The 57,349-nt window shown below is 72.3% G+C and carries 46 protein-coding genes and 1 pseudogene (2 of these 47 only partly in view); 13 read left to right on the forward strand and 34 right to left on the reverse strand.

Annotated features, from left to right (window positions below):
• The 8 genes from ACIQU3_RS06805 to ACIQU3_RS06840 form a co-directional block, all read right to left on the reverse strand.
• Positions 1-151 carry the 5' end (the start) of an FHA domain-containing protein gene (locus ACIQU3_RS06805; RefSeq protein ID WP_403923683.1) on the reverse strand. It extends 1,217 nt beyond the left edge of the window, so 151 of the gene's 1,368 nt are visible here — the first part of the coding sequence; its start codon is at positions 149-151; its stop codon lies off the left edge, out of view.
• Between the two features lie 32 nt (positions 152-183).
• Positions 184-1,530, reverse strand: a complete 1,347-nt coding sequence (locus ACIQU3_RS06810; RefSeq protein WP_403923686.1) for a VWA domain-containing protein — start codon at positions 1,528-1,530, stop codon at positions 184-186.
• A gap of 99 nt (positions 1,531-1,629) precedes the next feature.
• Positions 1,630-3,045 carry a PP2C family serine/threonine-protein phosphatase gene (locus tag ACIQU3_RS06815; RefSeq protein WP_403726236.1) on the reverse strand — a complete coding sequence of 472 codons (1,416 nt, stop codon included), beginning with the start codon at positions 3,043-3,045 and terminating at the stop codon, positions 1,630-1,632.
• Positions 3,046-3,048: 3 nt separating this feature from the next.
• Positions 3,049-5,529, reverse strand: a complete 2,481-nt coding sequence (locus tag ACIQU3_RS06820) for a tetratricopeptide repeat protein (protein WP_403924153.1) — start codon at positions 5,527-5,529, stop codon at positions 3,049-3,051.
• A 209-nt stretch (positions 5,530-5,738) separates the two neighbouring features.
• Positions 5,739-7,073 (reverse strand): hypothetical protein, encoded by a 1,335-nt coding sequence (locus ACIQU3_RS06825; RefSeq protein WP_403726230.1) that lies wholly within the window; start codon positions 7,071-7,073, stop codon positions 5,739-5,741.
• 68 nt (positions 7,074-7,141) lie between these two features.
• The gene (locus tag ACIQU3_RS06830) at positions 7,142-8,194 is read right to left on the reverse strand and encodes a glutamate ABC transporter substrate-binding protein (protein WP_403726227.1); all 1,053 of its coding nucleotides are present in this window, start codon (positions 8,192-8,194) and stop codon (positions 7,142-7,144) included.
• Entirely contained in the window at positions 8,191-9,642 is a 1,452-nt protein-coding gene (locus ACIQU3_RS06835; RefSeq protein WP_403923689.1) for a hypothetical protein, read from the reverse strand. Before ACIQU3_RS06835 ends, ACIQU3_RS06830 begins: the two co-directional genes overlap by 4 nt.
• Before the next feature lie 117 nt (positions 9,643-9,759).
• The gene (locus tag ACIQU3_RS06840) at positions 9,760-11,088 is read right to left on the reverse strand and encodes an MFS transporter (RefSeq protein WP_403726218.1); all 1,329 of its coding nucleotides are present in this window, start codon (positions 11,086-11,088) and stop codon (positions 9,760-9,762) included.
• A 45-nt stretch (positions 11,089-11,133) separates the two neighbouring features.
• Here ACIQU3_RS06840 and ACIQU3_RS06845 point away from each other — a divergent pair, with 45 nt between their 5' ends.
• A complete protein-coding gene (locus tag ACIQU3_RS06845; RefSeq protein WP_403726215.1) occupies positions 11,134-12,471 on the forward strand; it encodes an aminotransferase class I/II-fold pyridoxal phosphate-dependent enzyme in 1,338 nt (445 codons plus the stop codon).
• Positions 12,472-12,523: 52 nt separating this feature from the next.
• Here ACIQU3_RS06845 and ACIQU3_RS06850 read toward each other — a convergent pair whose 3' ends face one another.
• The 7 genes from ACIQU3_RS06850 to ACIQU3_RS06880 form a co-directional block, all read right to left on the reverse strand.
• Complete coding sequence (locus ACIQU3_RS06850; RefSeq protein ID WP_403923692.1) at positions 12,524-13,495, reverse strand: N-acetylglucosamine kinase; 972 nt, start codon at positions 13,493-13,495, stop codon at positions 12,524-12,526.
• Entirely contained in the window at positions 13,486-14,751 is a 1,266-nt protein-coding gene (locus ACIQU3_RS06855; protein WP_403923695.1) for a 6-phospho-beta-glucosidase, read from the reverse strand. Before ACIQU3_RS06855 ends, ACIQU3_RS06850 begins: the two co-directional genes overlap by 10 nt.
• 6 nt (positions 14,752-14,757) lie before the next feature.
• On the reverse strand, positions 14,758-15,651 hold the full coding sequence (locus ACIQU3_RS06860) for a carbohydrate ABC transporter permease (RefSeq protein WP_403726206.1): 894 nt from the start codon (positions 15,649-15,651) through the stop codon (positions 14,758-14,760).
• Positions 15,648-16,592: a carbohydrate ABC transporter permease gene (locus tag ACIQU3_RS06865; protein WP_403923698.1), complete on the reverse strand. Its 945-nt coding sequence runs from the start codon at positions 16,590-16,592 to the stop codon at positions 15,648-15,650. The genes ACIQU3_RS06860 and ACIQU3_RS06865 overlap by 4 nt, the downstream gene beginning before the upstream one ends.
• Positions 16,593-16,595: 3 nt before the next feature.
• Entirely contained in the window at positions 16,596-17,933 is a 1,338-nt protein-coding gene (locus ACIQU3_RS06870) for an ABC transporter substrate-binding protein (RefSeq protein ID WP_403923701.1), read from the reverse strand.
• Positions 17,934-17,993: 60 nt separating this feature from the next.
• Entirely contained in the window at positions 17,994-19,205 is a 1,212-nt protein-coding gene (locus ACIQU3_RS06875; protein ID WP_403923705.1) for an ROK family protein, read from the reverse strand.
• A gap of 255 nt (positions 19,206-19,460) precedes the next feature.
• Positions 19,461-20,540 (reverse strand): mechanosensitive ion channel family protein, encoded by a 1,080-nt coding sequence (locus tag ACIQU3_RS06880; protein WP_403727188.1) that lies wholly within the window; start codon positions 20,538-20,540, stop codon positions 19,461-19,463.
• Positions 20,541-20,882: 342 nt separating this feature from the next.
• Between ACIQU3_RS06880 and ACIQU3_RS06885 the strand changes: the two genes are divergently transcribed.
• On the forward strand, positions 20,883-21,419 hold the full coding sequence (locus tag ACIQU3_RS06885) for an HNH endonuclease (RefSeq protein WP_086560153.1): 537 nt from the start codon (positions 20,883-20,885) through the stop codon (positions 21,417-21,419).
• Positions 21,420-21,518: 99 nt separating this feature from the next.
• Here the strand turns inward: ACIQU3_RS06885 and ACIQU3_RS06890 are convergent, their stop codons facing one another.
• The 4 genes from ACIQU3_RS06890 to ACIQU3_RS06905 all read right to left on the reverse strand — a co-directional run bounded on the left by ACIQU3_RS06890 (position 21,519) and on the right by ACIQU3_RS06905 (position 27,018).
• On the reverse strand, positions 21,519-22,874 hold the full coding sequence (locus ACIQU3_RS06890; RefSeq protein ID WP_403923707.1) for an FtsX-like permease family protein: 1,356 nt from the start codon (positions 22,872-22,874) through the stop codon (positions 21,519-21,521).
• Positions 22,871-23,557 (reverse strand): ABC transporter ATP-binding protein, encoded by a 687-nt coding sequence (locus tag ACIQU3_RS06895; RefSeq protein ID WP_403923710.1) that lies wholly within the window; start codon positions 23,555-23,557, stop codon positions 22,871-22,873. The genes ACIQU3_RS06890 and ACIQU3_RS06895 overlap by 4 nt, the downstream gene beginning before the upstream one ends.
• On the reverse strand, positions 23,554-24,087 hold the full coding sequence (locus ACIQU3_RS06900) for a PadR family transcriptional regulator (protein ID WP_403726179.1): 534 nt from the start codon (positions 24,085-24,087) through the stop codon (positions 23,554-23,556). The genes ACIQU3_RS06895 and ACIQU3_RS06900 overlap by 4 nt, the downstream gene beginning before the upstream one ends.
• A 78-nt stretch (positions 24,088-24,165) precedes the next feature.
• Positions 24,166-27,018: a beta-N-acetylglucosaminidase domain-containing protein gene (locus tag ACIQU3_RS06905; RefSeq protein WP_403923712.1), complete on the reverse strand. Its 2,853-nt coding sequence runs from the start codon at positions 27,016-27,018 to the stop codon at positions 24,166-24,168.
• A 223-nt stretch (positions 27,019-27,241) separates the two neighbouring features.
• Between ACIQU3_RS06905 and ACIQU3_RS06910 the strand changes: the two genes are divergently transcribed.
• From ACIQU3_RS06910 to ACIQU3_RS06920, 3 genes are all read left to right on the forward strand, one after another.
• Positions 27,242-27,499 (forward strand): hypothetical protein, encoded by a 258-nt coding sequence (locus ACIQU3_RS06910; protein ID WP_403726173.1) that lies wholly within the window; start codon positions 27,242-27,244, stop codon positions 27,497-27,499.
• A complete protein-coding gene (gene malQ, locus ACIQU3_RS06915; RefSeq protein WP_403923715.1) occupies positions 27,500-29,584 on the forward strand; it encodes a 4-alpha-glucanotransferase in 2,085 nt (694 codons plus the stop codon).
• 62 nt (positions 29,585-29,646) lie between these two features.
• The gene (locus tag ACIQU3_RS06920; protein WP_403726166.1) at positions 29,647-29,934 is read left to right on the forward strand and encodes a hypothetical protein; all 288 of its coding nucleotides are present in this window, start codon (positions 29,647-29,649) and stop codon (positions 29,932-29,934) included.
• A 57-nt stretch (positions 29,935-29,991) separates the two neighbouring features.
• On the opposite strand, the gene ACIQU3_RS06925 is transcribed toward ACIQU3_RS06920, so the two are convergent.
• On the reverse strand, positions 29,992-30,504 hold the full coding sequence (locus ACIQU3_RS06925) for a MarR family winged helix-turn-helix transcriptional regulator (protein ID WP_403726163.1): 513 nt from the start codon (positions 30,502-30,504) through the stop codon (positions 29,992-29,994).
• 106 nt (positions 30,505-30,610) lie between these two features.
• Here ACIQU3_RS06925 and ACIQU3_RS06930 point away from each other — a divergent pair, with 106 nt between their 5' ends.
• On the forward strand, positions 30,611-31,540 hold the full coding sequence (locus ACIQU3_RS06930; protein ID WP_403923718.1) for an EamA family transporter: 930 nt from the start codon (positions 30,611-30,613) through the stop codon (positions 31,538-31,540).
• A gap of 92 nt (positions 31,541-31,632) precedes the next feature.
• On the opposite strand, the gene pepN (ACIQU3_RS06935) is transcribed toward ACIQU3_RS06930, so the two are convergent.
• Positions 31,633-34,212, reverse strand: a complete 2,580-nt coding sequence (gene pepN / locus ACIQU3_RS06935; RefSeq protein ID WP_403923721.1) for an aminopeptidase N — start codon at positions 34,210-34,212, stop codon at positions 31,633-31,635.
• A gap of 171 nt (positions 34,213-34,383) precedes the next feature.
• On the opposite strand from pepN (ACIQU3_RS06935), the gene ACIQU3_RS06940 reads away from it, so the two are divergent.
• Positions 34,384-34,881: a DUF1203 domain-containing protein gene (locus tag ACIQU3_RS06940; RefSeq protein WP_403923725.1), complete on the forward strand. Its 498-nt coding sequence runs from the start codon at positions 34,384-34,386 to the stop codon at positions 34,879-34,881.
• Here ACIQU3_RS06940 and ACIQU3_RS06945 read toward each other — a convergent pair.
• Complete coding sequence (locus tag ACIQU3_RS06945) at positions 34,878-35,894, reverse strand: aspartate-semialdehyde dehydrogenase (protein ID WP_403726146.1); 1,017 nt, start codon at positions 35,892-35,894, stop codon at positions 34,878-34,880. The two genes, ACIQU3_RS06940 and ACIQU3_RS06945, sit on opposite strands and share 4 nt — an antisense overlap.
• A gap of 371 nt (positions 35,895-36,265) precedes the next feature.
• Between ACIQU3_RS06945 and ACIQU3_RS06950 the strand changes: the two are divergent.
• Together ACIQU3_RS06950 and ACIQU3_RS06955 are read left to right on the forward strand one after the other, a co-directional pair.
• Positions 36,266-36,838, forward strand: a pseudogene (locus tag ACIQU3_RS06950) (RNA polymerase sigma factor).
• Between the two features lies 1 nt (position 36,839).
• Positions 36,840-37,601 (forward strand): hypothetical protein, encoded by a 762-nt coding sequence (locus tag ACIQU3_RS06955; protein WP_403923728.1) that lies wholly within the window; start codon positions 36,840-36,842, stop codon positions 37,599-37,601.
• 60 nt (positions 37,602-37,661) lie between these two features.
• Here ACIQU3_RS06955 and ACIQU3_RS06960 read toward each other — a convergent pair whose 3' ends face one another.
• Positions 37,662-40,973 carry a S8 family serine peptidase gene (locus ACIQU3_RS06960; RefSeq protein WP_403923731.1) on the reverse strand — a complete coding sequence of 1,104 codons (3,312 nt, stop codon included), beginning with the start codon at positions 40,971-40,973 and terminating at the stop codon, positions 37,662-37,664.
• A 224-nt stretch (positions 40,974-41,197) separates the two neighbouring features.
• Between ACIQU3_RS06960 and ACIQU3_RS06965 the strand changes: the two genes are divergently transcribed.
• From ACIQU3_RS06965 to ACIQU3_RS06975, 3 genes are all read left to right on the forward strand, one after another.
• On the forward strand, positions 41,198-41,665 hold the full coding sequence (locus tag ACIQU3_RS06965; RefSeq protein ID WP_403726137.1) for an NUDIX hydrolase: 468 nt from the start codon (positions 41,198-41,200) through the stop codon (positions 41,663-41,665).
• Between the two features lie 332 nt (positions 41,666-41,997).
• The gene (locus tag ACIQU3_RS06970) at positions 41,998-43,758 is read left to right on the forward strand and encodes a TIGR03767 family metallophosphoesterase (protein ID WP_403923733.1); all 1,761 of its coding nucleotides are present in this window, start codon (positions 41,998-42,000) and stop codon (positions 43,756-43,758) included.
• A gap of 110 nt (positions 43,759-43,868) precedes the next feature.
• The gene (locus ACIQU3_RS06975; protein ID WP_403726129.1) at positions 43,869-45,041 is read left to right on the forward strand and encodes a serine hydrolase domain-containing protein; all 1,173 of its coding nucleotides are present in this window, start codon (positions 43,869-43,871) and stop codon (positions 45,039-45,041) included.
• On the opposite strand, the gene ACIQU3_RS06980 is transcribed toward ACIQU3_RS06975, so the two are convergent.
• Both ACIQU3_RS06980 and pepN (ACIQU3_RS06985) read right to left on the reverse strand, forming a co-directional pair.
• On the reverse strand, positions 45,038-46,078 hold the full coding sequence (locus ACIQU3_RS06980; RefSeq protein ID WP_403726126.1) for a hypothetical protein: 1,041 nt from the start codon (positions 46,076-46,078) through the stop codon (positions 45,038-45,040). The two genes, ACIQU3_RS06975 and ACIQU3_RS06980, sit on opposite strands and share 4 nt — an antisense overlap.
• A gap of 196 nt (positions 46,079-46,274) precedes the next feature.
• Positions 46,275-48,854: an aminopeptidase N gene (gene pepN, locus ACIQU3_RS06985; RefSeq protein WP_403923736.1), complete on the reverse strand. Its 2,580-nt coding sequence runs from the start codon at positions 48,852-48,854 to the stop codon at positions 46,275-46,277.
• 137 nt (positions 48,855-48,991) lie between these two features.
• Here pepN (ACIQU3_RS06985) and ACIQU3_RS06990 point away from each other — a divergent pair, with 137 nt between their 5' ends.
• A complete protein-coding gene (locus ACIQU3_RS06990) occupies positions 48,992-49,630 on the forward strand; it encodes a DsbA family protein (RefSeq protein WP_403923738.1) in 639 nt (212 codons plus the stop codon).
• 3 nt (positions 49,631-49,633) lie between these two features.
• On the opposite strand, the gene ACIQU3_RS06995 is transcribed toward ACIQU3_RS06990, so the two are convergent.
• The 9 genes in view from ACIQU3_RS06995 to ACIQU3_RS07035 are tightly spaced (at most 26 nt apart) and all read right to left on the reverse strand, a layout consistent with a single transcriptional unit that may run on beyond the window.
• Complete coding sequence (locus tag ACIQU3_RS06995; protein ID WP_234847965.1) at positions 49,634-49,861, reverse strand: hypothetical protein; 228 nt, start codon at positions 49,859-49,861, stop codon at positions 49,634-49,636.
• Positions 49,861-50,895, reverse strand: coding sequence for a glycerophosphodiester phosphodiesterase family protein (locus ACIQU3_RS07000; RefSeq protein ID WP_403726113.1), 1,035 nt, complete (start codon positions 50,893-50,895; stop codon positions 49,861-49,863). Before ACIQU3_RS07000 ends, ACIQU3_RS06995 begins: the two co-directional genes overlap by 1 nt.
• A gap of 26 nt (positions 50,896-50,921) precedes the next feature.
• On the reverse strand, positions 50,922-52,346 hold the full coding sequence (locus ACIQU3_RS07005) for an FGGY family carbohydrate kinase (RefSeq protein WP_403923741.1): 1,425 nt from the start codon (positions 52,344-52,346) through the stop codon (positions 50,922-50,924).
• A 24-nt stretch (positions 52,347-52,370) separates the two neighbouring features.
• Positions 52,371-53,402 carry a 2-hydroxyacid dehydrogenase gene (locus tag ACIQU3_RS07010; protein WP_403726107.1) on the reverse strand — a complete coding sequence of 344 codons (1,032 nt, stop codon included), beginning with the start codon at positions 53,400-53,402 and terminating at the stop codon, positions 52,371-52,373.
• A complete protein-coding gene (locus tag ACIQU3_RS07015) occupies positions 53,399-54,493 on the reverse strand; it encodes an ABC transporter ATP-binding protein (protein ID WP_403726103.1) in 1,095 nt (364 codons plus the stop codon). Before ACIQU3_RS07015 ends, ACIQU3_RS07010 begins: the two co-directional genes overlap by 4 nt.
• Positions 54,465-55,295, reverse strand: a complete 831-nt coding sequence (locus tag ACIQU3_RS07020; RefSeq protein ID WP_403726100.1) for a DeoR/GlpR family DNA-binding transcription regulator — start codon at positions 55,293-55,295, stop codon at positions 54,465-54,467. Before ACIQU3_RS07020 ends, ACIQU3_RS07015 begins: the two co-directional genes overlap by 29 nt.
• Complete coding sequence (locus tag ACIQU3_RS07025; protein WP_403726097.1) at positions 55,292-56,380, reverse strand: ABC transporter ATP-binding protein; 1,089 nt, start codon at positions 56,378-56,380, stop codon at positions 55,292-55,294. The genes ACIQU3_RS07020 and ACIQU3_RS07025 overlap by 4 nt, the downstream gene beginning before the upstream one ends.
• Positions 56,377-57,201, reverse strand: a complete 825-nt coding sequence (locus tag ACIQU3_RS07030; RefSeq protein WP_403726094.1) for a carbohydrate ABC transporter permease — start codon at positions 57,199-57,201, stop codon at positions 56,377-56,379. The genes ACIQU3_RS07025 and ACIQU3_RS07030 overlap by 4 nt, the downstream gene beginning before the upstream one ends.
• A protein-coding gene (locus tag ACIQU3_RS07035) for a carbohydrate ABC transporter permease (RefSeq protein WP_403726091.1) crosses the window boundary here: on the reverse strand, positions 57,198-57,349 show its end. 727 nt of this gene lie beyond the right edge of the window; only the last 152 of its 879 coding nucleotides appear in the window; its start codon lies beyond the right edge, outside the window; it ends in the stop codon at positions 57,198-57,200. The genes ACIQU3_RS07030 and ACIQU3_RS07035 overlap by 4 nt, the downstream gene beginning before the upstream one ends.

Genomic DNA, 57,349 nt, shown 5'->3' on the forward strand with positions numbered 1-57,349 from the left:
GCGGGCCGCCCTGGCCGGCGGGGGGCGGGAAGCCGTAGCCGCCGGGCGGCGGCGGGGGAGGAGGCGGAGGCACGGCACCCGCCATGCGGTGACCGCAGACCTCGCACCAGTCGTCGGAACCCGACTGGTGTCCGTTCGGGCAGGTCGGCATGTCGGCGCGTCCCTCCTTCGATCTCTTCTAGGTCACTTCTTGACGCGAACGGTCTTGGTGGAACGGGTTTCGAGCGTCATCTCGTCAGCCTCCGCGACCTTCGCCTTCAGTCGCACAGTACCGGTCGCGGCATCGACCACGTCCACCACCTTCGCAAGCAGTTTCGCAGTATCGGCGTTCCCGGAGGCACTCGCGAGCTGAACGGCCCGGCCCAGTTTGGCCGTCGCTCCATCCATATCGCCCGACTTGCGAAGATCCAGCCCTTGCTGGATGACTTGGGCCAGTTCGGCCTGCCCGGTGTAGTGGGCGACCTGAGGATTGATCGACGTCGAGGCGACCATGTCGTCCGTCCACACGGCCCGTACCAGGCCCTGCGCGCCGAGGTTGTGGACGCTGCCGTCGGGCTGTGGAACGACCAGTGAGATCCGGGCCGCCAGCATCTCCTGCCCGATGTTCGCCACCGGGACGCGCACGCAGACGTGGTAGTCACGCGACTCATCTCCCCAGGAACCAAGGGGGTAGTCGCCGGCGCGCGGGCCCGCCTCGGTGCGCCGGCCGGTCAGTTCCTCGACCGTCGGGGCGACCTGCTTGATGAACTTCACGGTCGTGTCGACCGGGGTCCACAGCCGCAGCGAGACGTCCGCGACCTCCTTGCCCATCGCCGTTTCCATCATCTGCGTGAAGTCGGCGGCGAGCGCGGCCGGGTCGGCGACGATGTCGGCGGTGCCGAGCAGGGCGGAGGCGATCGCTGTGACTTCTTTCACTTCCCAGTCGGTGCCCACGCCGCGCGCGTCACACGTGAAACGCCCGGCGCACGTGTCGAGTGCGGCCTTGAGGTCCTGGGGCGACTCGTGCTCGTTGCGGCCGTCGGTGAGCAGGATGCCGTGCCGGATCGAGACGTCCGCGGAGGAGAGCAGGCGGTCCGCCAGTTTCAGCCAGGTGCCGATGGCCGTGCCGCCGCCCGCGCTGAGCGTGCGCAGCGCCTGCTTGGCCTGCTCCCGGGTGGTGGTGTCGGCGACCGCGACGCGCCCGCCCCCCGGGTAGATCTCCTTCGCCACGTGCGTCCCGCCGATCACCGCGAAGTGCACCCCGTCGCGCAGGGTGTCGATCGCCGCCGCGGTGGCGTCCCGGGCGTTGCGCATCTTGGTCGGCGGGTAGTCCATCGACCCCGAGCAGTCGACCATGATCGCCACGGCCGCCGACGGCCCCTGGCCGGGCGCGTAGAGGTGGGGCGCCGCGACCGCGCTGCCGATCGTGCCGCCGCCGGTCGCCGTCACCGTGACGATGGCGTTGACCTCGCCGGCGCCCTCCGGCAGGTACTCGTTCTGGTAGACGTCCACCGAGAACTGGGGCACGTTCGACTTCGAGAAATTGGCCATGCCTGCTTCGATCCCCCTTCAAAGCCCCCGCCGCGGCGGGGTGATGACGATAGGCGGACCGGTCCCCTCCGGTCCGCCGAGGCGTCCCCGTACGTGGCCTCAGGCCGATCCTGCCCCCTGGGGCACGGCCGGGAACGGCACGAGCGCCACTGTTACGTTGTCGTGGCCCCCGCCGTCCAGGGCGTGACCGACGAGCACCCGGGCGCTGTGCAGCGGATGCGCGGTCGCGTCGAGGGGGACGACCCGGGCCATCTCCTCGGCCGCCTCCGCGTAGTTCCACAGGCCGTCCGTGCAGACCACGACCACCCCGGGCCGGTCCGGCTTGAACGCGGCGGTGTGCGGCTCCAGCTCGTAGGCGTCGGCGCCGAGCCAGCCGGTGATCGCGTGAGCGCGTTCGTCGGCGTAGGCCTCCGCCTCGTTCATCAGGCCCGCGGCGACCATCTGCGCGGCCCAGGAGTCGTCCTCGGTGAGCCGGGCGGGGGGAGCGCTCCGGTCGACCGGCACCCAGTAGGCGCGGCTGTCGCCGACCCAGCCGACGATCAGCAGGCCCGACGTCACCACGGCGCCGACGATGGTGCACGCGGGGGCGTTCTGGTGCGGGGCCTGCTCGCGGGCCGTGGCCGGTTCCGCGGCGAGCGAGTTGACGGCACGGGAGGCGGCGAGGATCGCGTCGTGCATCGCCTGCTGCGGGTGCGTGCCGCGCGGCAGCGCCGCCAGCAGGGTCTCGCTCGCCGCCTTGGACGCCGCCGCTGACGCGTCGTCGGGACGGGTCGCCGAGGAGACGCCGTCGCAGACGATCGCGACGGAGGCGGGCGAGCCGTCGGGCAGCGTGGCGGTGCCGACGGCGAACGCGTCCTCGTTGCGGTGGTGGCGCAGACCGCGGTCGCTGACCGCGGCCACCGGGCCAGACTCCTGCTCCATGTGGTCCCGTTCGCGCGGCTGGGCGTGGCCGCAGTTCTCGCAGTAGCCGTCGTCGTCCACGCGGCCGGCCCGGCAGGCGACGCAGACCTTGCCGCCGGCGTCCGCGGCCTGCGCCGCGGGGTCGGCGGACACCCGTGGGTCCGGTGCCTGGAGGAGGTACTCGTCGGGCTGTGTCTGGTAGATCTCAGGTGAAGCGGCGGGCTCGTCGGGCCGCGGCGGCCGGTCGAAGCGCACGCCCCCGGCCGCGGCGGGCGGGGCGCTCGGCGGCGGAGGCACCTCCGGCGGCAGGGCGGAGCCGCCCGAGTCGCTTCCCGGGAGGTCCGACGGCAGGTGCACCGCCTCCGGGGCGCCCGCGCCGTCCGGTCCGGGAGCGGGCCAGGCCGCGCCGGCGGGGGGCGCCGGCGGGGGCTCGGGATATGCGCCTGCCGGAGGGCCCTGGGCGGGCACCGAGCCGTTCAGGGCGATGGTCGGGTTGTCCTGCGGCCGTTCCGGCACGGCGGACAGGTCGTATCCGCACGCGCCGCAGAAACGGTCACCCGACTCGAGGGGTTCCTCGCAACTCGGGCAGGCGGACAACTGGGGCATCTGCGACATCAACTACACCCACGTCCGGGGGCGGTAACGATTGGCACGTTCCACCAGGTCGATCCTCTCCTCGCCGCCCCGCGCCAGCCGGGCCAGCGTGCGGTACGAGCGTTCCAGACCGAAACGCAGGCCCCGCTCGTCCAGGCCGCTGCCGAGCAGCGTCCGTCCCCCGGCGGCGGGAGGGGCGGAACCCTGGCCCCCGGAGAGTACCCAGTCCAGCGCGCAACCGAGGACTTCGGCCGACAACCGCTCCCGGCGCGCCGGATCCAGCCCGTACGCCTCCAGCGCCTCGACCTGCGCGGCGGCCGCCGTCAGATCCCCCAGGAAGGCGGCGTCGGCGGCGGTCGGCGTGCGCTGCCGCAGCCGTGCCCGGACGGCCGCGACCCGCGCCGCCGTGTAGTGGATGGAGGACTCCGGGACCGACTCCAGCGTCCGCACGGCACCGTGCCGGTCCCCGGTCGCCAGCTGGACGCGGGCCAGGCCGAACGCGGCGCTCACATGACTCGGGTCGGTGGACCACACCAGCCGGTAGTACTCGGCGGCGTTGTCGAGCTGGCCCAGCACCTCCGCGCACAGGCCGAGCGCCAGCTTGGGCGCGATCTCGCCCGGGAAGGCGTCGTAGATCGCGTCGAAGGCGAGGGCGGCGCCCTCGTCGTCGCCCGTCACCAGCGCCGCAACGCCCCGGTACCAGACCACCCGCCAGTCGTCGGGCTGCTCACCCTCCAACGCGGCCAGCTCCCGCAGAGCCGCCGCCGGGTCACCGGTCTCCAGCCAGGCCCGGATCTGCCGCAGCCGCGTCTCGATCGACGGGGCCGGCGCGGCCGCCAGGGCACCGAGCAGCTCGCCCGGCGCCGAGGTCATCAGGCCCGCCAGAAAACCGGCGTTGGGGTCGGTCGGGTCGACGCGCGGGACGGGCAGGGCGAAGGCGGCGGCCGGGGTGTCGACGGGCCTGACGAGGCTGTGCGTGCCCTCGGGCCCCCGCGGGTGCGGCAGGACGGCCGGAGCGCCGGCGCGAGCCCGGGCGGGCACCACCCGCGTGCCCAGGCGGGACACCTCGCCGTCCAGCCGCGGGAACAACTCGGTGTCCGTCACCCGCAGTTCCGGACCGAACAGCGTGGACAGGGCGGGGCGGGCGCGGCCCGTCTGGAGGGAGACGACCTCCCGCAGGACGCCCGTCAGCTGCTCGGTCATCTCCTGCGCGGAGGCGAACCGGCGGGCCGGGTCGGGATCCGTGGCGCGCACCAGGAGCCGGTAGAACGACTCGTACTGCCGGAACACCTCGATGTGGTCGGGGTCGGGCAGCGAGTCGGCGTAGACGTTCGTGTAGCCCTGGAAGTCGAAGGTCATGACCGCGAGGGTCCGGGCGACCGTGTACAGGTCGCTCGCCACCGACGGGCCCGCCTCGGCCACCTCCGGAGCCTGGTAGCCGACCGTGCCGTAGATGGCCGACTCCTCGTCGTCCATCCGGCGCACCGCGCCCATGTCGATCAGCTTGAGCTGGTCCTCGGTCTGGATGGCGTTGTCGACCTTGAAGTCGCAGTACAGCAGGTTGCGGCTGTGCAGGTGCCCGAGCGCCTCCAGCGCCTCGATGCCGTACGCGCAGGCCTGCTCCACCGGCAGCGGGTCGCGTCTGCCCTGGGCGGTGCGGCGGGCGTTGGCGATCTCCTTCAGGGACTTGCCGCCGACGTACTCCATGACGATGTAGCCGTCGAGCGAGCCCGTGCGCTGGTCCAGGTGCTCCACGAAGTTGTAGATCCGCACGATGTTGGCGTGCTCGATCTCCGCGAGGAACCGCCGCTCGGAGATCGCCGCCGCCATCGCGTCCTGGTCGCCCGTGTCCAGCAGGCCCTTGAGAACCACCCAGCGGTCGGAGACCGCCCGGTCGACGGCGAGGTAGATCCAGCCCAGCCCGCCGTGCGCGAGGCAGCCGACCACCTCGTACTGGCCGTGCACCACGTCCCCGGACTTCAGCTTCGGCACGAAGGAGTACGGGTGGCCGCACTTGGTGCAGAAGCCCTCCGTGCGGCCCGGCCGGTCGCCGCGCGCCCGGCCCACCGGGGAGCCGCAGTCCGCGCGCGAGCAGAACCGCTTACGCTCGGGCACCTCCGGGTTGTCCAGGACCATCTCGCGCGGGGCGGGGCGCGGTATCGGCGGCACCTGCACCAGCCCCGCGCCCAGCCGCCCGCGGGATCCGGAACCCGCGGTCGAGCCGGAGCTGCGCACCGACACCGAACGGCCCGTCGACTTCCCCGACAGGGACCGCGACAGCCGCCCCGATACCGAGCGGCGGGACTTCGACGACTGGGAGGACGTGCGCGAACTGCGGCTGCTGGAGCGGGAACCGCCACTGCCGGACCCGCGCGAGCCGTTCCGGCCCCCGGCGGTGACGCCGGTGGGCGGCGAACCGACCATGCCTGCCCCGGAGGAGGGACCCCCGGCCGCGACGACCGGGGCCAGGCCGCAGGTGTCGCAGTACAGTTCGCCGCCGCCCATGTCCTCGTACGCGCCCTCGCAGCCGGGGCGCTGGCAGGCGCGTGGCGGCGCCGCGGCCGGGACGACCGGGGCCAGACCGCAGGTGTCGCAGTACAGTTCGCCGCCGCCCATGTCCTCGTACGCGCCCTCGCAGCCGGGGCGCCGGCAGGCGCGTGGCGGCGCGCCGGCGGGCTCCTGCGGTGCCTGAGTCATGGACTCCCCCTCGTCGCTCATGCGCCCGGCCCCCTCCGGTCGTCCTCGGCCGCGTCCTGCCCCGGCACCCGCGGGCCGCCGAGCAGCTCCGCGGCCGCGTGCTGGAAGCGCAGCACCGCCTGCTCGGCGGCGCGCAGGTCGCAGGGGGCGCTCCACAGCATGCGGCGCGCCTTCTCGTACCGCTCCACCAGCAGCGCGTCCTCGGCGAAGCCGTGCCGGGCGACCTTCGCCTTGTACGCGTCGAGACGGCCGCGCAGCTCGGCGCGGACCGCCAGCGGGGCGGTGACCGCCGTCAGCGACTCGCGGGCCCGCAGCAGTTCGTCCTCGGCCTTCTGCTCCAGCGACTCCAGCAGCGGCGACAGCCGGTGCCACTGGGCCTGCCTGCGGTACTCGGCGGCAGCCGCCAGCTGCTCCTGCAGCACGGTCGGCGGTCCGCTGACGACCGGCACCTCCGTCGCCGCGATCTTCGCGAGGACCTCGCCGCGTGCCGTGCGCGCCTCGGCGAGCGTACGGTCCGCGCGGCTGAGGATGTCCCGCAGCCTCACGATGCGCTTCTCGGCGTCCTGCCGGACCGTCAGCACGGCGTCGATCTCGCGGCGGACGTCCTCCAGGGCGCGTGCCTCGCGGTCGTACACCGTCGTGTCCGGTCGGCCGCCGCCGGGCGCCGAACTGCCCTCCGCGGCCAGCCAGAACGCCAGCGGGTCCGAGACCACCTGCTCGCGCAGTTTGCTCAGTATCCGCGTGATGCGCTCCAGGTCGTCACCGGCCGGGTGCTCGCCGGGGCGCACGCCGACCGAGTGCGCGAGCCGCCGGGTGCGCTGGAGTTCGGCCGCGAGCAGGTCGATCCGGGCCGGCAGGGCCGACCAGACCGCGTCCGCGGCGACCACCATGTCCAGGCTCGCCGCGTACAGCTCGTTCATCCGGTCGACGAGGGTGCCGAGCGAGTAGCGCTCGCTGAGCTTCGTCGGACTGCCGTGCAGCGTCGGGGCGTTGGCCGTCGCCGTGGCGCTGCCCGCGACCGTGACGGACTCGCCGTTCAGCAGTTCCGTCAGTTCCACGAGGTCCTCGCGGCTGGACCAGCGGCGGCGGGAGCGGATGTCGCGGGCGGAGCGCAGCGCGTCGGTGTACGCGTCGAAGTACGTCCACAGCAGCGTGATCGACGCCTCCGTGGACGTCCAGCGCTCCTGGGTGACGCCGGTCAGCTCGGCGCCCTCCAGGAGTCTGCGGCCCGCGTGGTCCTGGAGGGCGAGGAGGGAGGTCTCGATCGCCTCGTGTTCCGCGCCGAGCCGCGCCAGCGCACGGTCCACCTCGTCCCGGTCCATCACCGGCCCGGTGGGTCCCGTGACGCCCATCGATCACCTCTCGCTGCGGTCGTGCCCGTCGGGGGGCTTGTCGTCGTGGTCCGGTCGTGTGCCGGTCGTCAGCTCGTGCGGAGGTACTGCGGTGCCGGGGGTTCCGACTTCTTCGCATCCTTGCCCAGTGTCGCCGACAGCCATTGGTCGTACGACGCCTGCCAGCCGTTCGCGGTGTCCTTGCGGTAGTCCACGAGGATCTGGTTGACCCGGCGTACCAGATCGTCCGCGTCCTTCTTCATCGCCACGCCGTAGTACTCGGCAGTGAAGGCGTCGCCCTTGAGCTGGACCGTCGGATCCTGTGCCGCCTGGCTCGCGGCGAGCGCGCCGTCGGTGACCACGGCGTCGACCTCACCGAGCTGGAGCCGCACCAGACAGTCGAGTTGGTTCGGGACGGTGGTGGATATGTCGGTGCTGGCGGGCAGTTCGCCCGCCTTCTGGTCCGCCTCTAGCGTGGAGTACGCCGTGGAACCGGCCGCCGTGCAGACCTTGCGGTCCGCGAGCGTGTCGTCGTAGCCCGTGACGGGCGAGGACTTCGGGGCGAGCACCTGCTGGCCCGTCTTGAAGTAGGGGGCGGAGAAGGCGACGTCGGCGATGCGGGCGCAGTTGATCGTCATCGTGCGGACGACCATGTCCACGCTGCCGTCCTGGATCGCAGGGATGCGCTGGTTGGTGGGGATCGCCTTGAACTGGACGGCGTCGGGGTCCCCGAGGACGTCCTCGGCGATGCGGTGGACCAGGTCGATGTCGAAGCCTTCGAGCTCCGCGGTCTTGCCGCTGTTGGGGTTGCGATAGCCCCACCGGTAGCTGTTCTGGTCGACGCCGACGACCAGCTTGCGCTTCTCGCCCTTGCGGTCCTTGATCGCCCGGATGGTGTCGCCGTCGGCGGACGAGGGGGCAAGGGTCTGCTTCTCGGGGGCCTCACAGTCCTCCTCCGCCCTGGCCTCGGCGGTGCGGGTGGTCGCGGTGGTGTTCTGGGCGGTCTTCGTGGTCGTGGTGAGCGGCAGGCACAGGGCCACCAGCGCCACCAGGGCGCAGACGACTGCCATCGCGGTCACTCCGCCCCAGCCCCTGAGCGTGTCTCGCACGGTCGTTCCTCCCTTCGCACCCGGCCCGTTCATCGGTACTCCGACAGCCTGCGGCCGATGCCCAGGACCGCGCCCGCCGCGCCCAGCACCGCCAGTGCCGCCACACCCGCGGGCATGCCCGTCAGCGCGTCCCGGCCGTCGCCCGCCGCGCGTTTGAACTCCGTCTCCTCGTGCGCCAGTGCCGTACGCAGGTTCTCGTCGACGCCGTCGAAGCACTCGCCGGTCGCGTCCTTGGCCCCGATGACCCTGTCCAGCGCCTGCTGGTAGTTGCCGTTCTCGTCCTGCTCGCGGGCCGCGCCGTGGCGCTTCTTCCACTCCTGCATGTTGCCCAGGGCGGCGGTGACGGGGCGTTCGCCCGAGGCGTCGTCGGCGAGCTTCTCGGCTGCCGCCAGGTGAGTGGCGAGGGCCTTGATGTCCGTGCCGAAGTCGTAGTCGTAGGCGTCGTAGGTCTCTTCGCCGACCTTCTTCGTCTCCGCGCCGCGGGCGACCAGGGTCAGGTTCTCGTTGCCCCTGGCCTTGAGGGAGGCGATGCGCGCGTCGTGCAGGACGTTCAGGGAGCGGACGCCGTGGTCGAAGGAGTCGTTCAGGCCGGCGCGGGCGAGGGTGTGGCCGACGACCAGCCAGAGCAGGACGACCGTCGCCGTGGCGGTCGCGGCGACCAGGCCGTGGTTGAGCACCCTGTTCGTCCGCCGGTAGTTGCGGTGCTGGGCCCAGGCGAGGGCGGCCAGGGCGGCGACGCCGAGGGCGATGGCCGCCCAGGGGTAGGGCGTGGCGGCCGCGTAGTCCGCGGCGAGGCGCTGGTTCTCCTTCTTGTAGAGGTCCTCCGCCGCCGGGAGCATCTGCTGCTGCATCTTCTCGTTGGCGTAGCGGAGGTAGGCGCCGCCGACCGGGAAGCCCTGCCGGTTGTACGTGCGGGCGCGCTCCACCAGGCCCTTGTACTCCGGGAGGAGTCTGTTGAGCTTGCCGATCGTGGCCGTGGACGGCGAGTCGGGGTCGGCGTTCGCGGCGGCGTTGACGAGTTTCTCGGCGGCCGTGCGGATGTCGCGCTCGTAGCGGTCGCGGGTGGCGGCCGATTCCTGACCGCCGGCGAGGAAGCCGCTGGAGGCGGCGGTGTTGGCGTCCGCGAGGGAGCGGTAGATGTCGGCGGCGTCCGAGCTGAGGGGCTGGCTGCGGGTGAGGACGTCGTCGGCTGCGGCCGCGCGCTCGGTCATCTGCCAGGCGGTGACGGTGCCGAAGGCGAGGACCAGGAGGGCCAGGAGGGCGCCGATGATGCGCAGACGGCCCGGCTCGGTGGTCGCGGCGGAGCGGAGCTGGTCCAGGCCCTCGGCGAAGGCGGTGCGGCGGGGGCCCGTCGGGGGAGTGGAGGTCGCCGGGGCGTTTCCGGGGGGCGGGGTGGGGGGTGCTGCCTGCGCCGGGACCGCCGGCAGGACGGGCAGGCCCGGGCCCGGTGGTGGCGGGCTGCTCTTCGGCGTGTACGTCACTGTGACCTCCCCCATGGTCATCCGTCGCCGCAAGTATCGCTGCCGGGGCCGACATCCGCACCGGCCTTGCCCTGATCTTGATCGGATCGCAGCGTGGCGCACCGCCCCTCGTCCCCCTCAGGAACACGTACGGCGAGGGGGTTCGGTTCCCTTGGGGTTTCCCGGCCGGCTGGTCCGGTCGGCCGCGGCCGGGAGTGCGACGGCGTCCAGGGGCTTGTCGAGGCGGCCCCGGACGAGGCGGTGCTGGCCGAGGCAGACCAGGGCGACGGCGCTTCCGAGAACCGCCCAGCCGAGGGGCCCGGTGGCGATGGCTGCGGAGACCGCGAGTGGTCCGACGCTGCGCTGGGCGGACTGCGCCATGCCGTGGACTCCGAGGTAGGCGCCCTGCGCCGTGTCGGGTGCGAGGGCGACGGACAGTTCCCAGGAGACGGTGGCGTGGAGCATCTCCGCCAGGGTGAACAGGACGGCCGAGGCGGTCATGAGCAGTACGGCGCTGACGGAGCCCCCCGTCGCCGAGAGGGCCATGGCGCCTCCGCCGAGTGCGAAGGTGGCGGAGAGCGGGAGCAGCAGGGAACGGGCGGCTGCGGTCGTGGCGCCGAGACGGGCGAGCGGGACCTGAAGTCCCACCACCATCACGTTGTTGAGGACCATCAGCAGGGGTGCCAGGCCGTGCGGGACGTCGCCGGCGTGGGCGATCCACAGGGGCAGACCGACCTTGAAGACGGCGTCGTCGATGAAGAGGACGGTCTCGGTGATGACGTAGGCGAGGTAGGTGCGGTCGCGCCAGGGGCCGGGCGGCCGGGCCGGTGCAGGGGTGTCGCCGGAGGCGGTGACCGTCCTGGACGGGGAGGGCGGTTCGCCGCAGCGCAGGGTGATCAGGGCGCAGGCGAGGAAGGAGAGCGCGTCGCCGAGGAGGAGCCACCGGTATGCGCCGGCGGAGCCGACGGCCAGGGCGGAGGCGGCGGCGAGCCCGCCCAGGGCCCAGCCGGCGTTGGCGACGGTGCGGTGCAGCGCTTGGTAGCGGACGCGTTCGGTTCCGGCGACACGGACGGCGTAGAGCTTGGTGAGCGTGCTGGAGGCCCGGTCTCCCAGGCTGCCGAGGGCGGAGTAGGCCAGGAGCAGGGCGAAGTGGTCGGTGGTCAGCAGGGCGAGGGAGGCCGCGCACCGCAGGAGCTGTGTGGCGATCAGGACGCGGGTCAGGGGCAGCCGGTCGGCCACGCGGCCGGCCAGTGGGGTGCCCGCGATGCCGACGACTCCGGCGGTGGCGGCGAGGGTGCCGATCTCGCCGACGGTGAGGTCGCAGACGTAGGTGAAGTAGAGGACGGAGACGGAGGCCCACAGGCCGCTGCCGATGCGGTCGACGAGGGCGGCGGCGACGATTCTGCGTCCGTCCGGGCCCCCGGGTATGCGTGTCGTCCAGGCCTTCGCGCGGCGCGTCGTCGGCACTGCTCCCCCTTGCGAGAAGTTATGTACTGGTACATAATTTCCAATGTGGCAACACAGTATGGGATCAGTGGTACGACGGCCAAGGGAATTGCCGCGTCCGTGGAACACGGCGTCGCCGAGGGGGCGTTGGCACCGGGGGCCGCTCTGCCCCCGGTGCGGCGGCTGGCGGACGAACTCGGAGTGAGCCCGGGGACGGTCGGCGCGGCCTACAAGGAGCTGCGCCGGCGCGGCATCGTGATGACCCGCGGCCGGGGCGGCACGGTCGTGGCCTCCGCGCCCGCGGTCGCGTCCCGCAGACCGCCGAAGGTCCCCGCCGGCCTGCGGGACCTGGCGGGCGGTCACCCCGATCCACGCCTGCTCCCCGATCCACACCTGCTCCCCGGCCACCTGCCGTCGGCGCCGGTGACCCCGGCGGCCCGGTGGCACCGTTCCGCGCCCAGGACGGCGCGGCTGGAGGAGACCGTGCGGGAGTGGCTCAGCCCGGACGGTGTGCCGGTGGACCACGTGACCTTCGCCCACGGCGCCCTGGACCTGATTGCGCGGCTGCTGTCCGTGGAGCTGCGGCCCGGTGACGCCGTCGCCATGGAGGACCCCGGCTACCACCATCTGCTGGACCTGGTCACGGCATTGGGACTGCGGGCGGTGCCCGTGGCCGTGGACGACGAGGGCCTGCGTCCCGACGCCCTGCGTGCGGCGCTGCGGGCCGGTGTGCGGGCGGTGGTGTGCAGCCCCAGGGCCCAGAATCCGTACGGCGGCTGCTTCTCCGCCGAGCGCCGCACCGCGCTGGTCGACCTGCTCCGGAAGGAACCCGATGTGCTGGTCGTGGAGAACGACCACGCTTCCGCGGTCGCCGACGCGCCCCTGCACTCGCTGGCCGCCGGGGGGCTGACGCGCTGGGTGCACGTGCGGACGGTGAGCAAGTTCCTGGGCCCGGACCTGCGGTGGGCCGCGGCGGCCTGCGACCCGGTCACACTGGCGCGCCACGACGGGCGGCTGCTGCTGACGTCGGGCTGGGTCAGTCACCTGCTCCAGGAGGCGGTGCACCAGCTGCTCACCGACGACGGCACCCGTGCGCTGGTGAACCGGGCGAGGCAGGCGTACACGCAACGCCGTGACGCGCTGATCGGGGAACTGCGCACACGTGGCCTCACCGGACACGGAAGCAGCGGCATGAACGTGTGGGTGCCGGTGCGCGACGAATCGGCCGTGGTCAACGGGCTGCGCACGCACGGCTGGTGGGTCGCGGCCGGAGCACGGTTCAGGCTGTCGGCCCCTGCCGGCGTGCGGATCTCCACCGCGTGCCTGGAACCGGCCGAGGCGGTGCGGCTGGCCTCGGACTTCGCCACCGTGCTCGGTGAATCCGAGGCCACGTACGGGGGCTGACGGGCCTGTCGGCGGTGCCCTTCGGGAAGGGCACCGCCGAAGCCCGCCCGGCTCACACCCCGTAGTACGTCCGCAGCCTCTCCTGCGCCCCCTCCCGCGCTCCGACGGTGTCCAGCCCCAGCAGTGCCGCGCCCAGGACCGGGGCGGCCGTCACCACCTGCGGCACCGCCTTCGGGGCGCGGGCTGACAGCAGGTGCTCGATGCGGTCGTTCAGCCGGGCGTGCCGGGCCGACAGGACGCCCCCGCCCAGGAGGACCGGGACCGGCTCGTCCAAAAGGTCCAGGCGGGTCAGGGCGACCACCGCCATGGCGACCACCTCCTCGGCCTGGCGTTCCACGATCGCGCGGGCGATCGTGTCGCCGTCGGCGGCGGTGGCGAAGAGGACCGGGGTCAGTTCGTGGCGCCGGAGCACCGGGATGCGCTCCAGGTGCAGCGCCTCCACGAGGGCGTACACCGACGGCAGTCCGAAGTGGGCGGGGAGGGTGCGGGACAGGGCGGTGGGAACACCGCGGCCGTCCTCCGCCCGGGACGCGTGCCACAGGGCCTCCTCGGACAGGCCCCAGCCGCCGCCCCAGTCCCCCGAGACCCTGCCCAGTGCCGGGAAGCGGGCCGTGCGGCCGTCGGGGCGCATGCCCACGCAGTTGATGCCCGCCCCGCAGACGACCGCCACGCCCCGGGGTTGCGTCGCACCGGCCCGCAGGATGGCGAAGGTGTCGTTGCGGACCGTCGCCGTCGCGCCCCACGCGCGGGCCCGCAGCGCCGCCGCCAACCGGTCCTCCTCCACGGGGAAGTCGGCGTTCGCCAGGCACGCCGAGACGTGCGTGACCGAGGTGAGCCCCGCGGTGGCCAGGGCCTTCGTCACGGTCTCGGCCAGGTCGTCCATCGCCGCGTCCACTCCCACGGCCGGCGGGCGGAAGCCGCCCCCGCGTGCCGTGGCGAGGACGTCCCCGTCCGCCGTCACGACCGCGACGTCCGTCTTGCTGTTGCCCGCGTCGATCGCGAGGACTCGTGCGCTCACGCCCACGCGAGGTGCTCCCGGTTGTGTGCGATCAGCCGGTCGGTGAGCGTCTCGGCGTACGCGTACTGCCCGACGAGGGGATGGGAGAGCAGGGCACGGAAGACACGGTCCCTGCCGCCGTGCAGGGCGGCCCGCAGGGCCAGGTCCTCGTAGGCGGTGACGCCGGCCATCAGGCCCGCGTGGAGCGGGTCCACGGGTGGCACGGGGAGCGGGGACGCGCCCTTTGCCCCCACGGCCGCCTGGACCTCGATCACCGCGTCGTCGGGGAGGAACGGCAGCGTGCCCCGGTTGTACGTGTTCACCACCTGGTACGGCGAGCCGCCGCCGCCCAGCAGGGCCGCCGCCAGGTCCACCGCGGCCTCCGAGTAGAAGGCACCGCCCCGCTTGGCGAGCAGCTCGGGCTTCTCGTCCAGGTCCGGGTCGGCGTACATGGTCAGCAACCGGCTTTCCATCTCCGCGACTTCGGCCGCCCGGGACGGCTTCGTCCCCAGTTCCCGTACGACCTCGTCGTGCGCGTAGTAGTAGCGCAGGTAGTAGGAGGGGATCACGCCCAGGGTGTCGAGCAGGGGGCGGGGCAGGCGGAGGTCGGCCGCGATCGTGTCGCCGTGCTCGCCCAGCAGTTTCGGCAGGACGTCCTCGCCCTCCGGGCCGCCGAGGCGTACGGCCGTCTCCCAGGTGAGGTGGTTGAGGCCGACGTGGTCCAGGTGGATCTCGGAGGCCTCCACGGACAGCAGGGCGGCGAACTTGCGCTGCAGGCCGATCGCCACGTTGCACAGGCCCACCGCCTTGTGGCCCGCCTGGAGCAGGGCGCGGGTCACGATGCCCACCGGATTGGTGAAGTCGATGATCCAGGCCCCGGGGTTGGTGCGGCGGACGCGGTCCGCGATGTCCAGGACGACCGGGACCGTGCGCAGGGCCTTCGCCAGGCCGCCGGCACCGGTGGTCTCCTGACCCACGCAGCCGCATTCCAGGGGCCAGGTCTCGTCCTGCTCGCGGGCCGCCTGGCCGCCGACGCGCAGTTGCAGCAGGACCGCGTCCGCGCCGTCCACCGCCGCGTCGAGGTCGGTCGTCGTGGTGACGCGGCCCGCGTGGTCCTGACGGGCGAAGATGCGGCGGGCCAGACCGCCGACGAGGTCGAGACGGTCCCGGGCGGGATCCATGAGGACCAGTTCCTCGACGGGCAGGGTGTCCCTCAGGCGGGCGAAGCCGTCCACGAGTTCGGGGGTGTAGGTCGAGCCTCCGCCGACCACGGTGAGTTTCATACAGGTCTAACCCTTTACTCCGGTGAGCGTGACACCCTCGACGAACGCCTTCTGGGCGAAGAAGAACACGAGGATCACGGGGGCCATGACCAGCACGGTGGCGGCCATGGTGAGGTTCCAGTCGGTGTGGTGCGCACCCTTGAACGACTCCAGGCCGTAGGAGAGCGTCCAGGCACCGGGGTTCTCCGAGGCGTAGATCTGGGGGCCGAAGTAGTCGTTCCACGCGTAGAAGAACTGGAAGAGCGCCACCGCGGCGATGCCCGGTTTCGCCATCGGGAGCACCACTCTCAGCAGGGTGCGCAGATCGCCGCAGCCGTCCACCTTGGCCGCGTCCACGTACTCGTCGGGGATCGTCGTCAGGAACTGGCGCAGCAGGAAGATCGAGAACGCGTCGCCGAACGCCATGGGGATGATCAGCGGCCAGAGCGAGCCGGACAGGTCCAGCTGCTTCGCCCAGAACAGGTACATCGGGATGACGACCACCTGCGGCGGCAGCATCATCATCGAGATGACCAGCATGAGCGCGAGATTGCGGCCCCGGAAGCGGAACTTGGCCAGGGCGTAGGCCACGGGGATCGAGGAGACGACCGTGAGGACCGTGCCCAGGCCCGCGTAGATCAGGGTGTTCTTCCACCAGGTGAGGAAGCCGGGGGTGTCGAACACCTTGGCGTAGTTGCCCCACTCCCAGGTGTGCGGGATCAGGTCGCGGCTGAGCGCCTGGCTGTCGCTCATCAGGGAGGTGAGGAGGACGAAGACGAAGGGGAGGGTGAAGAAGAGGGCCGCCGCGATGCCGAGCGAGTGGATCGCGATCCACTCCAGCAACGCCCTGCGGTGGGCCGTGCGTTCCGCCGGCGACGGGGGTGTCTTCAGCTCCAGGGGCTTGTCGAGCACCTGCGTCATCGTTCACCTGCCTGGATCAGGCCGCCCCGGCGGCGCATCAGAAGGGCTGTGCAGGCCATGGAGAGGGCGAAGAGGACCAGGGCCACGACACAGGCCGAGCCGTAGTCGAAGCGCTGGAACCCCAGGTTGTAGACGAGTTGGGGGAGGGTGAGGGTCGACTTGTCGGGGTAGCCGGGCTCGAACAGCGTGCCCGCGCCCTGGATCACGCCCGAGGCGACCTTTCCGGCGATCAGTGGCTGGGTGTAGTACTGCATCGTCTGGATCACGCCGGTGACGACCGCGAACATGACGATCGGCGAGATGTTCGGCAGCGTCACGTAGCGGAAACGCTGCCAGGGGCTCGCGCCGTCCAGTTCGGCCGCCTCGTACTGCTCCTTCGGCACGTCGAGCAGGGCGGCCATGAAGATGACCATCAGGTCGCCGATGCCCCACAGGGCCAGCAGGGTGAGGGCCGGCTTGGACCAGGTGGGGACGTTGAACCAGCCGGGGGTGGGCAGGCCGGCACTGTCGAGGAGCGAGTTGACCGGGCCCGTGCCGGGGTTGAGGAGGAAGGCGAAGGCCATCGTGGCCGCGACCGGCGGGGCCAGGTAGGGCAGGTAGAAGAGGGTGCGGAAGACACCCGTGGCCGTCTTGATCCGGGTGATCAGCAGGCCCACGCCCAGGCCGAAGGCGACCCGGAGCGTGACCATGACGACGACCAGCCACAGGGTGTTGCGCAGGGCGGGCCAGAAGAGGGAGTAATGCTCGAAGACGTACGCCCAGTTCTTCGTGCCCACCCAGACCGGCGGCTTGAAGCCGTCGTACCGCATGAACGAGAAGTAGACGGTGGAGATCAGGGGATAGGCGAAGAAGACCGAGAAGCCGATCAGCCAGGGCGACAGGAACGCCAAGGTGCGCAGGGTCGAGCGGCGGTGTTTCGCGCGCAAGGTGAGAGTGCTCATGGCCTACTTCGCCTGCGCGATGTCCGTGTCGATCTGCCGGGCGGTCTCCCGAAGGCCCTTCTTCAGGTCGGTCTCCTTACCGCTCTCGTAGGCGTAGCCGAACTCCTGGACGGTGGTGAGGTAGACGCCGCCGTTGACCGAGGCGGGAGCGGTGGTGGAGTGGGGGTTCGCGGCGATCTCCAGGAACGTCTTGAAGCGCGGGTCGTACTTCAGCTTGGGGGACTTCAGCGCCGCCAGCGTCGAGGGCACGTTGTGGATGGCGTTGGAGAAGTTCACCACCGCGTCCGTGTCCGTGGTCATGTACTTCACCAGCTCCCAGGCCGCGTTCTGCTTCTTACTGGTCGCGGCGATGCCGGCGATGGTGCCGGTGATGTAGCCCTTGCCGTACTGGCCGGCCTGGTCGTCGGGGACGGGCAGCGGGGCCACGCCGATGTCGAACGTCGGCTTGGCGTCCAGGGCCATGCCCAGGCGCCACTCGCCGTCGAGCTGCATGGCGACCTGGCCGGTGTGGAAGGGGTGCTTGGGGCCCCATTCGTCGCCGAGCTTGGAGCGGTAGGTCTCCAGCTTGCGGTAGCCGCCGAGCGTGTCGACGAGCTTCTTCTGCACCGTGAAGGCCTGGGCGAACGCCGGGTCCTTGCCGACGTTCGACTTGCCGTCCTTGTCGAAGTACGTCGGGGAGAACTGGCCGAGGTAGTGCTCGGTGGTGGTCTCCCAGCCGTGGTAGTTCGGCATGAAGCCGAGCTGCTTGTACGAGTCGCCCTGGGGGATCGTCAGCTTCTTCGCGACGCGTTCGAACTCCGACCAGGTCTTGGGCGGGGCGGTGATGCCGGCCTTCTCGAACGCCGTCTTGTTGTAGTAGAGGCCGTAGGCGTCACCCAGCAGCGGGACCGCGCAGCGGTTTCCGTCGAACCGGGTGTACTCGTTCATCGCCTTCGGGAAGGTCTTCTCCGGGTCGACGCCGGACCTCTCGAAGAACGGGTTGAGGTCCACCAGGGCGCCCGAGGAGCAGAACTTGCCGACGCTGTTCGTGGTGAACGACGAGATGACGTCCGGGGCCTTGGCGCCACCGGTGCGCAGGGCCTGGTTCATCTTGTCGTCCGTCATGTTGCCGACGACGTCGACGTGGATGTTGGGGTGCGCCTTCTCGAATCCGGAGACCAGGTCCTGGACGGCCTTCACCTCCGACGGTGCGCTCCAGGCGTGCCAGAAGGTGATGGTCGTCTCCTTGGACGCGTCGTCGCTCGCACCGGCGCCGGACTGGCCGGTGCACGCGGTGGCGAGGAGGACGAGGGATGCCGAGGCGGCGAGTGAGATGGATGTTTTTCTGGATATTCCGGGCATGGCGGAGCTCCACGAGGACGGGAAAGAGGGGGAGACGGGAGGTACGGAAAAGGGGTGGGGTCAGCGGGAGGTGTCGAAGACCTCGTCGCGCGTCGTCGCGAGGGCGCTCTCCAGCGCGCCGCGCAGCACGGGGTGTTCACGGACGTCGCCCACGACCAGGCGCGGGCGGGAGGCGGCCAGCTCCTCCAGTTCGGCCTGGACGAGGGCGCGCAGCGGTTCGCCGCCCGAGGTGAGGGAGGCGCCGCTCAGCACGACGAGTTCGGGGTCGAGGACCGAGACCAGCGAGGCCAGGCCGGTGGCCAGCCGGGTCGCGTAGGTCCCGAGGAGATGCCGGTGGGCGTCGTCGTCCGACCGCGCCGCCCTGGCGAGCAGTTCGGCGGCGGCCTCGGCGTACGGCCCCTGAGGGATGTCCTGGATGCCGAGCTCGCCGGCCAGCCGGGGAACGGCCTGCGATCCGGCGAGTTCCTGGTAGCCGCCGCTGTTGGCCTTGGTGACCTGGCGGACCAGGGGGGTGCCCGGCACCGGCAGGAAGCCGACCTCGCCGGCGCCGCCGGTCCAGCCGCGGTGCAGCCGGCCGCCCAGCACCAGGGCGGCGCCCAGGCCCTCCTCGTTCCACAGCAGCACGAAGTCGGTGTGGCCCCGGGCCGCGCCGAGGCGCTGCTCGGCGAGCGCGACCAGATTGACGTCGTTCTCGAACTCGAACGGCATCGGCAGCGCGGCGGCGAGCTCGTCCAGCAGGGTGGGGGAGTGCCAGCCGGGGAGGTGGGAGGCGTAGCGCAGCCGGCCGGTGGCGGGGTCGAAGGCGCCGGGAGTGCCGATGACCAGGCGGTGGATGTCGTCCCGGGCGAGGCCCGCCGCCTTCACCGCCCCGTCCAGGGCGTCGGTGACCTGCTGGACGACCGGGGTGCCGGTGCGCCTGCCGGGGGTGGGCAGCTCGTGGCGGCCGACCGTGCGGCCGGTGATGTCGGCGACGGCGGCGAGGATCCGCTGGGGGGTGACGTCGAGTCCGGCTGCGTACCCGGCCGCCGGATTGACCTCGTAGAGCTGGGCGCTGGGCCCCGGCCGGCCTTCGGTGGTGCCGGTGGCCAGGACGAGACCCGCCGCCTCCAGGCGGGCCAGCAACTGGGAGGCGGTCGGCTTGGACAGGCCGGTGAGCTTGCCGATCCGGGTGCGGGAGAGCTGTCCGTGCTCCAGCAGCAGGTCGAGGGCGGCCCGGTCGTTCATGGCGCGCAGGACGCGTGGGGTGCCCGGCGTGCCGGCGGTTCCTGCCATGCGTGTCCACACCTGCCCTTCGGCTGCTCAGCTTCTCAGTGATCAGGCGCGGAAGTCCATCGGACGGCCCTGCCTGGAGATCATTGTTAGGAAAGTTTCCTATCGGTGGGAGGAAGGTAGGCCCGGTGTCACACGGGCGTCAAGAGGGGAGGGGCCGTCGCGGGCCGGACCTGCCTGCCCGGCACGCCTGCCGGACATGCCGAGAGGGCGGTGTCCGGCAGAACCGGACACCGCCCTCCTTCGCGGGGTGTGCCGCTACTTCGTGGTGCTCGTCGGTGCGGGGGGAGCGAGCGGGGACGCCGCCGCCGACTGCGGGGACGCCGAGTTCGCGTACACCGACGGCGCGGCCATCCCCGCCGTCGGGTCGACGGGCTGCTCCTCCACCGGGGCCGTGGCGCCGCCCACGATCCGGATGTCCGCCGCGTCGAAGGCCCGCTTGACGCGCCAGCGCAGCTCGCGCTCCACGGTCAGGGACTTGCCGGGCATGGTCTTGGCCGTGACGCGCACGACCATGGAGTCCAGCAGCACGCTGTCCAGGCCCAGGACCTCGATCGGGCCCCACAGCAGTTCGTTCCAGGGCTCCTCGGCGCTCATCTTCTCGGCGACCTCGTCCAGGGTGGCCTTGACCTTGTCCAGGTCCTCGCCGGCGTGCACGGTGACGTCGACGTTGGCCGTGGCCCAGCCCTGGGAGAGGTTGCCGATGCGCTTGACCTCGCCGTTGCGGACGTACCAGATCTCACCGCCGTCGCCGCGCAGCTTGGTCACCCGCAGGCCGACCTCGATCACCTCACCGGAGGCGACGCCCGCGTCGATCGTGTCGCCGACGCCGTACTGGTCCTCCAGGATCATGAAGACGCCGGACAGGAAGTCCGTGACGAGGTTGCGGGCGCCGAAGCCGATCGCGACACCGGCGACACCGGCCGAGGCCAGCAGCGGGGCGAGATTGATCTGGAAGGTGCCGAGGATCATCAGCGCCGCGGTGCCGATGATCAGGAACGACGCCACCGAGCGGAGCACCGAGCCGATGGCCTGCGAGCGCTGCCGCCGGCGCTCGACGTTCACGAGCAGTCCGCCCAGCGCGCTGCCGTCCACGGACTGGACGGTCCGGTTCATACGGTCGATCAGCTTGGTGATCGCCCGTCGCACGAAGACCCTCAGCACCGCGGCTATCACCACGATGAGCAGGACCCGGAGTCCGATCGCCAGCCACGTCGACCAGTTCTGCTCGACCCAGCCGGCGGCGTTCGTCGCGCTCTCCTGGGCATCCTGGAGCGAAGGCACTCTCGGGGACGGGGTCTCCGAGGGGGTCGGCGACGGTGACGGGTCGGCGGCCATCAGGACGGCGTCCGCGAGGGACAGGGACACGGCAGGTACCTCCAGGTGCAGCGGTCCGCCCCGGTGCGGTGGTTCAGGGGGTCAAGGTCACGACAGGGTCACCGAAGGGGCAGAACCACCACACTAACGGGGCATTGTGTGTGCTATCGCGGAATGTGTGAAGGAGAGACCGTGCTCACCTGGGCTTGAACAGGCCATGATCCGGGGGATGAATGGGATGTGGTCGAAAACACTCCCAGCCCGTTACGGGGACATGGTGGCGCTTCCACCAGGCATGAGGGGAGACTGGCTACGAATCGTCCCGGCGCGAGCCACGCGCCGCCGGCGTCCAAGGAGGCATCCGTGCCGCATGTCCTGGTCCTCAACGCGTCGTACGAGCCACTCGGCGTCGTACCGCTCCGCCGCGCGCTCGTCCTCGTCCTCGAGAACAAGGCCGTCTGCCTCGAGGAGTCCGGCGCCTATCTGCACAGCGCAACCGTCACAGTCCCCGCACCCAGCGTGGTCCGGCTCAAGCGATTCGTCCGGGTTCCCTATCGGGGGCCCGTTCCTCTCACCCGCCGGGCGCTGTTCGCCCGCGACGGGGGCCGGTGCATGTACTGCGGTGGCGTCGCAACCAGCGTCGACCACGTCATCCCGCGCAGTCGCGGAGGCAAGCACGTCTGGGACAACGTGGTGGCGTCCTGCCGCCGCTGCAACCACGTGAAGGCCGACCGGCACCTCTTCGAGATCGGCTGGCGGCTGCGCCACAAACCCGCCCCGCCGTCGGGCCTGGCCTGGCGCATCATCGGGACCGGCCACAGGGACCCGCGCTGGCTGCCGTACTTGCAGCCGTACGGCGCGGACGACGCCATGGCCCGGATCGACGGCATTTCCGCCTGACGAGGATCCGGGCCTTCGTATTGCCGCGTGCGGTGAGCCGGCCCCGGGAGTCCCCTGTTCCCCCGGGGCCGGCCGGTCACGGGCCGGCCATGGCGGCGCTCACGCGTACCGCAGCTCCGCCGGCCGCACCGAGCGGCCCAGCAGCGGCAGCGAGGTCGCGGCGGCGAGCAGGCAGGCGGCGTAGACGGCGAGGGGCACCAGGGCCGCCGCCCAGGGGAACGGGCTGTGGCCGAGCAGCGCGTACCAGGCGGCGACGGCCGTCCCGCCCAGGCCCGCGAGCAGCACCGCCGGCGCCAGCGGCAGCGCGGTCTCCAGCAGCAGGGCCCGGCCGAGCACCGCTCGCGGCACCCCGGCGGCGACCTGCGCGGCCAGGCCCCGGCGCCGGGTGGCCAGGGACTCGGCGGTGCCGACGGCGAGGCCCGACAGTGTGATGGCGAAGGCGACCGCGAGGGCGGCCGCCGTGAGGTCGAGGCCGGTGAGGTAGTAGTCGGGGCTCGCGGCGAGCGGCTTGCCGGAGTGCAGCTCGTGGAGGAGCACCTCTCGCACGCCCATGAATCCGCCCCCGACGATCGTCACCAGCAGCACCGCCGCGTGGGTACGGGCGGCAGCCCACGGGTCGTCGCGCAGCCGCTCCGCCGCGATCAGGGGTGCGGCGGAGCGGGCCCGGGCCGCCAGGATCCGTCCGGTCACCTTGGCCATGGCCCCGGAGAGCCACACCGCACCCGAGCCGGCCGTGAGGACCACACCCACCATCGCCGGCTGTGGCCCGGCATGCGGCCGGTTGGCGGCGGGCGAGGACGTGCCGAGCACGGCGAGCAGCGCCACGACCCCGACCAGCACGACCCCGGCCAGGAACAGCAGCCCGGGTCCCCGCCCGGTACGCGGCCCGACCCTGCGGACCCAGCCGAGCGGCGAGGCCACCACCCGGCGCAGCGCCAGCGCGCCCGCCGCCGCCCCGAGCAGCGGTACACCGACCGCGACCAGCGCGATCCCCGCCCAGGCCAGGGCGGTCGGCCGGTGCCACAGGCGCAGCAGGAGCAGCACGGAGAAGACGGTGGCGACCGAGGAGCCCAGCAGACAGGCAAGTCCGGTCTCCAGGGCGGCGATCCGCCGCACCTGCCAGGGCGTCGCCCCGGCCAGCCGCAGCCCGGCCAGCCGCCGGTCGCGGTGCACCGCCCCGATCCGGGCGCACTGGCCGAGGAACCCGAGCACCGGAACGAGCAGGAGCAGGAGGCCGGCGATCACGCCCGACCGCGTGCCCGGCTCGTCCAGCAGCCCGGCGGCGACGGGCACGTCGTAGCCGCCGCGCAGTGACGCCAGGGCGACGGCGGCCAGCGCGAACCCGGTCGCGAGCGCCGCCCCCGACGCCGTCAGGGTCACCCGCCACCACTCGCCGCGGTCGGAACCGCGGGTCAGGTCCCAGGCGAGACGCAGATCGGCCCTCAGCGACGTCACGCCGTCACCCCCAGCGCCGCCACGGCCCCGTCCCGCAGCTGGACCTCGCGGTCCGCGTACGCGGCCACCTGGGCGTCGTGCGTGATCAGCAGGACGGCCGTGCCCGCGTCGCGGGCCGTGTGGACGAGGGCCGTCATGACCTGCTCTCCTGCCAAGGAGTCCAGCGCGCCCGTCGGCTCGTCGGCGAAGACCACCCGGGGGCCGGTGACCAGGGCCCGGGCCAGCGCGGCCCGCTGCGCCTGGCCGCCGCTCAGCTCGCCCGGCCGCAGGTCCTCCTGGCCCCGCACCCCGAACCGCTCCAGCCACTCACCGGCCCGGGCCCGGGCCTCGGCCCGGCCGGTGCCCGCCAGCAGCAGCGGCAGGGCGGCGTTGTCCAGGACCGTCAGCTCGGGGATGAGCTGGCCGAACTGGAACACCACGCCGAACTCGGTGCGCCGCAGCTCGCTCAGCCGCTTCTCGGGCAGGTCCTCCAGCCTCCGGCCGTCGTAGGTGACCGCCCCCGCGTCCGGGCGGACGATGCCGGCCAGGCAGTGCAGCAGCGTGGACTTCCCGCTGCCGCTCGCGCCGGTCACGGCGAGGATCTCGCCGGCGTGCAGTTCGACCGACGCGCCGCGCAGGGCGGGTGTCCGGCCGTGCGCCTTGGTGAGCCCGGCGGCCGTGAGAAGGGGCACGGGTCTGCTCATGCTGCGTCGACCTCCGCGGTCAGGGTGGTGAGCCGGGCCGCCGTGGTGCTCATCCAGCGGAGGTCGGCGTCGAGGTGGTTGAGGGCGTAGTCCGCCGAGAGCACGGTCGCGAGATCGGCGCCCTTGGCCGCCTTGACCGCCGTCAGCTCCCGCATCCGCTCCATGTGCGCGGCGCGCTGGTCGCTCAGGTACCGGGCCGGGTCACCGCCGGAGAGGATCGCGACCACGACCTTGGCGAAGATCTCGTTGGCCACGAAGGGCGCGGGCGGTGCGATCTCCCCGGCCCACCGGGCCAGTTCGTGGGTCCCCTCGTCGGTCGCCCGGTACGCCGTGCGCTCAGGGCCGCCGTCCGAGCCGGTGCCGTCGACCTCGGCGAGTCCGTCCCGCACGAGGCGCTGCAGGGTCGTGTAGACCTGCCCGTAGGCCAGCGGTCGGGCCTGCGGGAAGCGTTCGTCGTGGCGCCGCTTGAGGTCGTAGCCATGGCTCGGACCCGTCGCGAGCAGGCCCAGCAGGATGTGGCGGGTGCTCATGGCGATCATTATGTACTGAGTACATGTACTGAGTGAATAGTGATCGACGCGGAATCTCTCCGCCGGGCCCCGGCAGGCTCATTCCGAGACGGCGTACGCCTCCGCCGACCACAGCGAATACCCGTACTGCGTCGCCCGCTTGTCGCCCTGCACCCGCACGAAGCGCACGTCCCGCTCGTCCATCGGGACGCTCTCCCGGCCGCCCCCGCCGTCCCGGACGGTGGCGGCGGTGCGCCAGCGGCGGCCGTCCGGGGAGACCTGGACGCGGTACGCCGCGGGGTGCGCGTCCTGCCAGTGCAGGGCGACCCGGCCGAGCCGCGCCGGCCGGGCCAGTTCGACCTGCCACCAGGCGCCGTCGTCGACCGGGGACGACCAGCGGGTCTCCGGGTCCCCGTCGTTCGCCGCCGACGCGGGGAAGTCGGGCGTCTCGTCGCCCGAGGAACGGGCGGTGCCGCCGCGGGCCAGGTCGGGGCCGCCCGTGGGTGGGACGGCCCGGACGGTGAGCGTGCGGTCCGTCCCCGCGAACCCCAACCGCACCTCGTAGGACCGCATCGGGGTGCCGCGCTCGACGGTCACCTCGACCGGGACCTCCACCGTCGTGCCGCGTCGCACGGTCAGCTCGCCCTTCGGCACCCGGACCCGGACACCGTCGGGCGCCTCGGCGGTGAGCGTGCCGCGTACGTCGGCGGGGCGCAGCGACCCGAGCCGGGCGGTCAGCCGCTCGGTCCGCCCGGTTCCGACGTCCGCCCGGTCGCGGGGCAGGGCCAGGGAGGTGGCGGGGGATCCGGTGAACCAGGGGACGAGGTGGTGGACGCGGGACGGGGCGGGGCCGGTGACCCGCAGGGCGTCGGCCCGTGCCGCGATCCGCACCTCGGTCGCTCCGGACGCGTCCAGCCGGCCCGCCTCGCGCCAGCCCCGCCCCGGCTCGTGCACCTCGACGGCCCCCTCGGTGCCCGGCTCGGTCAGCGCCGTCACGGCGGTCAGCGCCCGCGCCCGCGGCAGGCGCAGGGTGCGGCCGTCGCCGGGGGAGCGGGGCGGCTCGTTGTGGATGCCCGACCAGGCGGCGTACGACTTCTGCGCCCGCCGCAGGAACGGGTCCAGCACGTCCGTGCCTACCTCGACCGGCGCCGACTCCAGCCGGGCCCGCAGCTCGCCCAGCCTGCGGTACGCGTCCCAGGCCGCCGCCGCGTCCCCGGCGCGCTGCGCGTCCAGCATGCCGAGCGCGGCCGTGCCCGCCTCGCCGTAGCGGGCGAGCTGCTCGGACCAGGGGGCCACCTCGGTGCCGAGGCCGGTCCCCGACAGCCGCCGGGGCAGCTCGCGCAGCACGGAGAAGGCCTCGCGCAGCCGCCGCTCGGCGTCGTCGCCGGTGTCCGTGCCGCCCGCCGTGCGGGACTCCCAGTACGCCTCGGTCAGCGGGCGCAGATACGCCGACTCCCCGTCGCCCAGGACCGACGAGGCGTCGTTGCCGGCGAGGGCGGCCAGGGCCTGCTCGCGGCGCCTGTTCCCGCCCGCGAGGTCGGCGATCGCGGCGCGCCAGGACTCCCCGGGTCGGTAGGCGCGCGGGTTCCAGGCGTAGTCGGCGCTGGTGAACAGCGGGATGCGGGAGGCCTCCGGCTGCTGCATCGCGTTGGCCAGCAGGGCGGCCGAACCGGTCGCGACGGCCGGTTCACGGCCGCGGTACGGACCGAGGAAGATGCGCCCGGGGTCGTAGTCGTTGACCGGGTAGTTGTCCATGGTGACCAGCGGGTGGCCGAACGCCTCACGCGCTTCGGCCAGTTCGCCGCCCGTGATGGTGCGGGGCACCACCCCGACGCCCGTCCACGCCACTTCGACACGCGCGGCCAGCTCGCTCGCCAGGGCGCGCCGGTAGTCGGTCGTGCCGTCCTCGTAGTACTCGGTCGGCATCAGGGACAGGCCGGCGGCGCCGGGGTGGCGCTGCGCCAGGTGCCGGGCCACCGCGTTCGCCACCCGGGCCTGCGCCCGCGCCGCCGCCTCGGGGCCGGAGCCGAACCGGTCGGCGTCCGCCCCGCAGTGCCACTCGCTGTAGCTGACGTCCTGGAACTGAAGCTGGAACGCCCTGAAGCCCAGCGCCCACATCGCGTCCAGCTTGCGCGTCAGCGCCCGCACGTCGGCGTCCGAGGCGAAGCACATGGCCTGGCCCGGGGCCACCGCCCAGCCGAGCGTGACGTGGTTGCGGCGCGCCCGCTCGGCCAGTTGCCGGAACCGGGCCCGCTGCGCGGCGGGGTAGGGCTCGCGCCAGCGGGCCTGCCGGTAGAGGTCGTCCCCCGGGGCGTACAGATAGCGGTTCTGCTTGGTGCGCCCCATGAAGTCGAGCTGCGCCAGCCGCTGCCCGTGCGTCCACGCGGTGCCGTAGAAGCCCTCGGTGATGCCGCGCACGGCGCTGCCCGGCCAGTCGTGGACGACGGCCGCCGCGATCGTCCCGTCGGGGCGCAGGAGTTGCCGCAGTGTCTGGACGGCGTGGAAGAGGCCGTCCTCGCCGCTGCCGGTGAGGAAGACGCCGCCCCGGCCGACGGTCAGCTCGTACCCGCCGGAGGGCAGGGCGTGGCGGTCGCCCGGGCGGGCGGACTGCGTGCGCGCGTGCACGGCCAGGGCACCCGGGCCGGCCGTGTCCGTGATCCGGCGGGCCCCGGCCCGCCGCAGCAGCTCGTGCAGGGTCTCCACCGCGTGGGGGTCCGCCCGCGCGTCGGTGATCAGCGCGACCTCGTCGGGTACCGCGACCGGTGCGCCGTTCGCGCGCAGCGACTGCGGGCGCGGCCAGACGGAGAGGTCGGCCCCGGCGGTCTCGGGGGCCGGTGCCGCGGCCGTGTCCGGGGGAGACGGGGCCGCCAGGGCGGCGGGCGGGGTGACGAGGCTCCCGGCGACCACGGCCACCGCGAGGGCCACGGTCCGCTTCCCACGCCGCAGTCCCACAGGCCCCCTCCAGATGTGTTCGACCGGCGGGACGAGCCCACCATTCGCCCGGTGAAGGTGTCAACGAGAGTGGCCTTTGTGACCGAAATGCCGGAATCTTGACTGTGTGGAGGGCAGCGGAATGTGAGCAGGAGCACGATGTCGGGTCCGGGGCGTCTGCCTTCGCGTCGACTGGGTAGGGCTGCGATGACCCGTTGAAGTTCCACCCGACAAGGAGGCCCCCGTGGCTGCGATGACTTTCCTTCCGCTCCCGGCCCCGTCCAAACCCGTGGCGGACCCGTCCGCCGACCTCGACGACAACCACCACAACGACCCGCGCTACTGCGTCTTCAGTTCCGAGAGCACCCATACCGAACTGCCGCTGACCAGCGAGCCCCCGCTGCCCGACGCCGAGCCCCTCACCAGTGAGCCGCCGCTCGCCGAAGCCGCCCCCCTGACCAGCGAGCCCCCGGCCTTCGTCCCGGACTTCACGAGGATGTAGATGACCGCACCCCGGCCGGCCGACCCGCCCTCCGAGGACCTGTCCCGCCTCGCCGCCCTGCACGGCGTCGCCACTTCCTACAGTCCGTCCCCGGACCGCTCGGTCGCGGCCTCGGCCACCGCGGTCACCCTGACCCTGGCCGCCCTCGGCGTGGCCGCGAGCACGCCCGGCGCCGTCCGCGCCGCGCTCGCGGCCCGCGAGGGGGAACTGGGCGAACGGCTGCTGCCGCCGACCGTCGTCGGCTGGGGCGGCAGCCCCCCGGCCGCCCTGGCCGCGCTCCCCGGGGGAACGCGGCTGCGGATCGACACCGAGCAGGGCGAGAGCCGCACCGACGCGGACGGCCTGCCACCCGGCGTGCACCGTCTGACCGCCACCGCCCCCGACGGGCGCACCGCCACCGCCCACCTGATCGTCGCCCCGCCCCGCCTGCCCACCCCCGCCGGGCGCTCCTACGGACTCCTCGTCCAGCTCTACTCCCTGTTGTCCCGCCGCTCCTGGGGCATGGGCGACCTCGGCGACCTCGCCGAACTGGCCGGCTGGGCCGGACGGTCGCTCGGCGCCGGATTCGTCCAGGTCAACCCGCTGCACGCGGCCGTACCCGGAACCCCCACCGACCCCTCCCCGTACCGCCCCTCCTCGCGCCGCTTCCCCGACCCCGTGCACCTGCGCGTCGAGGACGTCCCCGAGGCCGCCTACGTCGAGGACCCCGGACGCCTGCGCGCCCTGCTGGACAGGTCCGCCCGGCTGCGCGAAGGGGTGCTGCGGCACGGCGCGCTGATCGACCGGGACGCCGTGTGGGAGCTCAAGCGGGAGGCGCTGGAGCTGCTCGGCGAGGTCCCCCTCGGTCCCGGCCGGCGCGCCGCCTACTGCGACTTCATCGCCGGGCAGGGCCAGGCCCTGGAGGACCACGCCACCTGGTGTGCGCTCGCCGAGGTGCACGGCTCGGACTGGCACCGCTGGCCGACGGGCCTGCGCGACCCGCGGTCGGCCGAGACCGCCCGGGCACGCAACGGCCTCATGGACCGGGTCGACTTCTGGTCCCGGCTCGCCTGGCTCACCGACACCCAGCTGACCGCCGCGCAGCGCGCCGGGCGCGAGGCCGGGATGCCGGTGGGGATCGTCCACGACCTGGCGGTCGGCGTGCACCCCGGTGGCGCCGACGCCTGGGCGCAGCAGGAGTACTTCGCCGCGGGCATGTCGGTGGGCGCCCCGCCGGACGCCTTCAACGCCCGCGGCCAGGACTGGGGCCTGCCGCCCTGGCGGCCGGACCGGCTGGCCGCGTCCGGCTACGCCCCGTTCCGCGAGCTGCTGCGCGCCCTGTTCCGGTACGCCGGCGCGCTGCGCATCGATCACGTCATGGGCCTGTTCCGCCTCTGGTGGGTCCCCCAGGGCCACCCGCCCACCGAGGGCACCTACGTCCGCTACGACGCCGAGGCCATGCTCGCCGTGCTCGTCCTGGAGGCCTCCCGGGCCGGGGCGCTGGTGATCGGGGAGGATCTCGGCACCGTCGAGCCAGGGGTCCGCGAAGCGCTGCGCGAGCGCGGTGTGCTCGGCACGTCCGTGCTGTGGTTCGAGCGCGACTGGGAGGGCGACGGCCACCCGCTGCCTCCCGGGAGCTGGCGCTCCGACTGCCTGGCCACCGCCACCACCCACGACCTGCCCTCCACGGCCGCCCGCCTGACCGGCGAGCACGTCGAGCTCCGCGACAGCCTGGGGCTGCTGACCCGCCCCTTGGAGGAGGAGCGCGCCGAGGCCGCCGCCGACGCGGGGGAGTGGCTCTCCCTGCTCTCCCGGCTCGGCCTGCTGCACGGCACGAGCGGCGGCGGCGACACCTCCTCGGAGGAGGCGGAGATCCAGGCCCTCCACCGCTTCCTGCTGCGTACCCCGGCCCGCATGGTCGGCGTCTGGCTGCCCGACGGCGTCGGCGACCGCCGTCCGCAGAACCTCCCGGGGACCTGGGACCAGTACCCGAACTGGCGCCTGCCGATCGCGGACGCGCAGGGGCGGCCGGTGACGCTGGAGGATCTGGCGGCCTCGCCCCGGCTGCACGCGCTGATGGAGGTGCTCAGGGACGGCGGGGCGTGAGCCGGGGCCTCTTACGGCACCCCGGGCGCGCGGGCCCGGTCGGCGTTGGATATTTTGACACCGTGGACAAGAAGAACGCCCTGCGCGCCGGCGCCCTGGCAGCCGGTACGACGCTGATGATGCTGCTCCTGTCGTCGCCCGCCTCCGCGCTCACGCGCGACGACGGTGACGACCCCGGCACGGGCCTGAGCGTCATCGAGACGCTGGGCCTCTTCGTCTTTGCCCCGATCGTGCTGTACCTGGTCATCGCCGGACTGGTGATGGCCGGCGACAAGACGCACAAGAAGAAGGACCCGACCAGCTCCAACATCGCCACCAAGGCCGGCGCGAAGAGCGAAGTCAAGGCCTGATCAGCGTTCCTCTTCGAGGGCGTCGTCGCGGTCGTCGCGGCGGCGCCCTCGTCGTCGTCAGGGCCGCTCCGTCCCCGCCAGCAGTTCCCGCAGGAGGCCGGCCAGGAGGGCGGCCCGTTCCGCGTCCAGGACGGACAGCGCCTCCGTCTGGACGGCCAGACCCGCCGCGACCGCCTCGTCGACGACCCCGAGGCCCTTGTCGGTGAGCGTGACGCGCAGGCCGCGCCGGTCGTGCGGATCCGGCGAGCGGCGCAGCAGCCCGGCACGCTCCAGCTTGTCCAGGCGCCCCGTCATGCCGCCGGTCGTGAGCATCAGGGTCGCGGACAGCTGACGGGGAGAGAGCGTGTAGGGCTCCCCGGAGCGGCGCAGGGTCGCCAGGACGTCGAACTCTCCGCGTGAGATCCCGAACTTCGCGTACGCCTTCTCCATTCGGTCACCCATCGCGAGCGAGAGCCGGCCGACCCGGCCGAAGACCTCCATGGCGGCGGTGTCCAGGTCGGGCCGGACCGAGGCCCACTGCTCGATGATCGCGTCGACGGGGTCCTTGCGCTGCTCGCGGCGTTCGCTCATGGCACGAGTATCGGCCGAGGCTCGGTCACCCGCAAGAAAGTAGCTTGTCGGAAAGTTGCTTAGCGGTAAGCTACTTTCTGCCGACCTACTCAGAAGGGTGTCTCCCATGGCCCTCTCCCGCCCGGCCCTCATCACCCTCACCGCCCTCGCGCCCGTCTCCTGGGGCACGACCTACGCGGTCACCACCGAGTTCCTCCCGCCCGACCGCCCCCTGTTCACCGCCCTGGTGCGCGCCCTGCCCGCAGGCCTGCTGCTGCTCGCCCTCGCCCGGGTGCTGCCGCGTGGCGCCTGGTGGTGGAAGGCGGCGGTGCTCGGCGCGCTGAACATCGGCGCGTTCTTCCCGCTGCTGTTCCTCTCCGCCTACCGGCTGCCCGGCGGCCTCGCGGCGGTCGTCGGCTCGGCCGGTCCGCTGTTCGTTGCCGGGCTCTCGGCGCTGCTGCTCGGACAGCGGCCGTCGGCGCGGACACTGGCGACCGGGGCCGTGGCCGCGTTCGGGGTCAGCCTCGTCGTCCTGCGGGCGGCCGGGGCGCTGGACCCGCTCGGTCTGCTGGCGGCCGTCGCCTCCACGGCGTCGATGTCCACCGGCACCGTGCTCACCCAGCGCTGGGGCCGCCCCGAGGGCGTCGGACCGCTGGCGCTGACCGGCTGGCAGCTGACCGCGGGCGGCCTGCTCATCGCGCCGCTCGCCTTCCTGGTCGAGGGTGCCCCGCCGGCGCTGGACGGCCGGGCGGTCGGCGGCTACCTCTACCTCGCCCTCGCGAACACGGCCCTCGCGTACTGGCTGTGGTTCCGCGGCATCGGCCGCATGACCGCCACCCAGGTCACCTTCCTCGGTCCGCTCTCCCCGCTGACCGCTGCCGTCGTCGGCTGGGCGGCACTCGGGCAGGCGCTGACACCGGTGCAGCTCCTCGGCATGGGCCTGGCCTTCGGGGCGACGGTGGCGGGGCAGTTCGTCACCCGGACGCCGCGCACCGACCACACCGTGAAGGTCCCCGCCGCACCGGCACGCGTGCCGGACGGAGCGCTGCGGCGGTAGGCGGGGAGCTCCGGCCGCCGCGGCCGGAGAGCAGACGGAAGGGGCGCCCGGTGCACACCGGCCGCCCCTTCCGCCGTACGGGAACCGCCGGGTTACTCCCCGGCCGCCGCGTCCGCCCGCTGGGCCCGCAGGGCGCGCTCCACGCCCGCGCGGGACTCCGAGACCAGGCGGCGCAGGGCCGCGTTCGGCTCGGCGGACGTCAGCCACGCGTCCGTCTTGTCCAGGGTCTCCCGGGACACCTGGACCGCCGGGTAGAGGCCGACGGCGATCTGCTGGGCCATCTCGTGCGAACGGGACTCCCAGATGTCCTTGACCACCTCGAAGTACCGGTCGGCGTACGGGGCGAGCACCTCGCGCTGGTCGGTCTGGACGAAGCCGCCGATGACCGCTTCCTGCACGGCGTTCGGCAGCTTGTCGGAGTCCACGACCGACGCCCACGCCTCGGCCTTGGCCTCCGGGGTCGGACGGGCGGCCCGGGCCGTGGCCGCGTGGCGCTCACCGGCGGCCGTGCGGTCACGCTCGTACTCGCCCGCGATCTCCGCCTCGTCGAACCGGCCGACCGCCGCGAGCCGCAGCACGAACGCCCAGCGCAGCTCCGTGTCGACGACCAGGCCCTCGATGGTCTGCGAGCCGTCCAGCAGCGCGTCCAGCAGGTCCAGCTGCTCCGGCGTGCGGGCCGTCGCCGCGAACGCGCGCGCCCACGCCAGCTGGTGGTCGCTGCCCGGCGCCGCCGCGCGCAGGTGCGCCAGCGTCGCGTCGGTCCAGCGGGCCAGCAGCGCCTCGCGGGCCGCCGGGTCGGCGTACAGGTCGATCGCCAACTTCACCTGCCGCTGCAGCGACTGCACGACACCGATGTCGGACTCCTTGCCGATGCCGGACAGCACCAGCGACAGGTAGTCGCGGGCCGCGAGCTCGGCGTCCCGCGTCATGTCCCAGGCCGACGCCCAGCACAGGGCGCGCGGCAGCGAGGACTCGAAGTCACCGAGGTGCTCGGTGACGAAGGCCAGCGACTGCTCGTCCAGGCGGACCTTCGCGTACGACAGGTCGTCGTCGTTGAGCAGGATCACGGCCGGGCGGGTCTGCCCCACCAGCTGCGGCACGGCCGTCAGCTCGCCGTCCACGTCCAGCTCGATCCGCTCCCGGCGGACCAGCTTGCCGCTCGCCTCGTCCCGGTCGTACAGGCCGACGGCGATCCGGTGCGGGCGCAGCGTCGGCTCGCCCTTGGCGCCGGCGGGCAGGGCCGGAGCCTCCTGGCGGATGCCGAACGACGTGACGACGCCGTCGGCGTCCGTCTCGATCTCAGGGCGCAGCACGTTGATGCCGGCCGCCTGGAGCCACTTCTCCGACCAGGTCTTCAGGTCGCGGCCGGAGGTCTCCTCCAGTGCGCCCAGCAGGTCCGACAGACGCGTGTTGCCGAAGGCGTGACGCTTGAAGTACGCCTGCACACCCCGGAAGAACTCGTCCATGCCGACGTAGGCGACGAGCTGCTTCAGGACGCTGGCGCCCTTGGCGTACGTGATGCCGTCGAAGTTGACCAGGACGTCGTCCAGGTCGCGGATCTCCGCCATGATCGGATGGGTCGACGGCAGCTGGTCCTGCCGGTACGCCCAGGTCTTCATGGAGTTGGCGAAGGTGGTCCACGCGTGCGGCCACCGGCTCCCCGGCGCGTGCGCCTGGCAGGCGATCGAGGTGTACGTGGCGAACGACTCGTTCAGCCACAGGTCGTTCCACCACTCCATGGTCACGAGGTCGCCGAACCACATGTGGGCCAGCTCGTGCAGGATGGTCTCCGCGCGCATCTCGTACGCGGCGTCCGTCACCTTCGAGCGGAACACGTACTGGTCGCGGATGGTCACCGCGCCCGCGTTCTCCATCGCGCCCGCGTTGAACTCCGGCACGAACAGCTGGTCGTACTTCTCGAACGGGTACGCGTAGTCGAACTTCTCCTGGAACCACTCGAAGCCCTGCCGGGTCACCTCGAAAATGGCGTCCGAGTCGAGGTACTCGGCGAGCGAGGGACGGCAGTAGATGCCGAGCGGGACGGACTGGCCGTCCTTCTCGTACACGCTGTGCACGGAGTGGTACGGGCCGACGATCAGCGCCGTGATGTACGTGGAGATGCGCGGCGTCGGCTCGAAGACCCAGACGTTGTCCTCGGGCTCGGGCGTCGGCGAGTTGGAGATGACGGTCCAGCCCTCGGGCGCCTTCACGGTGAACTGGAAGGTGGCCTTCAGGTCCGGCTGCTCGAAGCTCGCGAACACCCGGCGGGCGTCCGGCACCTCGAACTGGGTGTAGAGGTAGGCCTGGTCGTCGACCGGGTCGACGAACCGGTGCAGGCCCTCGCCGGTGTTGGTGTACGCGCAGTCGGCGACGACCCGGAGGATGTTGCGCCCCTGGAGCAGACCGGGCAGGGCGATCCGGGAGTCCGCGAAGACCTCCGCCGGGTCGAGGGAGTCACCGTTCAGGGTCACCTCGTGCACCGCCGGCGCCACCAGGTCGATGAACGACTCCGCGCCGTTCCCGGCCGTCACGTCGAAGCGCACCGTGGTCACGGACCGGTAGGTGCCGCCCTCCTGCGCGCCGGAGAGATCGAGTTCGATCTCGTACGAGTCAACGGCGAGCAGCTGCGCCCGCTGCTGCGCCTCTTCGCGGGTCAGGTTTGTGCCAGGCACGCGGTCATCTCCTCGTTATGGGTGGGTTGCGTCATCTTTCCACGGCGCCTCGGCGTCAGGCGACGACCCGGGCGTCTCCTAGGGATACCCCTCGGGCAGGGCCCCGCGCGGGCGAGCGCGACGTCCGGATTCCGCCGGTGGGCGTGGAACGCACGCGCGAGTGTGGTGACCATGACGACCATCCCGTATGCCGCACGCCCCATCGCCCCGCGCGCCCTGAGGGAACTGCGCACGACGGACGACGCGGGCCGCAGGACCGACGGCTTCACCGACACCGAGGGCGGCAGCCCCCTGCGCTGCTGCCTGCGCCGCAGCGAGCCGGGCGAACACATCGCCCTGGTGTCCTACGCCCCGCTGCGCCGCTGGGCAGCGGAGACGGACGCGACCCCGGGCGCCTACGACGAGGTGGGCCCCGTCTTCATCCACGCGGAGCCGTGCACGGGCCCGGCAGAAGAGGCCCTTCCGTTCACCGGCGCCCGCCGCACGGTCCGCCGCTACAGCGCACACGGTCACATCCTGGGCGGGCGGCTCGTCGAGGATGCGGACGCGTTCGAGGAGGCCCTCACGGAAGCATTCGACGACCCGGCCGTGGCACTGATCCACGTCCGGGCCGTCGAGTACGGCTGTTACCTCTACGAGGTGCGCAGGGCGTTCGAAGAGGGGGACTAGCCCTTCAGCTCCGCCGCCACCAGCTCCGCGATCTGCACCGCGTTCAGGGCCGCGCCCTTGCGGAGGTTGTCGTTGGAGAGGAAGAGGGCCAGGCCGTTGTCCACCGTCTCGTCGCGGCGGATGCGGCCGACGTAGGACGGGTCCTTCCCGGCGGCCTGGAGGGGGGTCGGGATGTCGGAGAGCTCGACGCCTGGGGCGTCCTTCAGCAGCTCCGCCGCGCGCTCCGGGGAGATCGGGCGGGCGAAACGGGCGTTGACCTGGAGGGAGTGGCCGGAGAAGACCGGGACGCGCACACACGTGCCGGAGACCTTCAGCTCGGGGATCTCCAGGATCTTGCGGGACTCGTTGCGGAGCTTCTGCTCCTCGTCGGTCTCGTTCAGACCGTCGTCGACGAGGTTGCCCGCGAAGGGCAGCACGTTGAAGGCGATGGGGCGCTTGTAGACGCCCGGCTCCGGGAAGTCGACCGCTTCGCCGTCGTGGGTGAGCTTCTCGGCGTCGGCGACGACCTTCTGCGTCTGGCCGTGCAGCTCGGCGACGCCCGCGAGACCGGAACCGGAGACCGCCTGGTACGTGGCGACGACCAGGGCCTCGAGGCCCGCCTCGTCGTGCAGCGGACGCAGCACCGGCATCGCGGCCATGGTCGTGCAGTTCGGGTTGGCGATGATGCCCTTGGGGCGGTTCTTGATCGCGTGCGGGTTGACCTCGGAGACGACCAGGGGCACCTCCGGGTGCTTGCGCCACGCGGAGGAGTTGTCGATCACGACCGCGCCCTGGGAGGCGACCTTTTCGGCCAGTGCCTTGGACGTGGCACCGCCCGCGGAGAACAGCACGATGTCCAGGCCGGTGTAATCGGCGGTGGCGGCGTCCTCCACCGTCACGCCGTCCAGCTCCGTCCCCGCGGAACGGGCCGAGGCGAACAGTCGCAGCTCGGTGACCGGGAAGTTCCGCTCCGTGAGGATCCTGCGCATGACCGTGCCCACCTGTCCGGTGGCTCCGACGATTCCGACCCTCACGGTGACTCCCTCTCCTGCGTCTCTTCACGTACTCGTTGCTTGGCCGAGGCTTTTCCATCATGCGGCCGACCACGGCCCGCCTGTCCACTTCTTTCCCCGGTCTGCCCGGAGAGTGGGACGGCCTGTCCCACCCCATGGTTGCGGACCTGCGGTGTCGACCCCGCTGAGCTGGAGGAATTCGTCCGGCGGGGGTCGTGCGCCGCAAGCTCGCCTGCCCATGCCGGTCCCGGCCACACGGAAGTGTGATGTACGCCTCGACCGCTCCACGACCGGATCAGGGCCGACCGCGACTGAACTCGGCCGAAAGACCGCCGAACGTTCCGGGCCGTGCCGGCGTCGTAGGAGAAACACGGCTAGGGGGGTGGCTTGTGCTGCTGCGCAGGAGGGCCCGGCGGGCCCGGGAGGCGCACGCCGGGTCCGGCGACGTTCCGCTGAGAGGGGGCGATCGCCGGAGCGAGTCCGATCCGCTGGACGCGGCACAGGAACGCCGGGTGCGGGCGGTGCTCGCGCTCGGCGGGGTGCCGCAGGCGGACCTGCCGGACGGGGTGCAGCAGGTCCGCCTGCGGCTGCTGGAGCGGGCCGCGAGCGGCCGGGAGGCGCCGCGGGACGTCTCGGCGTGGGCGGCCGTCGTCGCCTCCAACCTCGCCATGGACTGGCACCGGGCCAAGCGCCGCCAGGAGCGGCTCGGGGAGCGGCTGGCCGCCCTGCGCCCGACGGAGCATCCCTCCGGCGAGGACCGCAGCGTGCTGTCCGTCGCCGTCGCCCAGGGCCTGGACGAGCTGCCCGACGCCCAGCGGCAGGTCGTCGTCCTGCGCTTCTAGGCCGACCTGCCGGTCCGGTCCATCGCCGAGCAGCTCGGCATCCCGGAGGGCACGGTCAAGAGCCGGCTGCACACGGCGGTACGTGCCCTGCGCGCCCGCCTGCACGAGGACGAGGTGGTGTGACATGACCGCCCCACACGACAAGGCCGGGAACGGCGGGTCCGACGCGCTCATGGCGGCGATCACCGGTGAGGCGCCACCGCGCGAGGCCCGGGCGGACGACGCCTTCCTGGCCGAGTACCGGTCGGCGACCACCGACGTGGCGCTGCTGCGCGAGCAGCTGGGCCTCATCGGGCAGGCACTCGCCGAGCCCCCCGAGGAGCCCGGCCCCGAGACCGAGGGCGCCGCCGGCGTGACGCCGCCGTCCGTGCGCCGCAGGCGGCCCGAGCCCCTGGCCGTGGCCCTGAAGGGCCTCGTCGCGGCCGTCGGGGCCAGCCTGGTGATCGGCATGGGCTGGCTCGTCGTCCACAGCGGCGACCTGGGCGCCGCGGACGACCAGGGCGGGTCGGCCGCCTCCGACAGCTCCGCCGGCCGGCCGCACACCGAAGGGGACGCCAAGCTCAGCCACGCCGGGTACCTCGCCTGCGCCCGGCTCGTCGTCGAGGGCACCGTCGCCGGGGTCGAGCCCCTGCCCGGCACCGGCCAGGACCGCATCACCCTGGACGTGACGCGCTACCACAAGCCCGACCGGGGCCGGGCGCGGATCACCTTCCCCATGGAGACCGGCGCCGAGCCCCCGCTGCGGGCCGGTGACCACGTGCTCGTCGGTGTCTCCGGCGGGCAGGCCGAGCCCGACCTCTGGGCGACGGACGAGAAGGAGATCGCCCGCGACCGCGCGTGGATCACCGAGGCGCTGCCCGCCTCGCGCACCTTCCCGTGCCGCTGAGGAGCAACGACAAGGGCGGGCGCCCGTCCGGACGCCCGCCCCGCAGTTGCCGTGGTACCGCTACGGCAGGACCTTCTCGATCTTCACGCTGCCCACGCCCGCGGCCGTGCCGCGCGCGTTGACCAGCTGGACCTGGCCGAAGAACTCACGCCCCTCGGGAGCGGCCGCCGCGGCGGTGACGCTGCCCGAGACGGTCGCCGAGTCGCCCGTGCCGAGCTTGACCGGCGCCGATCCGTCGACCGTGACGCTGCCGAGGGAGGGGGAGAAGAACACGTCCCGGTAGTCGTACTCGGTGGTGCCGGCCGGCACGGAGTATCCGACGACCTGGATCGAGTACGTGCCGGCGGCCGGGGACGGGATGGAGACCGACTCCTCCGAGTCACCGTCGGCGGAGCTGCCGACCTGCTTGCCGGACGCGTCGTACACGGCGAGGTCCAGGTCGGCGGCGTTGTCCGAGACCGAGCCGATGGCGACGTCGAGGGACTTGGCGCCTGCGGGCACCGCGACCGTCGTGGTCTGCGTCTCGCCCTGCTTGATCGAGGGGCGGGTCGCCTTGGCCGAGCCCAGCGGGCCGCCCACCAGCTTGCCGTCGATCGCGGCGAAGCCGTTCGTCACCTTCCAGGAGGCGGCGGCCGGGGTGCCGACCTTGGCCTCGGGCACGGTCACGGTCTCCGGGTCGAAGGCCGCGCCGAGCACGGCGACGTCCAGCTGGTACGGGTTGTCCAGCAGCGGCGACGTACGGCGCGACTCGACCTCGATCTCCCAGACGCCCGGCTGCGGGTCGGCGTAGGAACGCACGTCCGGACGGCAGGTGTTGGCCGGGTTGTCGTAGTTCGGGTAGCAGTTGACCGTCGACGACGGGTCCGACGGCGTGCCGTGCGGGTGGATGGAGATGAACCGGGTCTGGCTCTTGTCCTTCAGCCCGCTCATCGCGACCTCGAGGGTCTTCGCGCCCTCGGGGACGGTGACGAAGTAGTGGTGGGTGCTGTTGCGCTGCACCGAGTCCTTCGCGGTGAAGGTGTGCTTCAGCGGCGCGGAGACCACGACCGTGCTGAGGACCTGCTCGTCGATGCCCTCGGTCCTCGGGTCGTCGACCTCCAGGATCGCGCTCTTGATGCCCGCGGACTTCGGCGCGGCCTGGACCTTGACGGTCACCGGCTGGTTCAGCGGCAGCTTCACCTCGTCGGAGCCGGCGATACGGAACGTGCCGCCCGCGTTGTTCTCGAAGTGCAGCTCGTGACGGATCGCCTTGTCGGCGCCGGACGTACGGGTCAGGGTGATCTCGTACGTCTTCTTCTGCCCGGCCTTCAGGCCGCCCTCACGGTCGTACAGGCCCGTGCCGAAGCCCGGGGTCTTCAGGAACTGGTCGATCGCGGTGTCGACCGGAGCCTTGACCGAGTAGGTGTGCGCGGTCGCGTCGTCGCGGATCGCGTCCCAGGCGTCGGGGATGTTCATGAGGCCCACGCCCTCCTCGTACGCCTGCACGCCCTTGATGTGGTCGGCGGTCGAGGTGAGGGCCGTGCGCAGGGTCGCCGGCGTGAGGTCGATCTTCTTCTGCTTGGCGGCGGACACCAGCAGCGCCGCGGCGCCCGTGGCCTGCGGGGAGGCCATCGAGGTGCCCTGGAGCATCGAGTAGCCGGCCGGCAGGGAGTAGCCCGCCTCGGCGACCGGGGAGCCCGGCAGCCAGGTCTGCGTGGTGTTGATCGCCGCACCCGGGGCGACCAGGGTCGGCGTGAAGCCGCCGTCCTCACGCGGGCCGCGGGAGGAGAACGGCATCATCGCGTACTTCTTCTCCACGACCGAGCCGTAGTTGGCGGCCCAGGTCTCCTTGGAGACGGACGCTCCGACCGAGATGACCTTGTCGGCCAGGGCCGGGTCGCCGATGGTGTTGGCGCCGGGGCCGGAGTTGCCCGCGGAGATCACCAACTGGACGCCGTAGGTGTCGATGAGGCGGGTGTACAGCTCGGCGCGCGCGTTGTTGCCGTCGTTCAGCGCCGGCAGGCCGCCGATGGACATGTTGACGATGTCGACGCCGCGCTTGGTGACGAGGTCGATCATGCCCTCGGTGAGCGCCACGTTGGTGCAGCCGCCGGACCAGGTGCAGGCGCGCGAGGAGACCAGCTTGGCGCCCGGAGCGGCACCGTCCATCTTTCCGCCGAACAGGCCGTTGGCGGCGGTGATGCCGGCGACGTGGGTGCCGTGCTCGGACTCGATGACGCCGATGTTGACGAAGTCCGACTTCTTGCCGGCCCAGGAGCCGCCCAGCGGGTCCATCGGGACGTCCTTGCGGATCTCCACGACGAACGGCTGCCGCTCGGCGACGTCGGTGGCCGGGTTGTCGGTGCCGAAGTACCCGACCTGGTGGCCGTCCTTGTACGGCTTCATCGGGGCGTCGTCGCCGAAGTCGTTGTTGTTGTTCAGGTCGACCCGGACCGTGCCGGCCGCGGCGTCGTACAGCACGCCCCAGACGTCGGTGGTGTCGCCGTCGCGGTTGGCGTCGCCCTTGGCGTCGCCGCCGGCGGTGTACGACTCCTTGAAGAGGCTGACGGCGTAGGAGCCCGCCGGCGCCTTGAACGACTGGCCCTGGTAGGTGAAGGCCGGGCCGGACACGGCCGTGACCATCGGGCGCCAGGTGTTGTCGTTGTCGATGATCGGGTCGGTCGCCGTCACCCAGTCGACGATCTTCCGCTCACCGGTCGTCGTCTTCTGCAGCGCCGGGTGGCCGAGGTCCACGCCGGAGTCGAGGATGCCGATGGTGACACCGCGGCCGTCCGCCTTCGGGTGGTCCTCGACGAAGTCGACCGCGCCCGTCTCGAAGGACGGGTTGTACGGGTTCTCGGCCGGGGTCTTCTTGCCCGGCGCCGGGTACGTCCCCTTCGCGGCCCCGGCGCCCTCGGCGGTGTCCGCGCTCGGCGTCGGGTCGTCCAGCGGGATCTCCTCGCGCAGGTCGATGCCGTGCACGGAGGACAGCTTGGCGGCGGCGGCGATCGCCGCGTCCGCCTTGCCCGTCGGGACGGTGGCGCGGACGTAGCCCAGCTTGTCGTCGGCCCGGCCCACCGAGCCGCCCTTGACCGCGTCCAGCTGCCCGGCGACCTTCTCGGTCTCCCCGGGCGCGGTGGCGATCATCATCGTGACGGTCTTGTCGCCGTCGGCCTTGGCCTCCGAGAGCAGGTCCGCGTCGTCCGAACCGAGCTTGGCGGGTGCGGACTTCACGCCCGGGTCGGCCGGGGCGTCCGCGCCCGGGCCGTCGGCGGAGAAGGCCAGCGGGATCGGCCCGGCCGCGGAGAGCGCGGCGACGAGACCGGCGGCCACGGCGATGCGGGCCACACGTCTTGGGCCCGATATCTGATCGCGCGGGGTGGGAGGGGTCATCGGCATCCCTTGTAGGTAAAGGAACGAGCGGGAAGCGGCCGGGGCCGATCAGCCCTGGTCGCACACGGTCCGAACGGCAGGCCCGGACGATCGCACAGCCTTACGCAAGGGGAAGTCCTTTGGGGAGGGTTGACCCAAACGAAATGGATGTATGGGGAAAACCCGCGATGCGATTTGTGGACATCAGTCCCGAAGGTGGCGAAGAAATCGGTTAACGTCCCGGAGTGCGACAGAAGTTGAGGGTGGCGGCCTACGCCATATGCGTCCGGGACGGACAGATCCTCCTCGCTCGCTCGCCCGCCCAGGACGGCACGCCCGAGTGGGTCGTCCCGGGCGGCGGTATGGAGCACGGCGAGGACCCCTACGACACCGTCCGGCGGGAGGTGGAGGAGGAGACCGGGTACCGCATCGAGGTGACCGGGCTGCTCGGCGTGAACTCCTCGCATCACGTCTTCCGCAAGGGCTTCGGGGCCCCCGTCGACCACCACGGCGTCCGGCTCGTCTACGAGGGCCGGGTCATCGGTGGCGAACTGCGCAACGAGGTGAACGGCTCCACCGACCTCGCCGCCTGGCAGGACCTGGACGCGGTCCCCGGCCTTGTCCGGGTGTCCCTGGTCGACATCGCACTGCGGCTGTGGCGCGAACGCCCGGCCACCGGACGTCTGGCCGACACCCCGGACCAGATGCCGTGACCCGTCACCCGGACCAGATGCCGTGACCCGTCACCCGGGCCAAGTGCTGTGACCCGGATCCCGAACCACGTGCCGTGACCCGGATCCCGACCCCGAATCAGGTGCATTACCCCGCAAGATGAACGCCGCGTGACCGGCACCGGGCCGTATCCGGAGCGCGCGACGACTCACCGGGTGGTCCAAGATCCACGTACGGCGATCGGTGTTGCGCGTTGCCACCTCGTTCACGCGCAGGTCATCCCCGCTGCCAACGATCCGGTATGAGCGGGGTGTTCACGTCGAGAACACCCCGCGACCACTGCCGACGCGTTCGCACTCGGGGAGAGAAGCGCATGTCGCGCACACGCTCAGTCGCCGGCTCCGGCCGGGGCATCCACCGTCGTTCCGTCCTCGCGGCCACCGGAGCGGTCGCCCTCTCCGCGGGCGCCGGCTACGGCCTGCGGCCCAGCGACAGCCAGGCCGCCACGGGCACCCGGCAGGCCACCGAGGCCGTCGCCGCCTCCTCGCGGCAGGCACCCGCCGCGCCGCTCGCCCCCTACACCAAGGGCACCACCGTGGCGAACGTCGCCACCCCGCACGGTGCCTCCGGCTACCGGCGCCTCGGTGACGGCCCCGGCTGGAGCAGAGTCGTCCGCTCCGACCTGGCCGCGCCCAAGCCGGGCCGGGCCGGGCGCCGCACCGCGCTCGCCGCCTTCGTGCAGCTCACCGACCTGCACATCATCGACACCCAGCACCCGCTGCGACTGGAGTACCTGCGCTCGGCGGACATCCACGCCTGGCGGCCGCACGAGGCGCTGACCGTGCAGGGCGCGATCGCGCTCGTGGAGCGGATCAACGCGCTGCGGGGCGCCCCGGTCACCGGCGCACCGCTGCACTTCGCCATGACCACCGGCGACAACACGGACAACAACGCCAGGTCCGAGCTGGACTGGTACCTGAAGATCATGAGTGGTGGACGCATCACACCCAACACCGGCGACCCGCGCCGCTACGAAGGCGTCCAGAACAGCGGCCTCAAGCAGTACTGGCAGCCCGACGCCACCGTCCGTGACCGCGACAAGCAGGCCGGGTTCCCGCACCTGGACGGCTTCCTGAAGGCCGCCGTCCGGGAGGTCCGCAGCCCCGGCCTCAACCTGCCCTGGTACTCCACGGTCGGCAACCACGACTCCCTGCCGATGGGCTGCTACGCCTCGCACGGCGACTCCTACCTCACCGAACTGGCCGTCGGCGGCAAGAAGCTGATGAACGTGACCGAGGCCGAGGCGCGGCAGCTCCAGGCGCAGATCAAGAAGGCCCGGGACCCCCAGGGCGTGCGCTACCACGACTTCCTCAAGTCCCATGCCCGCTCGATGCGTTCGGTCACTCCCGACGAGCGGCGCGCGCCCTGCACGCCGGCCGAGTACCTGAAGGCCCACCTGGACCCGGCCCACCGGGGCGTCGGCCCGGCCGGACACGGCTACTCCGCCGCCAATCTGGACGCCGGCACCCAGTACTACGCCTTCCGCATCTCCGACGACGTGATCGGCGTCAGCCTGGACACCACCGACGCCGGCGGTCACTACGAGGGGTCGATCGGCACGGCCCAGCTGAAGTGGCTCGACAGGACACTGCGGGAGAACAAGGACTCCTACGCGGTGATCTTCAGCCATCACACCAGCGGGACGATGACCAACCTGCGCAGCGACCCGGCGAGGCCCGGCGAGCGCCGCCACGACGGCCAGGAGGTCCTCGCCCTGCTCGGCGGCCATCCCCGGGTGCTGGCCTGGGTGAACGGTCACATCCACAAGAACGTCGTCACCCCGCACTCGATGTCCGGCGGCGGCACCTTCTGGGAGATCTCCACCGCATCCCACGTCGACTTCCCGCAGCTCGCCCGCGTCATCGAGCTGACCGACAACAAGGACGGCACGATCTCCCTGTTCACCACGCTGGTGGAATCCTCGGCCCCGCACCGCACGGACTTCTCCGACCTCTCCCAGACCGGCCTCGCCGCCCTCTACCGCGAGCTGTCCCTCAACGCCCCCGGCGCGAGGACGACCCTCGGCGGCGGCCCGAAGGACCGCAACACCGAACTGGTGCTCAAGAAGGGCTGAAAATCGCTCAACCGCCCGGCGCCGGTCAACCCCGGCCGGGCGGTCCGGGGTCCCCTCTCCCGATACAACTCGATAGGACGTGACAGGACATGACAGGGGGAAACGGGGACATGAACAGACGTGCGCGTACGGCGGCCCTGACGGCGGCGACGGCGGTGGCACTGGCGGCGGCCCTCACGGCTCCGGCGGTGGCGGCGGGCCCGGTCGCCGCACCCGGCGGCCACGACGCGACCGAGCGGGCCGTCCGGGCGGCGGTCGCCGACGGGGTCCCGGGCGTGACGTTGACGGTACGGCAGGGCCACGGCACCTGGGCGGCCACGGCCGGGGTCGGCAACCTCAGGACGGGCAAGCCGCGTTCGGCCCGGGACCACTACCGCATCGCCAGCATCACCAAGACGTTCGTCGCCACGGTCGTCCTCCAACTGGAGGCGGAGGGGCGGCTGTCGCTCGACGACACGGTGGAGAAGTGGCTGCCGGGCGCGGTCCGGGGCAACGGCAACGACGGCCGCCGCATCACGCTCCGGCAGTTGCTGAACCACACCAGCGGCATCTTCGACTACCTGGAGGACCCGGGCTTCCAGCAGACCTACATGACCCCGGACGGCTTCATGAAACACCGCTTCGACGAGGCGGTCCCCGAGGACATGCTCGCCATCGCGATGAGGAACCGGCCGTACTCCGAGCCCGGTGCGTCGTTCGCGTACTCCAACACCAACTACCTCCTGGCCGCGCGGGTGATCGAGAAGGCGACCGGCAACGGCTACGGCGACGAGATCGACCGCCGGATCATCGCCCCCCTGCACCTGACCTCCACGTCGGTCCCCACCACCCGGGTGACGCTGCCCCGGCCCGGCAGCCGGGGCTACTCCAAACTGGCCAGGGAGGCGACGGGCCCGACGTACGACGTCACGGAGCTGAACCCGAGCCTGGCCTACGGCTCGGGCCAGATGGTCTCCGACTCCGCGGACCTGACCCGCTTCTTCTCGGCGCTCCTGCGCGGTCGGCTGCTCCCGCCCGAGCAGCTGAAGGAGATGAAGACCACGGTCGACTCCGGCGGCACCAACCGCTACGGCCTCGGCCTCGTCGACCACAAGCTCGGCTGCGGTACCCACGTCTGGGGCCACGACGGCGGGATCTACGGATCGAGATCGGACGCGGTGACCACCGGGGACGGCCGGCACTCCCTCGCGGTCAACTTCAACGGCGACTGGTCGGGGAGCACCGACGCGATCATCGAGGCGGAGTTCTGCGGCCGTGAGCGACGCCCGGCAGGTGGTCACTAACGGGGCTGCACCAGCACGTACGCCGCCGGTTCGCGGTCGGCCGAGGCCATCAGGGCCGTGCGGAGCACCGTCGCCTGCTGTTCGGGGGAGTCGCGGAGCTTCCTCGGGGTGATGTGGACGACCGTGATGCCCAGCCGCTCCAAGTGCTCGCGCTTGCGGGCGTACTCGGACCCCAGGGCGTCGTCGTCCTGCCGGGGCGCCCGGGTGTCGAGTTCCACCGCCACCGCCTGCTCGGGCCAGTACGCGTCGAGGCCGCCGAGATAGGGGCCGCCCGGCAGGCGCAGGTCGACGTTCCAGACCGGGTCGGGCAGGCCGTACTCGGCGATCATCCGGTACAGCCGGTCCTCGGCCCGGGCCCGCCCCTCGGCGAGCAGTGACTCCACGGCGTCCACGACGTGCGCGCGGCTCAGCAGCCTGGCCTGGTTCAGTTCGCGGACCACGGTCGCCGGGTCGCAGTGGGCGCCGCGGACCGCCTCCGTGAGCAGCCGGCGGACGATCACGGCGTCCTCGAGTCCGGCCACCGCGTCGGCCAGGGCGCGGGCCACTGGCGCCACCGGCACCCCCGTGACCTGCTCGGGTTCGGGCATGACGGGCGTGCGGACGATGCGCGCACAGCCCGTGGAGCGCAACCGCCGCATCCGCGGGACCAGGACGTCGATCGCGTCCAGGGACGGCAGCGGGGGAGTGGAGGAGAAGCCGTGCAGAGTCAGCGCGGCCAGGCCGGTGATCATCACCTCGGGACAGGCGGGGGCGTGCGGCCGGCTCGCCCCGGGCTGCGCCGGTACCCCGGTGCCGCCTTCCCGCGCCGCGTACATCAGCACCGCGTGCAGCCGCTCCTCGCTGGTCGGCGGCCCCGGGTGGAGCAGGACCACACCCGGGAGGATCCGCTGCCAGGGGCCGCCCGCACGGCACCGGTCGTTCGTCTCGGTCGTGGACACCCCGTGCCGGCGGAGCTGCGCCGCCGTCATCACACGGGGACGGCCGCCGCCCGACAGCTCGTGCAGGGGGCGGGGGGAGAGCGGGGCGTTGTGGGTCATGCCCCGCAATTTCCCGCGTCCGGACCGCTCTTGAACCGCTGTTACAAGTCCGTCGACAAACACGGACAACCCAGCGCTAAAGGACGGATGTTCGGATGTCGAAAGCCCCTGGTCCGTTCGGGTGCGGACCAGGGGTTACGGCTCGCGGGGCATTCATCTCGTAACGAAGGCGGAACGCCCCGATCTCAGGCCAAAGCTACTGGTCAGCGGCCTCGTCGCACGCCTGTCCACGCAACGCGCGTGCCAGGTCGTCACGGGATTCCAGCACGAGCCGGCGCAGCGCCGGAGCCGCCTCCTTGTGGGCGTCCAGCCATGCGTCCGTGGCGTCCAGCGTCTCCCGCGACTGCTGGAGCGAGGGGAACAGGCCCTGCACCACGTGCATACCGATCTGGATCGACCGCTCGGCCCACACCCGCTCGATCGCCGCGAAGTACTTCCCGGTGTACGGCGCGATCAGCTCCCGCTGCGAGCCCTGGGCGAAGCCCGCGATGGTCGCCTCGACCATGGCGTTGGACAGCGCGTCCGACTCCACGACCTGCGCCCACGCCTGCGCCTTGACCGCCTCGGACGGGCGGGCGGCCAGACAGCGCACCTGGTGCCGCCTGCCGGAGGCCGTGTCGTCCCGGGCCAGCTCCGCGGCCAGCGCCTTCTCGTCGGCGAACCCGTGCGCGGCCAACGGCTCCAGGAACACCCAGCGCAGCTCCTGGTCGAGATCGAGGCCCTCGACCGCCGCCGTGCCCGCGAGCAGGTCCCGCAGCAGCTCGAAGTCGGCCTCGGCGGCGGCCGTCCGGGCGAAGAACCGCGCCCAGGCAAGCTGGTGCTCGCTGCCCGGCCCGGCCGCGTACAGCTCGCGCCGGGCACCCTCGGCGAGCAGCCGGGCGGCCGTCTCCCGCCGGGCGGACGCCGTGTAGTGCGTGACCGCCGACTCGGCCCAGGCGTGCAGCATCTGCACGACGCCGATCTCGGACTCGCGCCCGCCGAAGCGCAGCACCAGGTCCACGAAGTCACGGGCCGGGAGCAGCGCGTCCCGCGTCATGTTCCACAGCGCCGACCAGCACAGGGCCCGCGCGAGCGGGTCGGTGATCGCGCCCAGGTGCTCGCGCAGGGTCGCCAGCGAGGTCTCGTCGAAGCGGATCTTGCAGTAGGTCAGGTCGTCGTCGTTGACCAGGACCAGGTCGGGAGCCTCGGCGCCGGCCAGGTCCGCCACGACCGTGCGGGCACCGTCGACGTCGGTCTCCACGCGCGCGTACCGCTCCAGCGTGCCGCCGTCCGTCACCCGGTACAGGCCCACGGCCACCCGGTGCGGACGCAGTTCGGGATGCGATTCGGCGGCCTCCTGGACCACCGCCAGTTCCTCGACGCGGCCGTCCGCGTCCAGCAGCACCTGCGGCGTCAGCGCGTTGACCCCGGCCGTCTGGAGCCAGGACCGCGACCAGGCACTCATGTCCCGGCCACTGGTCTCCTCCAGCACCGACAGCAGGTCACCGAGGCGCGTGTTGCCGTAGGCGTGCCGCTTGAAGTAGCGCCGGGCGCCCTCCAGGAACGCCTCCTCACCGACATACGCCACGAGCTGCTTGAGCACCGACGCGCCCTTGGCGTACGTGATGCCGTCGAAGTTGAGCTTGGCGTCCTGGAGGTCGCGGATGTCCGCCGTGATGGGATGCGTCGAGGGCAGCTGGTCCGCCCGGTAGGCCCAGGCCTTGCGGCGGTTGGCGAAGGTGATCCAGCCGCCCGCGAAGCGTGTCGCGCCGACCAGCGAGAACGCGCCCATGAAGTCCGCGAACGACTCCTTCAGCCACAGGTCGTCCCACCACTCCATGGTGACCAGGTCGCCGAACCACATGTGCGCCATCTCGTGCAGGATGACGTTGGCCCGGCCCTCGTAGGACGCCTGGGTCACCTTCCCGCGGAAGATGAACTCCTCCCGGAACGTCACCAGGCCCGGGTTCTCCATCGCGCCCAGGTTGTACTCGGGCACGAACGCCTGGTCGTACTTCCCGAACGGGTACGGGAAGTCGAAGTGGTCGTGGAAGAAGTCCAGGCCCTGCTTGGTGACCAGGAACACGTCGTCGGCGTCGAAGTGGGGCGCGAGGCCCTTGCGACACAGGGCCCCGAGCGGGATCTCCAGCGTCGTGCCGTCCGCGAAGGTGCGCGTGTAGGAGTCCGTGACGTAGTGGTACGGCCCGGCCACCACGCACGTGATGTACGTCGAGATCGGCTTGGTCTCGGCGAACCGCCACACCCCGTCGGCCTGCTCACCGGCCCCGTTGCTCCACACCGTCCAGCCCTCGGGCGCCCGCACCTCGAAGCGGTAGGGGGCCTTGAGGTCGGGCTGCTCGAAGTTCGCGAAGACCCGGCGGGCGTCGGCCGGCTCGTACTGCGTGTACAGGTACACCTCGCCGTCCTCGGGGTCGACGAAGCGGTGCAGGCCCTCGCCGGTGCGCGAGTAGGCGCACTGGGCGTCGACCACCAGCTCGTTGTCCGCGGCCAGGTCCTCCAGCGTGATCCGGGAGCCGTCGAAGACCTCCCCGGCGTCCAGATCACGGCCGTTGAGCGAGACGGCCGTCACACTCGGCGCGATCAGATCCGCGAAGGTGCTCGCCCCGGGCTCGTTGCAGCGGAAGCGGATCGTCGTGACGGAGCGGAAGGTGCGGGGCCCGTCCCCCCGGTCCTCACCGACCGCGGAACGCAGGTCGAGGGACACCTCGTACCCGTCGACGCTCAGCAGGGCGGCCCGCTCGCGGGCCTCGTCGCGGGACAGATTCTCACCGGGCACGGGCGGCACTCCTCAGATGTCGTGGGGTACGGCTGAACAGGACCGATCCTGCCACGCGCACCTGACACGGGGCAGCCGGGAATGAGGCGAGCGCATACCGGCGTTGCCGGAGAAACGGTTGCCTCACGAGGAGAGACATGTCGGACAAGACCCCCGTCGACTTCTGGTTCGACCCGCTGTGCCCCTGGGCCTGGATGACCTCCCGCTGGGTGCTGGAGGTGGAGAAGGTCAGGGACATCGAGGTCCGCTGGCACCTCATGAGCCTCGCCGTCCTGAACGAGAACCGGCTGGACGAGCTGCCCGAGGAGTACCGCGAGCTGCTGGAGACCAAGGCGTGGGGCCCTGTCCGGGTCGTCATAGCGGCACAGCAGGAGCACGGCCCAGAGGTGCTCGGCGACCTGTACACCGCGCTCGGCACCCGTATCCACAACCGGGCCGAGGGCCCCGGCAAGGAGACCGTCGCCGCCGCCCTGAAGGACGTCGGCCTGCCCGAGTCACTCCTGGACCACTGGGACTCCACCCCGTACGACGCGGAGCTGCGCGCCTCCCACAACGAGGGCATCGACAAGGTCGGGCAGGACGTCGGCACCCCGGTCATCGCCGTACCCGGACCCGACGGCGAGCAGATCGCCTTCTTCGGCCCGGTCGTCACCCCGGCCCCGCAGGGCGAGGAGGCCGGCCGCCTCTGGGACGGCACCCTCGCCGTGGCGTCGGTCCCCGGCTTCTACGAGATCAAGCGCACCCGCACCAAGGGCCCGGACTTCTCCAACCTGTAGGGCTCACTCGGCGGGGACGGCCTGGATCTTCAGTTCCTCCGGGAGCAGGCCGTCCTCGCCGCGGTTGAGGTAGCGCTGGTACCACCGGCAGCCGACGGCCGTGCAGCGCCAGTAGTCGTCCACGAAGTGCCCGGCTCCCTTCTCCGCCCGGACCGCCGCCCGCTCGGCCGCGTTGAACATCCGGAACTCCTGCATGCTGCCGCAGGTCCGGCACGCCCGGCTCACCGTCATCAGCCCCTCCTCGCGATCGCCGCCAGGTCCGGGAAGTCGGTGACGACCGCATCGACCCCCATGCGGTAGTACAGCGCGTATTCGGCGAACGCGTCCCCGAAATCGTTCGCTCCGCTCCCGCGCCGGAACCGCTCCGGCAGGAACTGGTTCTCCGCCCGGAAGGTGTACGGGCCGATCCGCAGCCCCGCCGCGTGCGCGTCCGCGACCAGCGAGGTACCGACCAGCGACGACTTGTCCGGCCCGATCCAGCCCGCGTACTCCGCGATACCCGCCAGCCCCTGAGGCGTCATCATGTCCCGGTACGTCGTCGAGGGCAGGTCGTAGGGGCCGCCCGTCGTCCCCAGCGCCTGCCACAGCGGTACGCCCAGGTCCGTCATCCGCTTCAGGCTCGTCGGCTCGAAGGACTGCACCACGCACTCGCGCCCACCGAGCCGGTTGCGGCGGATCGCGGCGGTCAGCTTCGGCTCCAGCGGCAGGCCGATGGACCGGAAGTACGTCGGGTGCTTGGTCTCCGGGAACACCGCGACCGTCCGGCCGTGCCGCCGTGACAGCCGCCGTGCCAGATCGACGACCTCCTGGAAGGTCATGATCTCCGCGCGCCCGTCGAACACGGTGTTGCGGTTGCGGACCGCGGGCAGCCGCTCCACCGCCCGCAGCGTCTTCAGTTCGGCCAGGGTGAAGTCTTCCGTGAACCAGCCGGTGACCGCCCGCCCGTCGACCGTCTTCGTCGCTCGGCGGCCCGCGAACTCCGGGTGCCGGGCCACGTCGGTCGTCTGGGAGATCTCGTTCTCGTGCCGGACCACCAGCACGTGGTCCTTCGTCGGCACCAGATCCGGTTCGATCCAGTCGGCGCCCGTCTGCACCGCGTAGGTGTACGAGGGCGCCGTGTGTTCCGGGCGCCAGCCGGCCGCGCCGCGGTGGCCGATGACCACCGGGCCGCCGCCCCGGGGTGCGGCCCCCGCGGGGGCGGGCGCGGTGGCCGCGGCGGTTCCCGCGGCCGCCGAGAGCAGGAGGGATCTCCGTCCGAGCTGCATGCAACTCCCCTTTGCAGAAAGCAGGTTCACTTGCGGGCCCGGTCCCGGGCCTGCGCCAGCCGGTCCAGGTGCTCCGCGTAACCCTTCGTGTAGGACGCGGCCCGCTCCGGGTCCGGCTCGACGACCGCCGTGGGCTTCGTCCAGGCCACCGCGTCCAGCGGCACCCCGTACCGCTCGGCCGCCGCCAGGACCGCCCCGCGAGCGCCCACCTCGCCCTCCACGACCCGCAGCGGCCGTCCCAGCACATCGGCCAGCAGCCGCATCCAGGCGGGGCTGCGGGTGCCGCCGCCGCACACGGCCAGGCTCCCGGTGAGGCCCGCCGCATCCAGGCAGTGCCGGGCCGCGTACCCGATGCCCTCGCAGGTGGCGCGGACCAGGTCGCCCTTTGTCGACTCCAGGCAGACGCCCGTGAGTTCGGCGCGCAGCCGCGGCTCGACGAAAGGGGCGCGCTCCCCGGAGGGCGCGAAGTACGGCAGCACCCGGACGCCGTGCGCGCCCGGCGGGGTCCCGGCCAGCAGGCCGTCCACCTCGTCGTGCCGCACCCCGGTCGTCGACAGCACCCAGTCCAGCGCCGCCGTGCCCACCATCGCGGGCATGGCGCGCAGCCAGTGGCCGGGCCGGTCGGTGGAGATGTACAGCCCGGCAGGTTCGCCGCTCAGGTCGAGTTCGGTGGTGGCGACCAGGCTGGCCAGACAGGTGCCGACGATCAGCAGACCGTCGCCCGGGGACGTCACCCCGGCACCCAGAGCACAGGCCGGCAGATCGTACGGCCCGTTCGCGAGCCGGGTCCCGGGCGGCAGGCCCTCGCCCCGCGTCTCGGCGGTCGCGACCGGGTCGCTGACCGGGGCGAGCAGGTCGCGCCGGTGGGTCAGCCCCAGCAGTTCCACGACCCGGTCGTCGTACGTCCGGCTCCGCGGGTCCAGGAACGGCATCGACGCGTCCGACACATCCGTCGTCGGCGCGGCTCCCGTCAGCCGCTGGAACACCATGTCCTTGCAGTACAGGGCGGCCGTCGCCGCGTCCAGTGCCCGCGGTTCACGACGGTCCAGCCACGCCAGCAGCGGTCCCGGGCAGCCGGGGAACATCGCGCTGCCCGTGCGCCGGAACACCGTCTCGAAGGTGCCGTCCGCCAGCCACCGGTCGACCAGCTCGTGCGCCCGCCCGTCCATCCAGGAGGCGGCGGGGCGCACCGGGCGGCCCTCGCCGTCGACCAGCCACACCCCGTCGCCCTGCCCGGTGAGCCCGGCCAGTACGACGGGCTCGGCCACGGCGGAGGTCAGGGCCCGGAGCACCGCGACGACCTCCCCGTACACCTCCTCCATGTCCTGCTCGACGACGCCGTCCCGCAGCGTCAGGCCCACCGGGCGGGACTCCACGGCCAGTTGACGGCCCGTGGCGTCGAAGGCCGCCGCCTTGACCATGGACGTCCCCACATCGATACCGACGTACATGCGGTTCTCCTCCCGGTCCGGTCCTCAGGTCAGACAGTGCGCGAGCGGCTCCCCGCGCACCCAGCGGCCCACCTCTTCGGCGGCGATCCGGGCGGCCTTCTCAGCGACCGCCCGCGACGCCCCGCCCAGGTGGGGGGTGAGCACCACACGGTCGGCGAGCCCTGGCAGCCGGGACCCGGACGGCAGCGGCTCCCGCTCGTAGGTGTCGAGCGCCGCCGCCGACACCCGGCCGCTCTCCAGCGCGTCGCACAGCGCGCCCTCGTCCAGCAGCGGGCCCCGGGCCACGTTCACCACCACCGCTCCGGGCGGCAGCAGCCCCAGCTCCCGGGCGCCGATCAGCCCCCGCGTCTCGGGCGTGAGCCGGGCGTGCAGGGTGATCACCTGCGAGCGGCCCAGGAGTTCGTCCAGCGAGGCCATGCGCAGGCCGTGGATCTCGCCGTGCACATACGGGTCGTGGACCATCACCCGCGCCCCGAACGCGCACAGCACCCGCGCGACCCGGCTGCCGACCGCCCCGTACCCGACCAGACCGACGGGCAGGTCCTCCAGCTCCAGGCCGCTGTGTTCGTACGTGTAGTACGTCGCCCCCTCCCAGCTGCCGTGCCGGGCGAGCGGATCGTGGGCCTGGGGAATGCGGCGCAGGGCCGCCAGCATCATCCCGACGGTGAACTCGGCGGTGGCGGCGGCGTTGCGGCCCGGCGCGAAGCAGACCCGCACGTCACGGTTCTTCGCCGCGTCCAGGTTGACGTTGACCGGTCCGCCCCGGCAGACCACGACCAGCCTCAGATCCGGGCAGGCGGCGAGTACCTTCTCGGTGACCGGGCCCATCTGCGTGACCAGGATCTCCGCCCCGGCCAGCGCCTCGATCACCGCGTCCTCGGCGTCACTGGCCTCCTGCACCTCGGCGACCGGCCCGAACGGCTCCAGCGGCCAGCCGAGCCTCAGTTCCGTCACGTCGGCCCGCGCCACCTCGCGCCGCACCGCCCGCGCGATCAGCGACGGCAGGACGAAGTGGTCACCGGCGGCCACGACACGCACGCTGTTCACGTCACTCATCGCAGGGAAGCTCCCGTCTCGGCGTCGAAGACATGGGTGTGACCGGGGTCGGCGGCGACCCGGATCCGTTCGTCGTGGGCGAGCCGTACCTCGGGGTCGGTGAGGACGACCAGCGGCCGTTCGACCCCGTCCAGGGCGAGGGTCGCCAGGCCCGACTCCAGCAGCGGCTCGTGGGCGACGACCCGGGCCGGCAGACCGTCCTCGCCGGTGAGCCGGACGTCCTCGGGACGGATACCGACCACCACCTCCCGCCCCCGTTCCACCGGCACGGGCAGCGCGACGCGCACTGCGTCGGAGAGGCGGGCGTGGCCGTCGCCGCCGGAGATGCCGGGCAGCAGGGTGATCGCGGGTTCGCCGACGAAGTCCGCGACGAACAGGTTGGCCGGGCTGTCGTAGATCTCGTAGGGGGTGCCGAGCTGCTGGATCACGCCGTCCTTCATCACGGCGATCCGGTCGGCGAGGGAGAGGGCCTCCTCCTGGTCGTGGGTGACCAGGATCGTGGTGTGGCCCAGGTCCTTCTGGATGCGCCTGAGTTCGCGGCGGGTGGTGTCGCGCTGGGCCGCGTCCAGGTGGGACAGCGGTTCGTCGAGGAGCAGCACGTCCGGTTCGCGGATCAGGGCGCGGGCCAGCGACACCCGCTGCTTCTGGCCGCTGGAGAGACCGGCCGGGCGGGCGCCGAGGAGGTCGCTCAGACCGACCCGTTCGGCGATGTCCTTCACCTTGCGCTCGACGTCCCCCCTGGAACCCCGGGCGGCCCTGCGCCGGGCCTTCAGGCCGAACGCCAGGTTCTCCGCGACGGACAGCGGCGGATAGAGGGCGTAGTTCTCGAAGGCGACCCCGATGTTCCGCTGCCGGGCGGGCCGTTCGACGACCGAGGTCCCGCCGACCAGGATGTCCCCGCCGGTGACGGACTCCAGACCGGCGATCATCCGTAACGTGGTCGACTTGCCGCACCCGGAGGGGCCGAGCAGCCCCAGCAGCTCCCCCGAGCGCAGGCTCAGGTCGATGCCGCGGACGGCGTCGACCGGGGGCCGCCTCCGCGACCGGTACGTTTTGCGCAGCTCACGTAGCTCCAGTCCCGTTCCCGTCATGGCCGCCCTTCGTGCCGCAAACCTCGTAACGGACCTTGTGCTCGTCCAGGTCCCGCAGTGCCTCCGGCGACGCCCCGTCGTCGACGAGGACGGTGTCGAAGCGGGACAGCGGGACGACCCGGTGCAGGGCGACCCGGCCGAGCTTGGTGTGGTCGATCAGCAGGACGTTGCGGGCCGCCGCGTCGAGCATCGCCCGCTTCACCGACACGATGTGCTGCTCCTGGTGGTAGGCGTAACCCCCGTGCACGGCCGACGTCGACGCGAAGCACACGTCCACCCGGAGCTGCTCGACCGCCTCCACGCACGACACCCCGAGGAACGAGGAGTGCAGCGGGTCGTAGTCGCCGCCGAGCGCCATCAGGTGGATGCCCCGCTGGTCGGACAGGAGATTGATGGCCTCCAGGAAGTTGGTCACGACCGTCAGCGGAGTGACCTCGGCCGTGCGCAGCCGCCTGGCTATCTCCAGCGTGGACGTGGAGTCGTCCAGCAGGATCGCCATGCCGGGCTCCACCATGCGCAGCGCGTGCTCGGCGACGGCGGCCTTCTCGGCCCGCATGGTCTTCAGCCGGTACTGCACGTTGGACTCGAAGACCCCGGACGGCTGCGCGGTCACCCCGCCGCGGAACTTCCGTACGATGCCCTGCCGTTCGAGCTCGTCGAGGTCCCGGTGGATGGTCATCAGGCTCACCCCGAACCGCTCGGCGAGCTCCGCCGCCGTCGCCGAACCGTCGGCCAGCACCTGCTCGGCCATGGCGGCCTGGCGTGCCGCGGGCCCCTGCTGTCCACCACTGCTGCTGCTCATGACTCTGTCTCTATCCGTCGTCCCGGTCGCTCCGGCCGGTCGGCCTCGAACAGCAGCAGGTTCTCAGGCCGGACCACGAGCCGTACCGGATCGTCCGGACGAAGGCACGCCGCGTCCGCCCGGGGCGCGACGAGGGACACCCGCTGCTCGTCGGTGCCCAGCCGGACGGTGACCTCGACGGACCGGCCGAGCACCTCGGTGACGTACACGGTCCCCGCCAGTTCGTGGCCCTCGCCGTGCAGAGTGACGTCCCGGGGCCGCAGACCGACCAGGACGTCCGTGCCGGGGGCGGCCCGGGCGTGAACCGGCAGCAGGACGCCGCCGTCCGCGCGTACCCCGTTCTCCGTCACGGTCCCCGGCAGCAGGTTGATCCGCGGCCGGCCGAAGGCCCGCGCGACCTCCGTGTCGCACGGCTCGTACCAGATCTCCTCCCGGGTGCCCGTCTGCACGATCCGGCCCTCCCGGATGACCCCGATCCGGTCGCCGAGCGCCAGCGCCTCGACCGAGTCGTGGGTGACGTAGAGGGTGGTGGTGTGCTGCACGGCCCCGATCGCCTTCAGCTCGGCCCGCATCTGCTGGCGGAGCTTGGCGTCCAGGTGGGAGAGCGGCTCGTCGAGCAGGAAGGCCCGGGCCGGGCGGACCAGCACCCGGCCGAGCGCCACGCGCTGCCGCTGGCCGTTGGACAGCCGGCCGACGGGCCGGTCCAGCAGCCCCGATATGCCCAGCAGCTCGGCGACGGCGCCGATCCGCTGCCGGGCCTCGGCGGCGGGCAGCCGGTAGCGGGGCGAACGCAGCGGCGAGGCCAGGTTGTCGTAGGCGGAGCGGTGCGGGTAGAGGGCGTAGCTCTCGAAGCACATCGCCACCCCCCGGTCGTACGGCTCGACACCCCGCATGTCCTCGCCGTCCAGCAGGACCGTGCCGGAGTCGGGCTGTTCGAGCCCGGCGACGGTCTTCAGCGTGGTCGTCTTGCCCGCTCCGGAGGGCCCGAGCAGGCAGAAGAACTCGCCGTCGCGGACCTCCAGTTCGAGCTCGTCGAGCGCGACGGTCCGCCCGTACGCCTTCCGGATGCCGCTGAGCCGGATCATGACTTCACCGCCCCGAACGACAGTCCCCGCACCAGATACCGCTGGATCGTCAGCGCCAGCAGCAGCGGCGGTACGACGGACACCAGCGCGGCGGCAGCCGTGAGGTTGTACTTGGGCCGGTCACCGCCGAGGAACGACAGGGCGCCCACGGTCACCGTCTGGGCCTCGTTGGAGGTGAGGATCAGCGGGAAGACGAAGTTGTTCCAGGCGAAGATGAACGCCAGCAGCGACACGGCCGCGATGCCCGGCTTGACCAGCGGAAGGGCCACCTTGAAGAACGCCTGCTTGCGGGTGTAGCCGTCCAGCAGGGCCGCCTGCTCCAGTTCGGGGGTGAGGTCGGCGAAGTAGGACCTCATGATCCACACGATCAGCGGCAGCGTGACGAGTTGCAGCACCCACACCATGCCGACGTACGTGTCGAACAGGCCGAGCTTCTGGTAGAGCACGAACAGCGGGATGATCACCGTCAGTTCGGGGGCGAAGCGGAACGACAGCAGCGTGAACATCAGGTTCTCGGATCCCTTGAACCGCCAGCGGGCCGAGGCGTACGCCGCCGGAAGGCCCACCACCAGCGACAGCACGACCGCCCCCACCGACACCACCAAACTGTTGACGAAGAACCGCACGAACGGGATGCCCTCGCTGTCGCCGAGGACCGTCCGGTAGCCGTCGAGGGTGGGGGAGAAGGCGAAGTACGTGGAGAAGAGCTGGTCGGCCGGTTTCAGGGACAGGATCACCATCCAGGCGATCGGGAACAACGCGAACACGAAGTAGAGGATCAGGGCGGCGTCCCCCAGCCACCCCAGGGCACGTTTCCTCATGTGGTGACCTCCGCGGCCTTCCGCTGGATCTTCCCCAGGTGCTTCACCAGCACCATCGCCGCCAGGTACACCACGGCCCACAGCACGATCGTGTAGGAGATCCCGAAGGAGTACCGCTGGAAGCGGATGGCCTCCAGATACGCCCGGA

Source organism: Streptomyces sp. NPDC101110 (assembly GCF_044759525.1).
Lineage (GTDB): Bacteria > Actinomycetota > Actinomycetes > Streptomycetales > Streptomycetaceae > Streptomyces.

Coding starts and splice junctions, on each gene's coding strand:
- ACIQU3_RS06810 (WP_403923686.1), bottom strand. CDS start 1,530: ATGGCCAATTTCTCGAAGTCGAACGTGCCCCAGTTCTCGGTGGACGTC.
- ACIQU3_RS06815 (WP_403726236.1), bottom strand. CDS start 3,045: ATGTCGCAGATGCCCCAGTTGTCCGCCTGCCCGAGTTGCGAGGAACCC.
- ACIQU3_RS06820 (WP_403924153.1), bottom strand. CDS start 5,529: ATGGGCGGCGGCGAACTGTACTGCGACACCTGCGGCCTGGCCCCGGTC.
- ACIQU3_RS06825 (WP_403726230.1), bottom strand. CDS start 7,073: ATGGGCGTCACGGGACCCACCGGGCCGGTGATGGACCGGGACGAGGTG.
- ACIQU3_RS06830 (WP_403726227.1), bottom strand. CDS start 8,194: ATGAACGGGCCGGGTGCGAAGGGAGGAACGACCGTGCGAGACACGCTC.
- ACIQU3_RS06855 (WP_403923695.1), bottom strand. CDS start 14,751: ATGAAACTCACCGTGGTCGGCGGAGGCTCGACCTACACCCCCGAACTC.
- ACIQU3_RS06860 (WP_403726206.1), bottom strand. CDS start 15,651: ATGACGCAGGTGCTCGACAAGCCCCTGGAGCTGAAGACACCCCCGTCG.
- ACIQU3_RS06865 (WP_403923698.1), bottom strand. CDS start 16,592: ATGAGCACTCTCACCTTGCGCGCGAAACACCGCCGCTCGACCCTGCGC.
- ACIQU3_RS06870 (WP_403923701.1), bottom strand. CDS start 17,933: ATGCCCGGAATATCCAGAAAAACATCCATCTCACTCGCCGCCTCGGCA.
- ACIQU3_RS06875 (WP_403923705.1), bottom strand. CDS start 19,205: ATGGCAGGAACCGCCGGCACGCCGGGCACCCCACGCGTCCTGCGCGCC.
- ACIQU3_RS06880 (WP_403727188.1), bottom strand. CDS start 20,540: ATGGCCGCCGACCCGTCACCGTCGCCGACCCCCTCGGAGACCCCGTCC.
- ACIQU3_RS06895 (WP_403923710.1), bottom strand. CDS start 23,557: ATGAGCAGACCCGTGCCCCTTCTCACGGCCGCCGGGCTCACCAAGGCG.
- ACIQU3_RS06900 (WP_403726179.1), bottom strand. CDS start 24,087: ATGAGCACCCGCCACATCCTGCTGGGCCTGCTCGCGACGGGTCCGAGC.
- malQ (WP_403923715.1), top strand. CDS start 27,500: ATGACCGCACCCCGGCCGGCCGACCCGCCCTCCGAGGACCTGTCCCGC.
- ACIQU3_RS06925 (WP_403726163.1), bottom strand. CDS start 30,504: ATGAGCGAACGCCGCGAGCAGCGCAAGGACCCCGTCGACGCGATCATC.
- ACIQU3_RS06930 (WP_403923718.1), top strand. CDS start 30,611: ATGGCCCTCTCCCGCCCGGCCCTCATCACCCTCACCGCCCTCGCGCCC.
- ACIQU3_RS06940 (WP_403923725.1), top strand. CDS start 34,384: ATGACGACCATCCCGTATGCCGCACGCCCCATCGCCCCGCGCGCCCTG.
- ACIQU3_RS06955 (WP_403923728.1), top strand. CDS start 36,840: ATGACCGCCCCACACGACAAGGCCGGGAACGGCGGGTCCGACGCGCTC.
- ACIQU3_RS06960 (WP_403923731.1), bottom strand. CDS start 40,973: ATGACCCCTCCCACCCCGCGCGATCAGATATCGGGCCCAAGACGTGTG.
- ACIQU3_RS06970 (WP_403923733.1), top strand. CDS start 41,998: ATGTCGCGCACACGCTCAGTCGCCGGCTCCGGCCGGGGCATCCACCGT.
- ACIQU3_RS06975 (WP_403726129.1), top strand. CDS start 43,869: ATGAACAGACGTGCGCGTACGGCGGCCCTGACGGCGGCGACGGCGGTG.
- ACIQU3_RS06980 (WP_403726126.1), bottom strand. CDS start 46,078: ATGACCCACAACGCCCCGCTCTCCCCCCGCCCCCTGCACGAGCTGTCG.
- ACIQU3_RS06990 (WP_403923738.1), top strand. CDS start 48,992: ATGTCGGACAAGACCCCCGTCGACTTCTGGTTCGACCCGCTGTGCCCC.
- ACIQU3_RS06995 (WP_234847965.1), bottom strand. CDS start 49,861: ATGACGGTGAGCCGGGCGTGCCGGACCTGCGGCAGCATGCAGGAGTTC.
- ACIQU3_RS07000 (WP_403726113.1), bottom strand. CDS start 50,895: ATGCAGCTCGGACGGAGATCCCTCCTGCTCTCGGCGGCCGCGGGAACC.
- ACIQU3_RS07005 (WP_403923741.1), bottom strand. CDS start 52,346: ATGTACGTCGGTATCGATGTGGGGACGTCCATGGTCAAGGCGGCGGCC.
- ACIQU3_RS07010 (WP_403726107.1), bottom strand. CDS start 53,402: ATGAGTGACGTGAACAGCGTGCGTGTCGTGGCCGCCGGTGACCACTTC.
- ACIQU3_RS07015 (WP_403726103.1), bottom strand. CDS start 54,493: ATGACGGGAACGGGACTGGAGCTACGTGAGCTGCGCAAAACGTACCGG.
- ACIQU3_RS07020 (WP_403726100.1), bottom strand. CDS start 55,295: ATGAGCAGCAGCAGTGGTGGACAGCAGGGGCCCGCGGCACGCCAGGCC.
- ACIQU3_RS07025 (WP_403726097.1), bottom strand. CDS start 56,380: ATGATCCGGCTCAGCGGCATCCGGAAGGCGTACGGGCGGACCGTCGCG.
- ACIQU3_RS07030 (WP_403726094.1), bottom strand. CDS start 57,201: ATGAGGAAACGTGCCCTGGGGTGGCTGGGGGACGCCGCCCTGATCCTC.